We start from the raw sequence: 57671 nt of genomic DNA, 5'->3' as shown, positions 1-57671 counted from the left end.
AATAATATACTGCCCACTTTGCGGAAATTTCATTCCTGTCCATTCTTGCCATTTATCGAGCGTGGCATTTATATACATTGAGTGCATAGCCGGTCGAATAATCTTTGCTCCCAGGCGCCAGTGTGTCCGAATCCAAGGATCAAAAGGTTCATTGTTGTCATTCTTCCATCCACAGTATTGTACAAAATCCTGCAATGGGTAATTTTGTTTCAACGTCGGCCTGACAGGAACAACTAGCCCTTCCAGCCCCGCATCAATAGCCGCCAGCTTTAAGCTACCAATAAGTAATGCCGGTAAATTCTTGCCGCGAAATTCAGGAGATATCGTTACCGACAGTGCTGACAACATTTTTGTTACTGCTTTTCCTCGAGCAATCATACCCCTGCGAAAAACTTCATCCCAACCATTATCTGGCAGTTGTTCTAATGAATCGGCTTCCCAAGGGAAAGGCACTGAATTAGCAACACCAATTAATCGCTGCTTTTCCCCTTGTTGCAAAATAGCAAATTGCTGAAAACGGCTGAAATCTGGCTCAAATAATTCATCCCATTGCTCCTCTATTGAAGAATGCTGCATGAATAAAGGCCAGTTTTTATGGAAAATTTCATCAGAAGCACTCTTTAAATCAGGTCGTTGTTTTGCAGATTGAATAATAATGTCTGTTTTCAAAATAGAATTTCCTATAAAAGTAATTTGTAGGGTTGATAAATAATTTGTTAATTAATAATCTAGTTATATAGAACAACAATAAAACTTATTATTATAAATAGATAAATAATAATGACTAATAACCAACTAAATAAAATTTATATTTATGTTCAACTAGTTAGGTTTCTATTTGTCATGATGTGTTTGATTTGTGTATCAAGAATATAGAGATTATAAAAATCTATCTTATACCGATAGAACAACAATGAAAATACAATAAGGTCGATTCATTGTTTATCCCAATATACCCGTTATCTTTCAAGTTGCCTCTTTGTTGGCTGCACTCGCTCACCCCGGTCACATAGTTTGCTATGCTCCCGGGGATTCACTCCCTTGCCGTCGCGATGCATCTTGAAATCCATTGGGTATAGAGCTATTTTATTTGCCGTTGTTGATCATAAAAGTGTGTTTGGGCAGTAATCAGATAAAAATGTTACTTTTGAACGCATTTCGTATTTAAATACGGCCGGCCGGAAAAGTGCTAATACTTTCATCGATTAAATAACTTCTTATAATTATTGGGACGCTTTACTTTTTCATTCATTTTGGCTCTCATCATGAGGTAAATTTTATGAATTAATCAATTTTTTCCATGAATTTTCATATATCTTGATAATAATGGTTATGTGTCACTATTTCACACAGGGATTGTTATTGCTCTATGACCGATAAATTGGAGATCAATCACGTTGGTATCACATAATTGATACAGGTTAACTTTTATTGAACCCGATTAATGTTAAAGTATAAGTGTTTCTTATATATGTAAATTCGGCAATCATTGCTGCAAGTTTTCATTCCTAAGCGATTTATCTGTTTCTTTTCCAATTTTGATATGACTATGGCTGATATTTAGGCCGGTAAGAGGAGAGCCTGATGGCGGGTTTACTACCGATTACTGTAATTGGTGCGGCGGCGGGAGATATTATTCTTAGTTTACCGAGGCTTCCCCGTAGTGGAGCAGATCAGGAAGCTAAAGAAATTGATCGGCAGATTGGTGGTTCTGGTTTTAATGTTGCTCGGGCTTTGGTTCGCCTACAAATCCCTGTGATTAATGGTATACCGGTTGGTAACGGATGCTGGGGGGAGCAGATCACCAAAGAGATGCAAGACCTTGGGCTTGAGGTCACATTGACCCATTCATCTCTTGATAATGGTTGGTGTTTGGCAATGGTTGAACCGGACGGTGAAAGAAGTTTTGTCTCCGTGAGTGGTTGTGAAGTGGACTGGAGTACGGCAATGCTCTCTTCTATTGTTTTGCCGGAAAGGGGATATATCTACTCTAGTGGTTATGTTATGGCGAGTAAATCGACGGCGATTTTGTGTAATTGGTTACTGGCGTCACCATCCGGGCAAACGTTATTACTGGATTTTGGCCCACGTTTACCAGAAATAGATTCCGCTTTTCTTAATGCATTACCTGCTGACCGGACCATTCTGACACTTAATCGTGATGAAGTTGCTATATTGTGCGGAGAAGGTGATCCTGTCGCCCAAGTTAGCCGTTATTCCAGCGAAAGAAAAATCACTATTATCTGCCGGTTAGGTTCGCAGGGCACATGGATATGTCTGCCTGATAGTGACCCAGAATATGTTGCTGCTTATAAAGTGAAAGTGGTAGATACCATTGGCGCTGGTGATGCCCATAGTAGTGGTATGCTTGCGGGATTATCTCAGGGAATGTCGCTGAGAGATGCTGTTGAACTTGGCAATCGTGTTGCTGCTATTGTCGTCAACCGTTCTGGTGCTGCTGGTGCACCAACAATAAAAGAACTAGAGGAGTTTGTGTTTGAATAATTATTTTCAGACTCTGCGCCTCTTAGGTTTTAAGGGGCGTAGTTAAAATGAGTGCATTACTTCCAGGTTGGAAACGCAAAACGGCTTTATTTTTATCAGCTCAAACAATTTCTTTGCTAGGTTCTTCCATTGTCCAGTTCTCTATCGTTTGGTATATCACCCTGAGTACTTCATCGGGAGAAATGCTGGCTATTTCGGTACTCTGTGCATTTCTTCCTCAGGTGTTGATCTCTTTATTTGCCGGTGTTTGGGCGGATACTTATAGCCGTAAGCTGCTCAGTATTGCCTCTGATGCGTTAATTGCATTAGTAACGCTTGGTTTGGCAATCTCTTTTATGTTCGGATTTAAGAGCATTGAGTTGTTATTTGTCGCACTGATTGTCCGCTCGTTCGGGACGGGCATCCAGATGCCGGCTGTTAATGCTATTATTCCGCAACTTGTGCCGAAAGAGAAATTGCTGCGGGTCAATGGTATTCATACTTCTTTGACTTCACTGATGATGTTGGCATCTCCTGCTATCAGTGGCTTTTTATATTCTCAAACTTCAATGGAAAATATTTTTTTAGTAGACGTAACGACTGCTATTATCGGCATCAGCATTGTTGCGTTTATTCCTATTCCTAAAATTGCTTCTGATTCCATACCGGATAATAAATTTCAGGCAATCTTAGCGGGTTTCCGTTATCTGCAAGAGAATAAATTAATCAGAAATCTTTTGATTTTTTTGATTTGTGTCTGCTTTTTGATTAGTCCGGCTGCATTTTTGACACCTTTATTAGTTAATAGGACATTTGGGGAAGAGCCGTGGCGTTTAGCCATTAATGAAATGACATTTAGTGCTGGCGCGGTTTTAGGTGGATTACTGATTTCTTTCTGGAGTGAATATAAAAATAAAATGCGTATAACGGCGATAGCTTGCGCGTTTTTTGGCATATTTATGATCGCTCTTGGTAATGCCTATTGGTTCCCACTTTATTTAGTACTGAATGTCTTTTTAGGTGTGGTAACACCTTGTTTTAACGCACCGATAACAGCGGTTTTTCAGGAAAGAGTCGAACCTGAGATGATGGGCAGGGTATTTAGTTTAGTTCAGATCGCTTTGTCTTGCTCTCTGCCATTAGGTATGGTGCTGTTTGGCCCAATTGCTGACTATATTAGTATTCAATCTCTTTTAATGATATCTGGTGGATTGATATTACTGACGGGTGCGCTGTTTTTTATGTTTAACGGAGAAGGCAGCCGAGAAAGTAGCAGCGTAGTTTAATCAGGCTTAAGCAACCAGTCGTTCGACTCGTTCTTGTAGACTGGTTGCTCCATTCATGCTGTGTTATTCGCTATGATTTCCGTATGTCGATTCTATCGACATGAAGCCTTTACATGTCGAAATTTTTCGATTTTATCAACATGAATCCTTTACGTGTCGATGTCGTCAACATATACTCGCAACGTGTCGAAAAAAATAGGAAATATAAACATGACATGGCAGCCCGATGCGCCTTTTAATGCTATTCCCTTATTGCCACCAACCATAAAGGTGATGGAGTCCATTGCAGTATTAAAAGCCTGTATACCTGCCAGAGCTGCACTGGCAGAGCTTAAGCAAGCTGGTGAATTGTTGCCTAATCAGGGCTTACTCATTAACTTGTTGCCACTGCTGGAAGCAAAAGACAGCTCAGAAATCGAAAATATTGTGACTACTTCAGACAAACTGTTCCAATATGCACAAGAAGACAGTCTGGCTGATCCTGCAACGAAAGAAGCACTACGCTACCGTACTGCACTTTATGAAGGGTTCATACAATTAACTCGGCGGCCACTATGCACGAATACAGTTATTGAAGTTTGTAGTCGACTAAAAGCTGTTGATATGAATATTCGCAAAGTTTCTGGTACAACGCTGAGTAATCAGGCAACGGGTGAGATTATTTATACGCCGCCAGAAGGAGAATCTCAGATACGTGATTTACTCAGCAATTGGGAGCAATTTCTTCATGCAGAAGATGGAATCGACCCATTAATCAAGATGGCTATTGCTCACTACCAGTTTGAGGCTATTCATCCATTTACTGATGGCAATGGACGTACCGGCCGTATCATTAATATTCTTTATCTTATTGAACAGCAGCTTTTGACATTGCCAATTCTTTATTTAAGTCGCTACATTGTACAACATAAGAGTGATTATTATCGGCTACTTTCCCAAGTTACCGCTGTTGGCAAATGGGAAGAGTGGATTATCTATATGTTAACCGCAGTAGAGCAAACGGCTAAATGGACTACGGATAAAATTGTAGCGGTAAGAGAACTAATTGAACATACCAGTGAGTATATAAAGCAAAGTCTGCCTAAAATTTACAGTCATGAGCTGGTACAGGTGATATTTGAACAACCTTACTGCCGTATTAGTAATTTGGTTGAGTGTGATATTGCGAAACGTCAAACTGCTTCGGTCTATTTAAAACAGTTGGTCGACATTGGGGTATTACAAGAGAAAGTTGTTGGTAAAGAGAAATTATTTATCCATCCAAAGTTGATACGTTTGATGACACAAGACAACAATGGTTTTACGCATTATGTAAGTGGCTGATAGAGGAGGGTTTGTCAGCGGTCTGAAGCCATTATTTACAATGGCTTTATCTGGGTGAGACGATCAGAGATCGCCTGATGAATCTGAATGTTGAATATGATGTTTATATACCCGTTATCTTTCAAGTTGCCTCTTTAGTTGGCTGCATGCGCTCACCCCGGTCACATCGTTAGCTATGCTCCCGGGGATTCACTCCCTTGCCGTCGCGATGCATCTTGAAATCCATAGGGTATATATTGATTTTATTGTTTTTTGTATTCTGTTATGTACGCGTATAAGTACACGGCAAAGTAAGGTAGAGCCTTTTCTAAGTGTTTACATTCACGAGCTTAAGAGAGACCCTGTAGCGTTCTTTTGACCCTAAGCGTGATTTTCACTAAATAAACCTGTCGTTCTAGAATCCAATGGTTTAGGATAAAGCTATACATTGTCAAGGTTAAATTTGAATCGGAGCGTCAGACATTTATGGGAGCATCAATCACTGCAATAAATGTTGCTGCTGCCTTGAGTGTACCTGAGGATAAGGTATTAGAGCTTAGACCAACTTTATTATCTCCAGAGCATTTGGATTTTATTGGCTTAGTGCGCGCTGGTGAGCAACATAAATTTGTGCCTAACGCAGTCGTTTTGCACGATGAGCAGCCATTCATTTATATCATTGATGATCAAAAGACGAGCAGCGTGTCTGAAAGAGAATTGCAAGATTCTATACGTTTTCTGGGCCTTCGGGCTGACGCTCCTTATGCAGCTGTTGTTAGACCCGGTATTGTTCAAGTCTATGCTTTGTCTAACATACGCAATGATCAGCCGCCGTTATTTGAGGTTAACCAGCTAGAACCTGGTATCCTTGCTCGATTGATGACAGGTGATGTTCTAGTTAACTCTAAAAGTGGAGTTAACTTCGGCGCACATGAACTCATGCTCGAATTGCTCAACTCAGTTACAGACCATCTTGTTCACGCCAAAGGCATAGACCCAAGCGAGGTTTTGGCTCTTGTTGGTCGGGCGCTATTTATGCGGTTCCTAGGGGATCGAGGAATTATTCCTGAAGTTAGTCCATTACCAGATGTAGATAAGATTCAGGACTGTTTCAGTACAGCAAAATCTGCATTTGCGGCTTGTCGTTGGTTAGACAAAACTTTCAATGGTGATCTTTTAGAACTCCCAGATAAAGGCTCTATCGAGTATTTCCAGTGTTTAGACTCTCGTACTGCGGTTCTTAATGATCTGACCGCCATTATGCATGGGGATCGGCCACTTGGTAAGGGAGTTTATCAAACTCAGTTTTCTTGGGGGGACTTACATTTTTCTTATTTGCCCGTGGGGTTATTAAGTCAAGTATATGAGGTATTTTCTCACCGTTTCGATAAACGTGCCGCAAAGAGAGATAGTGTCTATTATACACCACACTACATTGCTGAAAACTTAATAAATCATGCTTTTAAGTCGCTTGGAACTGATGCGTATAAGTCGCGCGTTCTTGATCCAGCTTCCGGGGGGGGAGTTTTCCTTTTATCAGCGTTTAGACGCTTAGTTAAGGAGAATTGGCAAGCTACGGGGGTACAACCTAATACGCGTGTTATTCGCAATATTCTCAATAATCAATTAGTTGGTTTTGATATTAACCCTGCTGCAAGACAACTAACAGCATTAGCGATATATTTAACTGCATTAGAACTTGATCCTGAAGCCGAAAAATTAAAAGATTTAGTTTTTACTCCTTTACAGGATGCGGTTCTTATAGCCGCCGAAAAATGGGACAAATATCATCCTGAATTAAATCTTGGTAGCCTTTCACCAGAATCACTTGAATCTTATGAGGGAAAATTTGATTTAGTTATAGGAAATCCACCTTGGACTGCAACTAAAAATTCAATACGTCGTGATGTTCTTAATTCGATAGTTGCTACGCATATGACTGAACGTGGACTGGAAGCGGTGCCCAACCCTGATGGTGTACCTGATCTTCCATTTGTTTGGGCATCTACTCGGTTAGCAAAACCTAATGGAATTCTTGCATTCGCACTTCATGGCCGTCTCCTTACGAAAATTTCTTCAATTGGTCATGCGGCTCGTGTTAGCCTTTTTCAAGGGATAGAAGTGAACTATATCCTGAATGGAATGGAACTGCGTAATACTTTTGTATGGCCGAATATGTCGGCACATTTCTGTTTGCTGGTTGCTCGTAATAAACGCGCACATAAAGGGAGCCAATTTCATGCTGTCACACCTGTTGAAGATCCTGCACTGAATCGAGTTGGCCGTATTCGTGTTGACAGCAAAGATGCATGGACATCAGATGTGGCGATGATTGAGAAGACTAGTCATTTATTTAAGACCTTGGCTAAGGGAAATGCTTTAGATATTGAGTTAATAGAACGAATTGAAAATCTATATCCAAAAAGTATTGCAGATTATCTAAAAGATCTAAATATACCTGCTACTCATGGTTATCAAACCAAACAAGTTGACGTCCCCGGAGTTGATTCTGCTTTTCTTTATGGTATGAAAAATATGCCGAAGCCGCAGGATGCCAATTGGTATATCGCCCCAGTTGATACTTTTTCAGATTTTCAATTTCAACGTGTTCATAGATTGCGCGAGCAAGAAAACTATGATGCTCCTTTAGTATTATTGAGAGAGTCGCCTAGTTCTAAAGATAATTGCCCAATGGCAATCCTTACATTTCAAAATGTAGCTTATAATCGTTCTTATATCGGATATAGTTGTAAGAAATCACCTGAGCCAGAATTACTAGCAGTATATTTATCTACTTTGTTTAATAGTCGATTGTTTTTGTATTTCACATTAATGACGAGTAGTAAAATGGGTTGTGAGAGAAGCACTCTACAGAAGGTTGAGGCAGAAATGTTTCCATTTTGCCCGTTGAATGAATTGAGTGAAGAACTTAAAAATCAATTAGTTTTAATTAAGGAAGCGTTCCTTACAAGCAGTGATGATGTTGAGAATTTAGTAGAAACTTTTATTCGAAAACTATATCACCTAAGAGTTGGAGATGTTAACCTTATTAACGATAGGCTTTCTTTAGGCCTGCCATATAAAGCTATTCGCACTAATGCCGTAAAAGCTGTGGATAAAAAGATTATTGAGCGATTCAAGCAGATTTTACAAACGACACTGCTGCCATTTGATATGAGCGATACACCATTATGTATTGAAATATTGGACGTTGGTGTTTTTTCTCCATGGGTTTTTATACGACTTGGCGAACAAGAAAAGAGTGAAATCCCAAGTTCTGAACACCTAATGACTACAATAGGAATGGGAGATTTCTTGGATGCTTCATTAGTTGAAATTCCGTTTAAAGACTCGTTATATTTAGGAATTCTCAATCAACGGCGATATTGGTCAAGTACATCAGCAAGAACATTAGCTCTTGATTTGATTAAACGTGGTCATCCAGTGTTGAATAGGGGATACAAATGACAGGGCTCGTCGGAAATCCTTTACCATACGTGACTACACAAAATGGTTTTCCCGTGCAAGTCCCACCGAATATTATTCGTGTAGTTGCACAAGCTATAAAGTATGTTTGGGCGGAAATTAATGCAAACCCTGCAAAGCATCTTGTCAGTATAAGTCCGGGAGCTCCTGAAGAGGATGTTTATACTGATGCCATTTGTAATCTGCTATTGCAGATGTTAGAAATGGAAATACCGATAGTTCCTGGTTTCTCTGGTGATACTTTCGAAACCGTTTGTCGGGGAGAAAATGTTCCTAATTACAATGGAAAGCTTCTTAATAAGCAGCCAGATCTCATTATACGTCTTTCCAATAATCCTCTTTCGATAACCCGTAGGCTCGTTGGAATTTATATCGAGAGTAAGGTTGTATGTATGGCAAAACCAATGTATCTGTATACAACTGAGGGGATGTCGCGTTTTGTTGGTGGTGACTACGGATGGACTATGCAGGCCGGAATTATGTTGGCTTACCAAAAGCCGAAGTTTCGCGAAATATCATCACTTGAAACACAATTAGCTAAAGAAAAAGAACTTCAAAGTAATGAGTCTAATGGAAAGTATTTAAAGACGTCTAATATATTTACGCCAATAACAGCTGTGAGCACACATAAACGGCAATGGAAATATTTAAATGGCGGTGATCCCGGTGAAATCAGTATTTGGCATATGTGGGACTTAATCGTACCAAAAATGCCATAAGTATTTTGCTGAATTTAAAAAGCATTCAAGCCATTATTGCGGTTATTTATCCATAGTTTCGTTAAAGAGTCCTTTATATTATTCCAGTATTAACTCGTCGGTTAATATGTAAAAATTGCAGTGATTACTTTTTAGGAGTCACTGCAATTTTTATTATTACGGAGTTGGTAGAAGAAGTGTTTTTACAAACTGCAATGCTTGTTGAGCTCGTTGCTCAAAGTATCGTGCTGCATGAGAAGATAGCCATACCTCGTTAAAGTATTGGATATGGTTTTGCTTGAACTACACGCCCATCAGGGTAGACATGTTCCTATGTTAGAAAACATGCGCTTTAGTGATACGTGATGAGACATTATGATAAAAGAACAGCCCGATTTTACGGGCTGTTTGAGAGGGTTCTACTAATGGTGAGACAATGTAAGATCGTCTGAAATATCACTCAATATTCTGAATCTGCTCCCTCATCTGCTCGATTAGCACCTTCAATTCAATGGCGGAGTTAGTGATATCGGTGTTGATAGATTTGGAGGCAAGTGTATTAGATTCGCGGTTGAATTCCTGCATCATAAAATCCAGGCGGCGGCCGACCGCTTCTTTTTTCTTTAGAATATTACGGGTTTCTTTGACGTGGGCATCGAGGCGATCCAACTCTTCTGCCACATCAAGACGTTGGGCCAGTAAAACTAACTCTTGCTCAAGACGGTTATTTTCGAGCTGTACTTGTGCTTCTTCTAATTTGGTTTGCAGGCGTTCCCGCTGCCATTGCATGATTTCAGGCATTTGTTGGCGAACTTTACTGACTTCTTCGGTCACCACGTCCAAACGTTGTTCAATCATAATTTTGAGTGCATTGCCTTCGGCTTCACGGCTTTGAATAAAGGCATCCAGTGCTGTATCCAGTTCTTGCAACAATTGAGTGCTGATAGCATCTAAGTCTTGCTCTTCTGCTGCCATAACGCCAGGCCAACGCAGAATATCAACAGGATCGATTTCACCTTCGTTGCTCTGTTGTTTGACCCAGTTCGCCGCATTGACTAGCTGTTTTGCTAAGGTTTCATTCAGGATAAGTTCGCCTTGAGAGCGTGAGTCCAGTTCAAAACGTAAGTTACACTCAACTTTTCCGCGAGTCAGACGGGAACGAATTCGTTCACGGATCACCGGTTCCAAGCTTCTGAATTGTTCTGGTAGGCGGATATAAGTTTCTAAATAACGCTGATTAACGGAGCGCAGTTCCCAAGCCGCATTTCCCCATTCACTTTTGATATCTCGCCGTGCAAAAGCAGTCATACTACGGATCATGATTCGTTCCCAATTTAAACAAAAGATTAAGAGATTATAACGCTCGTTGTAGATGCAGGATAGGAATTAGCCCTGTTAGGCCGTATAATGCGCCCCCAATAATGATTTAACAACGGAGATAACACTATGCGCCCAACAGGAAGAGCGGCAGAACAAGTGCGTCCTATCACTATAACCCGTCATTATACTAAGCACGCGGAAGGTTCGGTTCTAGTAGAGTTTGGGGATACTAAAGTGTTATGTAATGCCTCCGTTGAAGAAGGAGTTCCTCGTTTCTTGAAAGGTCAGGGGCAGGGCTGGGTGACGGCTGAATATGGCATGTTACCGCGTTCTACTCATACCCGAAATGCCCGTGAAGCAGCTAAAGGCAAACAGGGCGGCCGTACGATGGAAATCCAGCGTTTAATTGCCCGTTCGCTACGCGCCGCTGTTGATCTGAAAAAACTGGGTGAATACACCATTACACTGGATTGTGATGTTATTCAGGCTGATGGCGGTACCCGTACAGCTTCTATTACTGGTGCTTGTGTCGCGCTAGCTGATGCGTTGAATAAAATGGTTGAAGCAGGCAAGCTGAAAGAGAGTCCTCTGAAATCAATGGTTGCCGCGGTCTCTGTTGGCATTGTGGATGGTGAAGGTCGTTGTGATCTGGAATATGTGGAAGATTCCGCCGCTGAAACTGATATGAACGTCGTGATGATGGAAGATGGCCGGATGATTGAAGTGCAAGGCACTGCGGAAGGCGAACCATTTAGTCATGATGAGTTGTTATCCTTATTGGCCCTTGCCAAGGGAGGATTAGAGGATATTTTTGACGCGCAGAGAAATGCATTAAAATAATAAATTGATAAGGCGACGTGATAGTCGCCTTTTTTATGCCTGTTGTATGGCGATAACTATGACTCAAAAAGAGGAGAGACACCAATGAAAGCCTATCAGCGCGAATTTATCGAGCTTGCGCTAAAAAAACAGGTACTGAAATTTGGGGAATTTACCCTGAAATCAGGACGTAAAAGCCCGTATTTTTTTAATGCCGGGCTGTTTAATACTGGGCGTGATTTGGCGTTAATCGGGCGTTTTTATGCAGCAGCATTGTTGGATAGCGGTATTCAGTGCGATTTGTTATTCGGACCTGCTTACAAGGGTATTCCAATTGCAACGACAACGGCGGTGGCACTGGCAGATCATCATAATATTGATATGCCATATTGTTTTAACCGTAAGGAAGCTAAAGATCATGGCGAAGGCGGTACTTTGGTTGGTAGCCCACTTAAAGGCAATGTTGTTCTGGTTGATGATGTTATTACCGCAGGTACAGCTATCCGTGAATCGATGGAGATTATCAAGCAACATAGTGCGACGCTTGCCGGAGTGATGATTTGTCTTGATCGTCAGGAACGTGGGAACGGTGAAATCTCGGCAATTCAGGAAGTTGAAAGGGATTATGGTTGCAAAGTGTCTTCTATTATTACCTTGAATGATTTGATTAATTATTTGAGTGGTCAGCCAGAGATGAAAGCTCATCTGGATGCAGTAAAAGCCTATCGTGTGCAGTACGGTATCTGATAGATAAGCTTCAAAAAAAGCCCTCGCCCAATAACGGGCGGGGTGAGTAGTAGAATAACTTATTGTAGCTGAGCCAGTAATAATGGCCAGCGTGCTTCAAATTCCTGGGTTGGACGATAGTGGAACTCAGAGCGTACAAAACGTGAAAGCATCCCTTCACAAAATGCGAGTAACTGAGAAGCTAATAACGACTCATCATAACTGAAACCTTGTCCATCACGTAATTTTTTCTCTTTTAAAACTTGACGGATCTGTACTTCAATTCGTTCAAATAATTGATTTATGCGCCCTTGCAGCCGGTTTTGTTCAAACATCAGGGCATGACCTGTCATGATGCGGGTCAGACCTGGGTTTTTTTCTGAAAAACCCAAAATCAGGATCAATATCAGGCGAATACGAGTTATGGTATCTTTTTCATCTTGCAGAATCAGGTTAATCCGTGAAATTAATGAATCTTCAATGAACTCTATCAGGCTGTCAAACATCCGGGTTTTACTAGGAAAATGCCGGTATAGGGCAGCTTCGGAAACGCCTACGTTGGCGGCCAGTTTAGCAGTAGTGATGCGATGGCTACCATCACTGGATTGCAACATATGCGCCAGCGCCTGCAAGATCTCCTCGCGTCTGTTTCTTTTCTTTGTATTTTCGTTTTCTGCCATGTCAGACAAGACCTTTGTTAAGAACAGCAAAACAAATAAATCAGTAATTCTTTGCTCAATGGCATTTTGAGCAAAGAATATGATAATGGGTTAAATGGTATTAGGTTTTACAGAGATTTATTGGCGACCGGAATGACCAAAACCACCGCCGCCTCTTTCGCTGGCTTCAAAATCTTCTACCAGATTAAATTGAGCCTGAACGACGGGTACAAAAACCATCTGAGCGATACGTTCGCCTGGTTGGATAGTGAAAGCTTTATCACCACGATTCCAGACGGAAACCATTAGCTGACCTTGGTAATCAGAATCGATCAAACCCACCAGATTACCCAGAACGACACCATGTTTATGTCCAAGGCCTGAACGGGGCAGAATAACGGCTGCCAGTTGTTCATCACCAATATGAATAGCAAGCCCGGTTGGAAGCAGTTCTGTTTGGCCTGGAGCTAGTTCTATCGCGTTGTCAAGGCAAGCGCGTAAATCTAAACCTGCGGAGCCTGGCGTGGCGTAAGTTGGCAAAGGAAATTCCTTCCCGATACGTGGGTCAAGAATTTTAACGTCGATTTTTTTCATCATAGCGTCTGACTATCTCGTCTAATAAATGGTGGCTAAGTAATAACTTATTACTATGAGGTAAGCGGATTTCTCCCTCATGCCAGAATAAATGTAATGCATTAGTATCACTGTTAAAGCCGTGGCCAGTTAGGGATACATCATTTGCACAAATCAGATCCAAATGTTTTTGGTTCAGTTTTTTTCGTGCGTATTCTTCCACATTCTGGGTTTCAGCCGCAAATCCAACCACAAAAGGGCGGTTTTCTTGTATTGCTGCTACATTGGCAACAATATCCGGGTTTTTGATCAGGGTAAAAGTGATCTCATCACCCTGTTTTTTAATTTTTTCTGAGGCAATCTGTTTAGCGCGATAGTCTGCAACCGCAGCACAACCAATGAAGATATTCTGTGAACCCGCTATTGCCTGTACTTGTTCGTTCATTTCCAGAGCGCTGGTGACGTCGATTCGTTTGACTCCCGGGGGTGTCGGTAAATTAACGGGGCCAGTGATCAGGGTGACTTCTGCACCACGTGTTGCCGCAGCTTGGGCGATAGCAAACCCCATTTTGCCGGAGCTGTGATTACTGATAAAGCGGACGGGATCCAGCGCTTCACGGGTTGGTCCGGCGGTAATAGCAAGTTTTAGGTGAGCTAAATCTTGGCTTGCTTGAAAATGTTGTTCAGCGAGTTCGACAATCTCCGTAGGATTTAGCATCCTGCCGGGACCAACGTCACCACAAGCTTGGCTGCCGTTATCCGGTCCCCACAGGAGAACGCCCCGTTCTTCAAGGCGCTTGAGATTATGTTGTGTTACCTGAGCTAGAAACATTTGTTGATTCATTGCGGGTACGGCGGCAATTGGGGCTGGGGAGGCCAAACAGACCGTTGTTACGAGATCATTTGCCATACCGACTACCAGGCGCGCCAGTAAATCAGCGGTAGCAGGGGCGAGAATAATCAGATCAGCCCATTTACCAAGTTCAATATGCCCCATAGCAGCTTCTGCTGCCGGATCTAACAAGTCATCGGAAACGGGATAACCAGAAACCGCCTGCAACGTCATTGGTGTAATAAACGCTTCTGCTGCTGGTGTCATCACTACACGTACTTGAGCGCCGCGATCACGCAGGCGGCGTACTAGCTCGGGCGTTTTGTAAGCGGCTATTCCTCCGCTGATACCGAGCACAATCTGTTTGCCGGAAAGTCCTGCCATCATGATTGTCCGAATATTAAGTTGCAAGGGTCAAGATTTTATCACAAGAGATTACAGAGTTGAGCAGAGTCTGAACTTTGATTGTAAAAAAGGATAAATTTGCGAGCGGCTACGCAGCTCCTGAATATGATATTCGCCCTGATGTTTAAGGCATGGAATACTGTTTGTATCAGGTGAAATAGGGCAGGGAGATGAATATATGGAAGTTGATATCGCTGAAAATACAGGAGAAATATATTCAAATTTAGCTCCCAGAGAAAAATTGTTGGCTTATGGCTCGGTTTCTCTGACAGATGCTGAGTTACTGGCTATTTTTTTACGTACCGGAACCAGAGGATTGCCTGTTTTACGAATGGCTGAATTTCTACTAAAAGAATTTGGGTCTCTGTACCATTTACTCTCTGCTGACTATGACACTTTTTGTGCTCATAAAGGGATGGGATTAGCCAAATATGCACAATTACAGGCTATTGCAGAATTGGCAAAGCGTTTTTTTTCCAGCCAGTTCGTACATGAAGATATTATGAGTAGTCCAAGTGTGACTCAAGAGTATTTGCAAAACCTATTATCAGGGCGTGATAGGGAAATATTTGTTGTGTTGTTTCTCAATAATCAAAATAGAGTCATCTGTCATGAGGAAATGTTTAAAGGCACAATCAATAAAGTTGAAGTTCATCCTCGTGAAATTGTCCGATCGGCGATAAAGGTGAATGCTTCATCCATTATTTTGGCCCATAATCATCCATCAGGTCATGCGGAGCCAAGTTTGGCAGATAAGATTGTTACAGATAAAGTGATTGATGCCTGTAATTTGGTTGGTGTAAAAGTGCTGGATCATCTGGTTATTGGCCGGCAATGTTGTGTTTCATTTGCTGAGCGAGGATGGATTTAGCTAACTTTTTCAAGATCCTTATGGATCTTTGGTTGTGCGGGACTTGAGCGTCAGCGATTGAGGGCGTATACTACGCCACCTTTGAGGATCTTTGGTTTGGCGAGAAGAGCCTATCTCAGCACATTTTCTGAGTAAATGTGAGTCTTTTCAGTGGAATTTGCTGAGATGGGCTCCTAAGCCTGACGAGGCGGCCATACCCAATACAAAGCTCGAGCTGATTTGATTTTTGGAGAATAGACATGTCCCGAGTCTGCCAAGTTACTGGCAAACGCCCGATGAGTGGTAACAACCGCTCTCATGCATTGAATGCGACTAAGCGTCGTTTTCTGCCTAACCTGCATTCCCACCGTTTCTGGGTTGAGTCCGAGAAGCGTTTTGTGACTCTGCGTGTATCTGTTAAAGGTATGCGTGTGATTGATAAGAAGGGTATCGATGCAGTTTTGGCTGAGCTTCGTACCCGCGGTGAGAAGTACTAAGGAGCTGAAAAATGGCTAAAGGTATTCGCGATAAAATTAAGCTAGTTTCTTCGGCTGGTACTGGTCACTTCTATACCACTACGAAGAACAAGCGTACTATGCCTGAGAAACTGGAAATGAAAAAATTTGATCCAGTTGTTCGTCAGCATGTTATGTATAAAGAAGCCAAGATTAAATAATTTTGGTTGATTTGATAAAAACCCGGCCTAGGCTGGGTTTTTTGTTGTCTGAAGAGTTTTAACAGATATTCACTGATTCTTCTCTACATTTCATATATACCCTATTGATTTCAAGATGCATCGCGACGGCAAGGGAGTGAATCCCCGGGAGCATAGCAAACTATGTGACCGGGGTGAGCGAGTGCAGCCAACAAAGAGGCAACTTGAAAGATGACGGGTATATATCCTGTTATTCGTAGACGTAAGATACTGTTTCGCTATACTAACGCCTTCCGGTAGGCTGGATATGAAACCGAAATGACTAAAGAAAAATTAAATATTTTACATACAGAATCATCTTGTGGTTGGGGTGGTCAGGAGATCCGAATCCTGACGGAATCCCAAGGAATGATAAAACGTGGACACAAGGTGGTTATTGTCTGTTGTCCTAGTTCTAATATCTACCGTGAAGCAAAATCTTATGGTGTGCCGGCCGTAGCCCTGCCGATTGAAAAAAAGCGGCTGTCCTGCTTTCTTGCTATGCGTCGTTGGTTGAAAAAAGAAGGCCGTCAATTTGACGTTATTAATACACATAGCTCGACGGATGCATGGTTGGTTGCTGTGGCTTGTGCAACGTTAAGGCATATGCCGCCAATGGTTAGAACCAGGCATGTTTCTACTCATGTTTCTAATTCAATATCAACTCGTTGGTTGTATCTGAAAGCGTGCCGGCATATTGCGACTACAGGTGAGAAACTACGCCAACATCTGCATGCCAATAATCGTTATCCATTACAGCATATGACATCAGTGCCTACCGGCATCGATTTAGATCGTTTCCGACCGGAAGATAAGAAAGTTTGCCGTCAACGGATTGGGATTCAAGATAGACCGACATTAGGTGTTGTTGCGACCATGAGAACCTGGAAAGGGCATCGCTATCTGTTGGAAAGCTGGAAAGTTCTGCACCAGAAATATCCTGATTGGCAACTGTTGTTTGTTGGTGATGGTCCACAACGTAAATCATTGGAACCTTTAGTAAAGCGAGAAGGTTTGTCAAACAGTGTCATTTTTTTAGGTAACCGTCAGGATGTTCCTGATTGTTTGAATGCGATGGATTTATTTGCATTACCTTCTTTTGGTAATGAAGGCGTGCCACAAGGCATTATGCAAGCAATGGCGTGTGGGATACCTGTTGTATCAACCTCCGTTGGTGCAATTACCGAAGCGGTAGTTGATGGTGAAACGGGTTATATCGTGGAACCCAGAAATACAGAGTTATTGACGAAAAGTTTAGAGTTGTTGATTCATAATAATGAATTGCGTTTGCAATTCAGTCATTCTTCATTAGAGCGTGCAATGGCTTTATTTGGCATGGATAATATGTTGGATAAAATGGAAAATATCTTTTTTCACAGCATTAAAGGTAAAAAACGTTAACATTATTTAGGATTTATTCTGGTCCTTATTCTTTGGCTTATGGTTTTAGGTAATGTTCAACTTATTGATATTAAATTACTTTAAAGTTGATTATTAGTTAAATCACCTTGTTGTGGTCAATCGTATACAAAATGGTTTTTTTGTATATTTTGTTGAATCTTATGGCAGATTAATTAGATAATTGTCTTATGCAGACCAAGAATATTCTGGTCATTGTTATAGCACGTTTCGGTGATACCTTACTGGTAACGCCGGTGATCCGTGCTTTAAAGCAGAAATGGCCTAATGCGAATATTGATGTTATGGCTCATAAAAGGACTAAACAGATCCTTGAAAATACAAGTGATATCAATAAATTGACTGCTTTTTCGAAAGGTAAGGCAAAATGGTGTGGTTGGTTTACCCGTAAACATTATGATCTGGCTTTAGTATATAGTGACGATAAACCTTTATTGCAGTATGCGAAACGTAAATCACGCTTAACGGTTTCATTTTCAGATAAGTCCGCGTTGCGATCTGATTGGCTGGCTGTGGAAAAGCCAAAGGTGTTGATGCCAGCTCAACAGGAACGGGCCATGCTTGCTAGCGCGGTAGATGTTGAGGTCAATGACTGGCGGTTGAATTATTGTGTGAGTGAAAAGGAGTTACACTTTGCTGGTGGTTTTATACGGCAATATCATTTAGAGAACAAGCTCCTGATTGGTTTTCAGTTACAAAGTTTCCCGGCAAAAGCTTATCGTGATTGGCCGATTGAACATTTTTACCAATTAGCGCAACACATTTGTAGCCGTTATCCCCAGTCACATATTATGTTATTAGGCAGTGTTGACGGTAAAATTGCTGCACAGTCACTGGCAAAAAGGTTAGGGGCTGAAAAGTGTACTTCATTGGTTGGTAGACTGACAATGCGACAGAATGCAGCAATAATGAGTCAACTTGATTTGTACATTGGTGTTGATACAGGGCCGACACACTTAGCCGGCGCATTAGGTATCCCGATGGTTGCTATGTATCATAGTTTCCACCCAGGCCGCTTTTTGGCACCTCAACAGCATTCGCATTTGGTGGTTATTGAACATCCGGTTCACTATATGCAAGCCACACGCAAAGACTCGATGTCTGCAATATCTGTTGAACAAGTCTGGCAGGCAACGCAAAAGTTACTAGAAACTAAGTTGTCAGGAAGAAAAGATGAAAATAGGTTTGGTTGATGTCACGGTAACTATGTCTTACGGTGGTATTCAGACGGCAGTCTGGGAACTTGCGAAAGCGTTGGCTGATGCCGGTCATGAGATCCATATTTTTGGTGGAAAGGGTGATGTTCAACCAGAACTCAATGGGAGAGCAATCCAGGTTCACACTTTTCCATTTATTCCCAGGGAGAAAGTCATTAACATTGGTCGACGTTTTCAACGTATTATTGAACGTTACTCATTTGCTCGCCATGCTCGCGATACAGTTGTTACTGAGGATTTTGACTGGGTTATTCTGACTAAGCCATTTGATTTTTTCTGGCCTCGAATGATGCCAAAAGAGAGCCGTACTAAATTTTGCTATATGAGCGGCGGCACCAGTTTTTTCAAGGGTGACAGAAAGCTGAGTAAGCGAATTTCAGCTTGGGTGGCATGCAGCCATTTTAATGCCTGGCAGATTCAGCACCATTTTAAACAATTCCCGAAGGTGGTTTACAATGGTGTTGATATTAATAAATTCAGGCCGATAGACTCTTCTGTCAGAACTCGTCTTGGGATCAGTGATAAAACATTTTTGCTGACCTTTGCCGGCAGGTTGGTTGGCTGGAAAGGCATGCATGTTGCTATTGATGCAATGGCTCAGCTACAGGATAAAGATGTTAAATTGCTGATCATCGGGTCAGGTGAAGATCTGAAACGCTTAGAAAAGCGGGTTGCGCTATTACGGCTGGAAAAACAGATAATTTTCCATCCACCGGTAGGACATGATCAGTTGCCTGAATATTATGCTGCTGGTGATGCCGGGATTTTCCCCAGTATTGGTGATGAAGCGTTTGGTATCACAATTGCGGAAGCGATGGCGTGTGGCAGACCGGTGATTGCTAGTTATATTGGAGGCATACCTGAAGTTGTCGGTAACGAAAATAATTCGGGTATTTTAGTCACGCCAGGCGATGCTTCAGCAATTGCCGATGCGGTTAATTTTTTATTGTCTCAACCAGACAGGGGGCAAAAAATGGGAAAAGCAGCTCGTCAACGGATTGAAACAATGTATACCTGGGAGCATTCGGCAAATCGTTTACTGAAAGCGATAAATAATGAAGATTGCTTATATTGATCCCTACCCGGTTCCTGATTATCGGGTAGCATCATTGCAAATTTTGCAGAATGTTGATGCGTTTGCTCGCCAAGGAGCCTGCGTATATCTGGTTACGCCTGAAGGTAAAAATACCGCAGAAGAGATCTTGGGGCGCCCATTATCACCATCAGTTAGACTGATATCTTTACGCAATATCCGGCGTAAATGGTATTTTCCATTCAATACCCAAAAAATGTTCTATTTCCAGGTTTCCCATTGGTTGAAGAGAAATGGGGTAGATGCCGTTTTTACCCGTAATCTGAAAATGGCAAAGTATTTATTGTGTGAACATCCAGAAATTCCGCTATTTTTTGAAAGTCATGAGATTTTTGCCCAATCATTTAAAGAATCGCATGATTTAAGTGAAAATAAAAATCAGCGTAAATATCAGAAGCTGAGAGAAATTGAACACTTTGTTTATCGTCAGTCCAGGATTATTTTCGTTCTGACGTCGTTACTCAGTGATGATATTATTAGTGAATATAATGTCAGCACGCTAATAGTTATTGCGCCAGATGGTGTGGACATGTTGGCAGTCGAGTCGATGTCATTAGATAAACGTGTATCAGGCGACGGTGAATTACCAACTCAGATCCTTTATTTGGGCAGCTTGCATCGTTGGAAAGGTGTTCCAACGGCGATCAAAGCGATGGCTTATCTTGAGAATGCAGTATTGAATATTGCTGGTGGTGAACCAGGGCAAATTCAGCAATTGCGGCAGATTGCTCAGCAAATGGGGGTTGGCGATAAAATCAATTTTCTTGGGTTTATTCAACCTAAATTACGTTTTCAGATAATTGCAGATAATGATATTTGTCTGTTGCCATTAACTAAAACCAGCATTGGCAGTCGCTATACTTCGCCACTAAAATTATTTGAATATATGGCGATGGATAAGCCTGTGGTTATCTCTGATTTTCTTTCTATTCGTGATGTGGCTGATGAAAATGCGGTCAGTTTTGCTGACAGTGAGAATGCAGAAAGTTTTGCTCAACAGATTCAGTTACTGAGGGATAATCCAGAAAAAGTTAAGTCACAAGTTAGTTATGCAAAAATGTTGGTGATAGAGCGTTTTAATTGGGAGCAGAGAGCAAAGCTTATTATGCAGACAATATCAAAGGATATTTCTGCATAATAATCGGTTTGATAATATAGCTGAGATATCTGGTTAATCGTTTTTCTGCTGATATAGAGCAATCATCAGGCCGAATAGAATACCTATTTCATTGATATAGGTATTTTCAAAGGCTCCTCGGACAATAAACAATCCGATAAATCCCGTCAGTAGAATAATACTGGCCTGCTTTATTACACCATTGTTACGGCTAATAATATGGCTACTTGTGTACAGCGCTGAGAAGGTCATCAGTAAAGTGGTAATCAAACCAATGATTCCACCGGCAAACCAGAGTGCCAGAAAGATATTGTGGGGGCCGATGGATGTGCGATATATCCAGTCTGGATAGTCAGCAACTCGTTCATTGTAGACCTTATGATAGACTTTATTGCCATAACCGTAGCCTTTAATCGGGTTCTCTAGAATCAACTCAAAAGCAGTCCCTTGTGTGCCATTTTTATAACGATGGCTGCTATCAGTTTGAGTAAGTTTCCAAAATAATAATTGAGTATTTTCATTAGTTATTATCGTAGTGTGAGAAAGCACAACTGAAAAACTAAGGATTAAACTCGCTATTATGGTCAGCTTCCATTCCCGATTAATGATGATGATAAAAGCAGTGATGACGGCAATGGCGACCCAAGCGCCACGAGCTAAGGTACCTAATAACAAAAACAGACTGATAGCGGAAGCAACAGCCAGTATCAGCCAACTCACTAAGGTATGTTTCTTCCACAATGCCCAAGTACAAAGTAAGACCGGAAAATAGAAAATAAAACCGTAAGAAAATTCTCGGTGGTTGAAGTTAGTAAAAGGCATTTCACCTTTATTGTAGTTAATAATGTATTTGCCAATATCAGTTAGGCATATTGCTAGCATACCAATGGCAAATGAGTACAGAATCATCTTGGCAATACTTTCTTTATTTTCTTTGTACAGTACCACAGGAAAAGTAAAACTGAACAATAATAGCCCATTTAAGATAGGTTTATTCATCTCTTGAAAACTCAATGCAGGATTGACGGAAATTGCTACTGAATAGAACATTGCTACGATGAATAATAGAATGGATAGAAACAGTGAATTACGCATGGAGCGCATCACTTGACGAAAATCTGTCACTAGGTAGGTTAGTGCTGTAATGCCAATAAGCACGATAACCAGATTTTTATATCTCGTTATATCAGGTAGATAAACAAGGGCTATATAAATCCCAATGATGGATAAATTCCATAATGACCTTTTATCATGACTTTTAATATTAAACATATTCATCAATCTGCTTTCATTTCTGTTGAGTTTAGTTGGAAATAATACATGAAAAGATTATCTTAATCTGCTCAGATGCAATAGAGTTTAAGCAATATACATAGTTAGGAGTTATCACCATGCCAGAACTACCAGAAGTAGAAACCAGCCGGAGGGGAATAGAGCCACATCTGGTAGGGAATGTGATCCAGTATGCGGTAGTCAGGAATGGTCGGTTACGTTGGCCGGTGGCGGAAGAAATTATGAAGTTGAGTGACCAGCTTGTGCTTAGCATTCAACGCCGGGCCAAATATTTGCTGATTGAACTGGCAAGTGGTTGGATTATTGTCCATTTGGGGATGTCGGGCAGCTTGCGTATCTTGCCAGAGGAACGCCCTGCGGAGAAACACGATCATGTGGATTTAGTGATGGCAGATGGTAAGGTTTTGCGTTATACCGATCCCAGACGATTTGGTGCGTGGTTATGGAGTGATGATCTTGAGCGGTGCTCGGTATTGGCTCATTTAGGGCCTGAGCCACTTTCTGATGATTTTAATGGTTCTTATCTCTACACCCGATCAAGTAATAAAAAAACCTTGATTAAACCTTGGCTAATGGATAACAAACTGGTTGTTGGCGTTGGTAATATCTATGCAAATGAAGCGTTGTTTACTGCCCATATTCAGCCAGATCGTCCCGCGCATACTTTAACTGAGCGTGAAGCTAATTTACTGGCGGAAACGATTAAGACGGTTCTACAACGCTCTATTGAGCGGGGTGGTACGACACTCAGAGATTTCCTGCAATCTGATGGTAAACCGGGCTATTTTGCTCAGGAATTGTTTGTTTATGGCAGAGCAGGAGAACCATGCCGAATTTGTGGTGAAAAAATAGAGAGTATTAAGCTTGGGCAGCGCGGTACTTTCTTTTGCCGTCACTGTCAGTATTAGTTGATATCGGATAGTTAGGAGGCGTTGCATAGGGAATATTCTACTTTGTGCCGCCTCCAGTGAACGGAGTAAATTACTTGCCCAGTTTTTTTAGCATGGCTTGGGCGACAGGTTCTGGCAGGAATGATGAGATATCGCCATCGTGGAGAGCGACATCTTTAATCAAGGATGAAGAGATAAACGAGAGATTTTGTGATGGCAGCAGAAAAACGCTCTCTAATTCTGGCATAAAGTGGCGGTTCATATTGGCAAGCTGCCATTCATACTCAAAATCAGATACTGAACGAAGGCCACGGATAAGGATATTGGCTTGCTGTTTTTTGGCGAAATTAGCCATCAATTCACAAAAACCTACCACCTCTACATTATCCAAATGTGAGGTCACCTCTTTTGCCAGGGTAATGCGCTCATCCAGAGTAAACATAGGATTCTTTCTGGCACTGTTGGCAATAGCAAATAGAACATGGTCAAACATATCTGCGGCGCGGGTGACGATATCGATATGACCGTAGGTAACAGGATCAAATGTTCCGGGATAAATGGCTTTGGTTTTCATCAATTTTTACCCTTTTGTTGTCTCTTTTCCCACAATGCGACGTACTTATTAAACGTATATTGAGCATTGACAATAGCCAATACTAACCCTTGTTTACCATCAAGAAAGCCAGCTCGCAACAGCCAGGTTTTAAAAAAAGCCCCAAAAGTGTGACTGAAAATTGAGAAATAACCGCACTGTTTACCTTGTTCATAGCGCTGTTCTGCCCAGGCTTTAGCATAATTTAGCTGTTTTCTCTGAAATTCCATCAAATCACGGCAAGTAAGATGAAGTAAATCCCCTTGCAAAATAACGACTGGAGCGCCATGAGTTTCAAGGGATTCATGAACTTGATTATCATTGTATTGATAACGATCACGGGCGTAGAGACGAATGACCCTATCTGGGTACCAGCCGCTGTGTTTCATAAAGCGGTCAAGGAACAAGTTACGGCGGGCACAACTGTAGACTTTATTGTTATCAATATGTGCCAGAGTCTGTTCTATGGATGCTCTGAGTTCTGATGTTACGCGTTCATCAGTATCGATCATAAAAATATAATCGCCAGAAGCGTATTGCTGAGCTAGCTGACGCTGACGACCAAATCCCGGCCAGTGAGTATTGGAGAATACTTTTGCACCCATTGCCTGTGCTATTTGGCAGGTATCGTCTGAACTACCAGAATCGAGTACGATGATTTCATCAGCCCAACGGACTGAGGTCAGACAATCTGCTATCAGATCCGCTGAATTCTTAGCGATCATGACAACGGAAAGACGTTTTTTGTCACTCATTCAGTGGCTCCGAGGTGGGAGATAGGGTTCCAGCAGTTTAAGTAGACGTTGAAGAGCCCCCTGATTTTCATGCAGTACTTCTGCTGCGTGGCGACCATAATACAGACGATAATCTTCGTCAGTCAGTAAACTATTGATCTCGGTGAATAAAGAGTGGCTGTCCGTAACGGTAATCAGACCATTAGCCTGATTCAGCTTGGTGCAGATATCCTTAAAGTTAAAGGTATGAGGACCCATCAGCACCGGAATAGCATGGGCTGCCGCTTCTAGCGGGTTGTGGCCGCCACGCTCAACCAGGCTGCCACCAACAAAAGCCAGATCGGCAATACCATAGAGCAGCATCAGTTCTCCCATCGTATTGCCGATAACTACCTGAATATTGGCGTCAGGGATTTTATCAGAACTGCGAAGAATATAGCTGAGTCCGGCTTTCTTTGTTAATTCTTCAGCTTTAATAAAACGTTCAGGGTGGCGTGGTACTAGGATCAGCAGCAGGCTTGGACATTGTTTCAGTAACTTGCAATGAGCATCTAGCATAATACTCTCTTCTCCATCATGGGTGCTGGTGGCTATCCAGACAGGACGGCGAGCAGCCCATTGGCGCCGTAATGTCACTGCTTTGGCTGCCAATTCAGGTGTTACTGAGATATCGAATTTCAAACTGCCAGTGATAGTCAGTTGAGAGCGTTTTAGACCCAGCTCAACAAAACGTTCACCATCTTCCGGATTCTGAGCGGCAATTAAGGTAATGCTGCGCAAAATTGTTTTTATGAAATTCCCTACTTTTTGATATCCCTCAGCGGAACGTGCAGACAAACGGGCATTAGCAATGACCAGAGGAATGTTACGTTGGTGAAGTTGGAAAATCAGATTAGGCCAAAGTTCTGTTTCCATAATAATGACTAACTTTGGATTAACTTGATTGAGAAAGCGCTCCATAGAACCGGGGAGATCGTATGGCAAATAGACGTGATGAACATCATTTCCCAGAGCAGAAAGCACTCTTTCTGAACCCGTTGGCGTCATCGTTGTCACGGTAATCGGTAAAAAAGGATAGTGATGGCGCAAGGCTCTGACTAAAGGGATGGCGGCCAACGTTTCACCAACGGAAACAGAATGGAGCAGGATGCCTCCAGCGGCAACTTTACCGGCACAGAAACCGTAGCGTTCACCCCAGCGCTGACGGTAAGCAGGGGCTTGGCGGCTGCGGAGCAATAAACGCAACCAAATCAGAGGTTGGATAAGGTAGAGAAGTACCTGATATAAACGCAGTAACATTCTATCAAATTCACTTATATAAATTAGTGTCAATAGTATCACATTGCTTCAAAGAAAGTATGAAAATGCGTATGGCTTCTAGGATCTGAACAGAATTGGAGAGGTAAATTAGGGTTTTTGCGTAAGATCGTGCTTCTATTATATGTGAAGGTAGAGTGGATTTTTTGCAGCTTCTGCACATGGTTGCGGCAGTTTTCTCTTTTATCTGTATCTTTATACTGGGAATGCAATGAGTAAATTACACACTCAATTTGACCGTATTCTAATAATAAAGTTACGACATCATGGTGATGTATTATTAATTACACCAGTTATTAATACCCTTAAGGATAATTATCCAGCGGTGGAAATTGATGTTTTACTCTACAAAGAAACCGAACCAATATTGGCTGATTTTTCTGCTGTGGCTAATCTATTTTCTATAGATAGACAATGGAAGAAACAGGGAATTAAAACACATTTGGGTCATGAATGGAGATTGCTTAAACGATTAAGGCATCGTCAATACGACCTAGTTATTAATCTTACTGATCAATGGTATAGTGCATTTTTGACCCGATTTACTGGCGCAAAAGTGCGTATTGGGTTTGATTTAGCAAAACGACGCAGCCTATTTTGGAAAAAATGTTTCACAAATCTTGTGCTGACAGAGCATAGTCAGTTTTTGCATATTGTTGAGCAAAATTTGTCAGCTCTTTCGCTGTTAAATCTTCCGTTAATCAACACTACAGTGACGATGAGTTACCGCCAGCAGGATAAAGAGGCTGTTTTGATGCTTCTTGATAAGCATGGTGTAGATCAAAAATATATTGTTGTGCAGCCAACATCCCGCTGGTTTTTTAAATGTTGGGATGAAAAAAAGATGAGCGAAACGATTAATGCATTGCAGTCTGATGGTTGGGCAATCGTTGTTACCTCCGGGCCAGATCGTAAGGAGGAAGAGATGGTAGAGAAGATTTTATCAAATTGCCCAAAAGAGAGAGTGATTTCTTTTGCCGGCCAATTAACTTTGCCTCAACTTGCAGCGCTGATTGATGGGGCCAATTTATTCATCGGGATGGATTCTGTTGCTATGCATATGGCAGCTGCGTTAAAAACACCGGGTATCGCTTTATTTGGGCCATCAAAGTTAGTATTCTGGCGTCCGTGGGAAGCGAAAGGTGAAGTTATTTGGGCTGGTGATTATGGTGATTTACCTGATCCTGATGATGTTGATACTAAAACGGATATACGTTATCTGAATGTCATTCCCAGTGAGATGGTTATTGCTGCCGCCCGGAGAAATTTATTATGAAATTAGTACGTCTTGCGATTGTTCGGCAGAAATATCGTCCGGATGGTGGTGCAGAACGTTTTGTCTCCCGTGCCTTAGAGGCTTTAGGGAATGAAAATTTGGAGCTTAACGTTATTACGCGTTCCTGGCAGGGAGACGTTAATCCTGATTGGCATGTTCATTTAGCAAATCCTCATAAATGGGGGCGCATCAGCCGTGAGAGAGGATTTGCCAAAGCTGCCAAAACAATATGGGAACAAGAGCAATTTGATCTTGTTCAAAGTCATGAACGCATTGCCGGTTGTGATATTTATCGTGCGGGTGACGGTGTTCATCAGCGCTGGCTACAGCAGCGTGCGCGTGTTTTATCTCCTTGGCGGAGCAAATTACTTTTTACGAGTCGTTACCATCGTTATGTGATGGATGCTGAGCAAAAGATGTATTCTGCACCGGAATTAAAAATGGTTATTTGTAACTCGGAAATGGTAAAAAGGGAGGTCATGACGGATTTTGGGCTTTCTGAGGAAAAAATATCGGTTATTTATAATTCGATAGACAATAAACAATTTTTCCCGGCAACGGAATCTCAGAGAACACAATTAAGGAAAGAGCATAACCTTCCCTTGCAGGCTAAATGTTTAATTTATGTTGGTTCGGGGTTTGAGCGAAAGGGATTAAAAGCCGCGATTCAGGCAGTGAGTGCAACTGATGCTTATTTAATAGTTGTGGGGCAGGATAAAGAAGAGAAGAAATATAAGCAGTTAGCTAATTCACTGGGATGTAATGAGCGCATTAGGTTTATGGGAGTCCAGAAAAGGACATTGCCTTTTTATCAGCTTGCAGATGGTTTGTTGCTACCGACCTTATATGATCCGTTTCCAAATGTGATACTGGAGGCAATGGCTTGCGGGCTTCCGGTAATAACCAGTACGACATGTGGTGGTGCTGAATTTATTACCTCTGGGAATAACGGGTTTGTATGTGATGCTTTGGCTGTTTCAGATATTACGGAAGCTATTCAGAATACGCCTTCGGATCATTTGAATAATAAAATGTCAGAATTAGCGAGAACAGGAATACTCTGTTATACACCGGAACATTTATCACAACAGCTCATTGGATTATACGAAAAGGTGCTCTCATCATCATGAAAGGACATATATTATTTATCATTGATGGATTACCTGGCGGCGGTGCGGAAAATGTCACTATCCGGCTTTGTGATGGCCTGCAACAGAGAGGATATGATGTTACGCTGCTCTCTTTGGCAGAGAAATGTGAATATTCAGTACCGAGTGGTATTGAACTGATCATTGATGTTGATGGATACAGAGGGCCTTTTAGAAGACAGACTGAGATTTGCCGTAGGGCTAAATCTATGGATAAGGTTTTAGAAAAAGTTTTTCTTCGCAAGGGAATCCCTACGCTGATTGTCTCAAACTTGCATAAAACTGATCGTATTGTCGTGCAATCAAAAGTGTTAGCGGGGTTAAATGTATGGTTTTGTATTCATGGCGTATTTTCAAACTCATATCTTGGTAATAAGACGGGATTATCTCGCTGGATCAAGAAACAAAAAATCAAGTGGACATATAATAACCGGAATTTAATTTGTGTATCTGATGCTGTAGGGAAAGATTTAAAGAATAATTTGTTACTTACGCCTAATGAAATAGTGACGATTTATAACCCTTTCAACATCCCAGATATTAAAGAAAAATCTCTGCAAAATAACCTATATTCGGATGAAACCTATTTATTACATGTTGGTAGATTTCACCGGGTTAAGCGGCATGATCGTTTATTAGAAGCGTTTGCAAAAGCAGATATTCCATGTAAATTATTGATTGTTGGCCACGGAGATGAGGCTATTACTCAACAGATAAAGCAGAAGATTGTGGATTTAAACTTACAGTCTAAAGTTATTTTAACGGGATTCCTTGAAAATCCATTACCTGTTATCCGTGGAGCTAAAGCGGTTGTTTTGAGTTCTGACAGTGAAGGATTAGGGAATGTGTTAATTGAATCGTTGATTTGTGATACCCCCATTGTCAGCACGATGTGCCCAGGTGGCGTTAATGAAATTATGGTTGGTGAGTTGGAAAAATATAAATCAGAACTGACAGTTGATTCGTTTGCAGAAAAAATGAAGTTTGTCTATTATGAACCGCCTGTAATTACCAAGGATATGTATAAGAAGTTTGATTTAGATATTATTTTGGCAAAATATTTATCCTTAATGAAGAAGTAAGAATGGTTATATGTACTTTTCAAGTTTGGTTATTAGGATAAGTTAATGGATAAAAAAAGTTCCAGAAATTAAGAGAACTTAATAGAAGAAAAAACAATTTCCCGAAAGTTCTAACATTTCATAGCGTTTTTTTATTGATAAGATTAGATACGAAATATAGGATTTAATGAGATATAGAACTGCTATATATATGATAAGATAATTGCACTATTTCATAGATCTGCGTACTATAAAACCATCATTTTATTCTATTGTGGGCATATTCTGATGACTCGACCTGCATTTATTATCACTATTGATACTGAGGGTGATGACCTGTGGCAAAATCACGGTCAGATCTCGACAAAAAATACTCATTATTTACCAAGATTTCAGCGCTTATGTGAACGTTTTGGTTTTAAGCCAGTTTGGTTGACGAACTATGAAATGGCAATGGATGATTTATATATTGAATTTGCTAAAGATGTTATTGCCAGAGGACAGGGGGAAATTGGTATGCATTTACATGCCTGGAATAATCCACCACTTGTTCCTCTTACCGACGATGACATGCATTATAAACCTTATCTGATTGAATTTCCAAAAGAACAAGTTAGAGCCAAAATTGATCTGATGACTAAGTTATTGGAAGACAAACTACAGATTAAAATGTTAAGCCATCGGGCAGGTCGTTGGGCATTTAATGAATATTATGCTGAATTGCTGGTGGAATATGGTTATCAAGTCGATTGTTCAGTAACACCACGGGTTAATTGGCGTTTCACCAAAGGCGATCCTAATGGCAACGGTGGAACTGATTATCGTCACTTTCCATCTTATGCCTATTTTGTGGATTTGCAGAATATTGCTAAAGAAGGTGACTCTTCTTTGCTGGAAGTTCCTATGAGTATTCAATATAAGCACTCTGCGCTGATGAATTTCCTTAAACAGAAATATGATAGCTTACGAGGGAAACAGCGTTCTCCATCTGTTAACTGGTTAAGACCAAAAGGGGGCAATTTGGAACAAATGAAAAAAGTTGTCCAACAGACATTAGCAGAAGGCAGTGATTATATTGAATTTATGTTGCATTCATCTGAATTTATGCCTGGTGGTAGCCCGACATTTAAAAATGAAGAACAGATTGAATTACTTTATCAGGATCTGGAGGCACTCTTTAACTACTTACAGCCACAGGTTCGAGGAATGACATTGGCTGAATATTATCAATTTAAGAAGTCATCACGATTAATAAAATAGAGATTCACTTATACCCTATGGATTTCAAGATGCATCGCGACGGCAAGGGAACGAATCCCCGGGAGCATAGATAACGATGTGACCGGGGTGAGTGCAGCCAACAAAGAGGCAACTTGAAAGATGACGGGTATAATTTTGGGCAGATAATACTGCCCAAATTGGGTGAAATAGGCGTCTGCCAGAAACGCCTCAGATTTAATAATTAATCAGCTATATTTTTTTGAAGATGAGCTAATACTTTCGATGGTGTAATACTTTTGATATTCCCATCTTCCGCTTTTAAAGATATTTGTTCCTTGCCATAACCACCAATGAGTCCTGGATCTGTCGGACCAAACAACGTGATATTAGGGCGATCCAATGCGGCAGTGAGATGGCTCAGGCCAGTATCAACGGAAACAACCGCTTTTGCACCGGCCAACTCTTGGGCGACTTGTGCCAAAGTCAGCTTTGGTAATACTTCCACATGAGAGAAGTTTTCCGCCAGTCTCAGCGCACGTTGGTATTCATGTTCTGCGCCCCAAGGGAGCTTAATTTTCATACCCGTTGGCTGAATTTCAGCAATAAGCTGTCTCCAATGGCTTTCCGGCCAATGTTTTTCATCGCGAGTGGTGGCATGGAGAAAAACCAGATAATCGCCCTGATTTTCTAATTTCTGCTTTAAAAAGTGACTGGCAATCCCATAATCGCCCTGTGCCGCCGGTTTGGTATAACCCAGGCTGACAGCAAACAGTTTTCGAATGCGCTCTACGGCGTGCTGTTGCTTGCTGACCGCATGACAGCAATCATAAAAAAAACTCGCTAATGGCTCACGGATACTTTTGCGGTTGTAACCATGTTTAGGACCATAAGCGAGTCGGGTTACCAGAAATGCACTTTTTAATAACCCTTGAGCATCGATGATGGCATCATATTGATGTAATTTTAATTTTTCTTTGAATAAACGACGTTCTGCACGAATTTCTGGGCTAAACCAGTTTTTACGCCAGCGGCGAATAGCAACAGGAATAATTTGATCAACCGCACTATGCCAGCCGGGGATTTGAGCAAAACCTTCCTCTACTACCCAATCAAAACGGACGTCAGGTAAGTTTCTTTCTGCATCAGTCAGTGCAGGGAGCGAGTGGAGGACATCGCCCATAGAAGAAGTTTTGACCAATAAAACCCGCATTAACTCTGGTTCTCCGCTTGTAATAATTTTTCTAGAGAAGTGATAACTTGCTCTGGCTGAATATCAATCAGACTCTGGTGATAGCCATGTGCACTGTCACCTTTTCTGACTTTATGATAGCCAGTAATAAGACGGATAACTTCCGCTTTATCGGATAATGGTGGAGTAAAATCTGGGCTACTTGGGCCGTAAAGCGCAACCAGAGGGCGATTAAGTGCTGCGGCAACATGCATCAAGCCAGAATCGTTGGTCACAATGGCATCACAGGCCGCGATAATATTGACTGCCTGTTCAAGAGAGGTTTGTCCGGCAAGATTGATACAGTGTTCACAGGCTTCTTTAGTCAGTGAGTTGCGGATATCCTCTCCACCTTCGTGATCTTTGACAGAGCCAAAGAGCAGAATTTGATACCCCTTTTTAGTAATAAGCTGTTGAGCTAACGCGGCATAGTGATAATGCGGCCAGCGTTTCGCCGGGCCAAATTCTGCGCCGGGGCAAAAACCGATGATAGGCCGATGATCAGAAATATTGAATGCCGCGGTGGATTCAGCAATATCTTCGTCACTGACATCCAGTTGAGGCCAAAGTAATGGTTGAGGCAGCTCTGCCGCACTACTGGGTTTTGCATCGTAAGCCAATGCGGCATAGCGTTGAACCATTAATGGGAAGGCTTCTTTATTCAATGTACGAATATCATTGAGCAATCCATATCTCATTTCACCACGCCAGCCAGCACGCAGAGGAATATTGGCGAAGAAAGGCACCAAGGCAGATTTGAAAGAATTGGGTAGCACATAAGCGCGATGATATTTACGTTCACGCAGGGCGATCCCCAAACGGCGGCGTTCACCCAATGCCAGTGCGCCATGTCCTAATGGCATAGCTAATGCTTGATTGACCTCCGGCATTTTGCCCAGCAGTGGGCGGCACCAGGCTGGAGCCATCACATCAATTTCTGCATTAGGATGCAAAGCCTTTAACGTCCGGTAAAGGCTTTGCGACATCATCATGTCACCCACCCACGAGGGGCCGATTACCAATATTTTCATAGTGAGTAGATTACTTATCCTGATTGAGCCAATGCATATATTCCGTTACCCCTTCGGCAACGGTTTTGAATGGCTTATCATAACCCGCCGCGCGAAGTTTGGTCAGATCTGCTTGCGTGAAACGCTGATAACGACCTTTCAGATGTTCAGGGAAATCAATATGCTCAACAGTGAGAGATTTATCTTTATGGCATTCAACAACCGCATCTGCAACCGCCTGGAAAGATTCAGCACGACCCGTTCCACAGTTATAAATACCGGAAACGCCGTTTTTCCAGAACCAAAGATTAACCGCAGCGGCATCACCAACATAAATAAAATCACGTTGAAAGCCTTCACTGCCGGCGAATAGTTTTGGGTTTTGTCCCTGATTGATTTGATTATTCAAATGAAAGGCAACGCTAGCCATACTGCCTTTATGCCCTTCACGTGGTCCATACACATTGAAATAACGGAAACCACAAATTTGTGAATCAGCTTGAGGCAGGATCTCCCGGACATATTGGTCGAATAGAAATTTAGAGTAACCATAAATATTGAGCGGTTTCTCATATTGACGCTCTTCGATAAAATTATCAGTACGGCCGCCATAGGTTGCTGCTGAGGAGGCATACAGGAAAGGAGTGCCGCGTTCAAGGCAATAGTGCAGCAATTCTTTTGAATATTGATAGTTATTATCCATCATATATTTGCCATCCCACTCGGTTGTGGATGAGCAAGCGCCTTCATGGAAAATAGCGTCAATATCACCGAAATCATCACCGGCCAGAATACTGGCAATAAACTCTTCCTTGTCCATGTAATCAGCAATATCCAAGTCAGCCAGATTGATGAACTTAGTACCATCTTTCAGATTATCTACGACCAGAATATCTTTATATCCTTCGTCATTTAGTGCTTTGACAATATTGCTACCAATAAATCCAGCACCGCCAGTGACAATAATCATCCGACTTACCTCTACAATCGGGTTAATGAAGCAAATTGCTTCTATAATAACATCTAACATCCATGACGACAGTAGCTTAAGCAGGGGAATATACTGAAATATTATGGTCATTCAGGTTGCATGGCGTGACGGGTACAGCAAAGTTAATATTATCTGCCTGATAGAGTCGTCAGTTGCCTGATCAATGAGTAAAATGTGTAATGACCCTTCATTTATAAATCAGGAGAAAATAAATGTCAGCATCATTTTATCAGCAAATTAATGAACAATTAGAACAAGCCCATTCCGAAGGGTTATTCAAAAATGAACGTATCATCACTTCTGCACAAAATGCTGACATTGCTGTAGCCGATGGCAGTCATGTTATTAACTTCTGCGCAAATAACTACTTAGGTTTGGCTAATCACCCTGAGCTTATTGCGGCTGCTAAAGCGGGAATGGATAGCCACGGTTTTGGTATGGCGTCTGTTCGCTTTATTTGCGGGACTCAGGATACTCATAAAGAGCTGGAGAGAAAACTGGCGGAATTTTTGGGCATGGAAGATGCCATTCTTTATTCTTCTTGTTTTGATGCTAATGGCGGTCTATTTGAAACGCTGTTTGGGCCGGAAGATGCCATTATCTCTGATGCGCTGAACCACGCTTCTATTATTGATGGCGTCCGTTTATGCAAGGCGAAGCGTTATCGTTATGCTAATAATGATATGCAAGAACTGAGAGCGCAATTGGAGAAAGCCAAAGCAGATAATGCACGCCATATTGTGATTGCAACCGATGGTGTGTTCTCAATGGATGGCGTTATTGCTGATTTGAAATCTATCTGTGACCTGGCTGATGAATTTGATGCGATGGTCATGGTGGATGACTCCCATGCTGTTGGTTTTGTTGGCGCTCATGGTCGTGGTACGCATGAATATTGTGACGTAATGGATCGTATTGACATCATTACCGGCACATTAGGTAAAGCGTTGGGGGGAGCTTCTGGCGGCTATACTGCGGCGCGTAAAGAAGTTGTTGAGTGGTTGCGTCAGCGTTCACGTCCATATCTGTTCTCTAACTCACTGGCGCCGGCGATTGTTGCGGCATCCATCAAGGTGCTGGACATGTTGAAAGAGGGAGATGCATTGCGTGATCGTCTGTGGAAGAACGCTAACCTGTTCCGTGAAAAAATGACAGCAGCAGGTTTCACTTTAGCAGGGGCTGACCATGCAATCATTCCTGTCATGTTAGGTGATGCAAAATTGGCACAGGAATTTGCCGCAGAATTACTGAAAGAAGGCATTTATGTTACCGGTTTCTTCTATCCGGTAGTCCCTAAAAATCAGGCCCGTATCCGCACGCAAATGTCAGCAGCGCATACGGAAGAGCAAATTGAACGCGCAGTTGCGGCGTTCACGCGAATTGGTAAGCAATTGAACGTAATTGCATAAGGCATCTCTATGAAAGCATTGTCAAAGTTAAAAGCAGAAGAAGGCATCTGGATGACTGATGTGCCTGAGCCAGAGTTGGGGCACAATGATGTGATGATCAAAATCCGTAAAACGGCGATTTGTGGTACGGATGTACACATCTATAACTGGGATGACTGGTCGCAAAAAACCATTCCTGTACCGATGGTTGTCGGTCATGAGTATGTTGGTGAAGTCGTTGCTATTGGTCAGGAAGTAAAGGGTTTTAAAATTGGTGACCGAGTGTCTGGCGAAGGGCATATTACTTGTGGTTACTGCCGTAACTGTCGTGGCGGCCGCACTCACTTATGCCGTAATACCATTGGCGTAGGGGTAAACCGCCCCGGTTGTTTTGCTCAATATCTGGTTATTCCTGCATTTAATGCATTCAAAATCCCAGATAACATCTCTGATGAACTGGCTTCTATTTTTGACCCATTTGGCAATGCTGTTCACACCGCGCTTTCATTTGATCTGGTTGGTGAGGATGTGCTGGTTTCTGGTGCAGGCCCCATTGGTATTATGGCTGCGGCAGTCTGTAAACATGTTGGTGCGCGTCATGTTGTTATCACAGATGTTAACGAATATCGCCTTGAGCTGGCACGTAAAATGGGAGTCACCCGTGCGGTGAACGTCAGCAAGGAAAGTCTGACCGATGTCATGGCAGAATTGGGCATGACGGAAGGCTTTGATGTTGGCTTGGAAATGTCCGGCGCTCCGGCGGCGTTTCGTACTTTATTAAATACCATGAATCACGGCGGCCGTGTGGCGTTGTTGGGCATTCCTCCATCAGATATGGCAATTGATTGGAATCAGGTGATTTTCAAAGGCTTGTTTATCAAAGGTATTTATGGCCGTGAAATGTTTGAAACCTGGTACAAAATGGCGACATTGATTCAGTCTGGTTTGGATTTGACTCCCATTATCACTCACCGGTTCTCTATTGATGATTTCCAGAAAGGCTTTGACATCATGCGTTCAGGGCAGTCTGGTAAAGTTATTCTGAACTGGGATTAATCAGTAAAGTTACTACTAAGATTGACAGGCGCTTTTAGTTTTTGAGCGCCTGTTTAAGGCATTAGCAATATTGCAAGCTATTATCGAATAAATAGAAATAACAAGATAATTGGCTATTTCTTAAAATGAGCTTCTATTCTGTTTTATCCTGAGACTTATCTCCAGTTAGTTTCTGGATATATCGGCTCACCGTGTTCACAATAGGATTATCAATCAGAGTGTCGCCAATAACCGCCAGATAATCTTGGCTGGTAACTGTAATGGGGGCCTCTTTTATTTCACACAGCTTGCCCCATTTATGGTGATTACCCCCAACAGGTTTGCCGCTTAACAACCTACTTGGGCTGACTAACTCAATATCCGCAGGAAGCGTTGGCAGCATCTGTTGTAATGCGCGAATGGTTGTTGAATGAGGATGGCCGATAGCAATAGCGGAACCATTTTTACGAGCAATGGAAATCGCGCGATTTAACTGATGGCGGGTTTCTGCTTCTGATTGCACATCATCCAGAAAAATATCACGGCGGATAACGCGAACAGGTGTGCCTTGCGCGGCCTTTGTTGCCTGAGTATTGCCAATCGTCACGCTGTCGAGAAAATAGAAGTTATAACGAGACAGTGATCGCATCACTTTCTGCATTCCCGGCAAGCTTGAAGTCATCGCGCTGCCCATATGGTTATTGATTCCTACAGCATAAGGGACTTTTTGTATTGCACGTTGGATGATATGGTCAATTTCTTCACTGCTCATGGTTGGCTGGAGAGTATCCGGTTCTAGCAGTTGCTTACTTAAAGGTGCCATTGGCAGGTGGATTAAGATTTCCCGTCCTTGTTTATATGCTTTTTCAGCCATTGCCCTGCCATGTGGTGAATCCGGCAAAATGGCGATAGAGATTGCAACAGGCATCTGCAATATTTTGTTTTCATTATGAGGACGGTAGCCAAAATCATCGATAACAATAGCCAGACGGGCAGCACTGGCTTGTAGGCTCAAAAGTAACAGGGCGGTAGTACCAATGAGTTTTGCGAACTTGCGTTGTCTCACCTGATTATCTCCCAAGCCACGGTTGTGGGTTTACCGCTCTTCCCTGACGGCGAATTTCAAAATAGAGTGCCGGTTGCTGCTGACCGCCACTGTTACCGACTAACGTAATAGGTTGTCCGGCACGAACTTGCTGACCGACACTGACCAGGGCACTCTGATTATAGCCATAGAGACTCATATCACCTTTACCGTGCTCTATAACGACAACCAGCCCATAGCCTTGCAACCAGTCAGCCAGCAGCACCCGGCCATCGGATATCGCTTTGACTTCAGTACTTTCTGTGGCCGAAATTACCATGCCTTTCCAGCGTAATTCGCCTTGCAGCGCTTCACCAAACTCATGTATCACCTTACCGTGGACAGGCCAGATTGCCTGACCGGCCGGACGGCCAAGGCCACCGGTACGCGCCATTAGTGCGCGCTCATCTTCAGTTGGCTTGTAGCTGGAACCTTTTTTCTGTGCTTGCTTCTGTTTCGCTGCAATCTGAGCACGGACCCGGGCAGCTTCTTTGGCTTCTCGTTCAGCACGTGCTTTCGCTTCCCGTTCTGCCTTAGCGATTTTATCTCGCAGACGGGTTTCATTTTGTTTTAGTTCAGCGAGATTTTTTTGGTCTTTCTTTAAGGAAGACTCCAGCTCAGTCAGGGTTTTCTGCCTGGCGTTGCGGGCTACTTCCATTTGTTGTTTCTGTTGTTGTTGCTCAGTCAGAACTTGCTTTTGCTCTTCCTGTTTCTGTTGCTCCAGTTTTTTTTGTTCAGTTAAATCAACGGCGGTTTGTTCAAGTTGCACAATGGTGTCCTGACGGGCTTGATTAAGGTAGCTATAATAAGCGAGTATACGCTCTCCTCTCTTACCCTCCTCTCCTCTGAACATGAGTTCAAGCCCTTGATGTTGCCCTTGACGAAATGCGGCATCCAGTTGGCGTGCCAGCATATCTCGTTGCGCTTTTTGTTGTTTTTCCAGTTTTTTGATATTGGAGACTAGAGCGGTAATCTCTTTATTCAGCTTACTGAGTTGAGTTTGAGTGTTGTGTAGGGATTGACCAATTTTGGAAATGGTATTTTCCTGATCTTTTAGCTGATTTAGCAAAGAACTCCGTTTTTGCTGCTGTTGTTGCACACTTTTCTCTTTCTCCGCGATGTCTTGTTGGAGATCTTTCAGTTGATTTTTATTGGCGATAATTTGATTTGCAAAGGTATTAAAGCTGAAAATAACAAATAGGAAAGCATAGAACAATGAGGCACAGATATTATTTCGCCATGAGTTCTGATTGCGCCGATAATTACGGCTATGTATTTCCTTGTTGTCAGCCATTTCTGTAAATATACCTTGCTACTGTATGCACTAGATTATTTCATGATGAACAAAGAGTTACCAGATGCTACGCTGATTTTTTACACTTTCAGATAATGCTGTCTTAACATCGAAATTGAATAATAATATACCCAATGGATTTCAAGATGCATCGCGACGGCAAGGGAGTGAATCCTCGGGAGCATAGCAAACTATGTGACCGGGGTGAGCGAGTGCAGCCAACAAAGAGGCAACTTGAAAGATAACGGGTATAAACATATTAGCCTACTTATCGTTGAAATGCCTGCATACATTTAGTGTGACAGGGCAGATGCTGGTCATGTACTTAATATGCTTCATTTTCAGGATATTTTTATTTTTTCTCGAAACTCTCCGCAAAATTTGCATTGAGCTTGTGCTATTTGGCTGTAATTGACGCAACACAAAGGTATACTCTGGAGCCTTAGATATTTGTTATTAACCAACGGGAGTTGTTGCCCCCATGCTGCAAGAAATCATGCAATTTATTAACCAGCATATGACCTTAAGCCTCATCTGGATTGCACTGCTGGTTGCCGTTATTGTGACTACAACGAGAGGTTTCTTCTCTAAAACCAAAGAGATAACTCGTGCTCAAGCTATTAATCTGATCAATAAAGAAGAAGCCATCGTCGTGGATTTACGTTCCCGTGAAGATTTCCGCAAAGGGCATATTATTGGTTCATTAAACCTGACTCCTTCTGAAATTAAAGACAACAATTTTGCTGAGTTGGAAAAACATAAAAAACAGCCTGTCATTGTTGTTTCTGCGAATGGCACTGAATCTCGTACTCCGGCAGAAAATCTTATCCATGCTGGTTTTGAACGCGTATGTTCCTTGAAAGAGGGCTTGGTTGGTTGGACAGGTGAAAACTTGCCGTTGGCGCGTGGTAAAAAGTAATCATTTTGGGCGTGAATGGCGACATTCACATAAAAAATCTAATAAGGACATCTAAAGGTAACAATTATTATGTCAGAACAAAGCAATACAGAAATGGCTTTCCAGATCCAACGTATCTACACCAAAGATATCTCTTTTGAAGCACCAAACGCACCGCAAGTGTTTCAGCAGGAATGGCAGCCGGAAGTAAAACTGGATCTGGATACCGCTTCCAGTGAGTTAGCTCAAGGGGTTTATGAAGTTGTTCTGCGTGTGACTGTAACGGCGACTTTGGGAGAAGAGGCGGCATTCCTGTGTGAAGTACAGCAAGGGGGTATTTTCTCTATTGACGGTATCGAAGGAACTCAGTTGGCTCACTGCTTGGGGGCATACTGTCCGAATATCCTGTTCCCATATGCTCGTGAATGCATCACTAGCTTAGTTAGCCGTGGTACCTTCCCACAACTGAATCTGGCTCCAGTAAACTTTGATGCCCTGTTCATGAACTACTTGCAACAGCAGGCAGAACAGTCTCCGGGTGGTGAACAAACTGAACAGGAAGCTTAATGAATAGTACTGTTTCTATGACAGTGATCGGTGCCGGCTCATACGGCACCTCATTAGCCATTACGCTGGCTCGTAATGGTCATAATGTTGTACTTTGGGGGCATAATCCAGAGCATATTGGGGCATTGCAACAGGCGCGTTGTAATCAGGAATTTCTGCCGGATGTTTCCTTTCCTGATAATTTATTGCTTGAAACAGACCTCATAAAAGCACTAACAGCGAGCCGCGATATTCTTGTTGTAGTACCTAGCCATGTGTTTGGTGAAGTGCTAAAGCAGGTAAAACTACATCTACGGCCTGATTCACGCATCGTCTGGGCAACTAAAGGCTTGGAAGCGGATACTGGTCGGTTATTACAGGATGTGGCCCGTGAGATATTAGGCAATGAAATACCGCTAGCGGTGCTCTCTGGGCCAACATTTGCTAAAGAGCTAGCGGCTGGTTTGCCCACTGCGATTGCTATTTCCGCGACGGAATCTGCTTTTGGCGATGAACTTCAGCAATTATTCCACTGTGGCAAAAGCTTCCGGGTTTATAAAAATCCTGATTTTATTGGAGTTCAACTCGGTGGTGCCGTAAAAAACGTAATTGCCATTGGTGCGGGAATATCTGATGGTATGGGTTTTGGTGCTAATGCTCGTACTGCCTTGATTACTCGTGGATTGGCGGAAATGAGTCGCCTTGGTACAGCGCTTGGGGCTGATCCTTCAACCTTTATGGGCATGGCGGGATTGGGCGATTTGGTCTTAACTTGTACTGATAACCAATCACGTAACCGTCGTTTTGGCATGATGTTGGGGCAGGGAATTAGTGTCGAAGAAGCCCAATATCAGATTGGACAGGTTGTTGAAGGTTACCGCAATACCAAAGAAGTACGTGCGTTGGCTAATCGTGCCAATGTAGAAATGCCGATTGCAGAACAAATCTATCAGATACTCTATTGCAATAAAAATGTGAAAGAAGCTGCTCAGGCATTATTAGGAAGAGCCAGAAAGGATGAGAGCGATGATGTGCGCTCTTGAATAAAAATCTAATGAGATAGGTTCTAAATGTGAGAGTAAAAAATATGTCGCTAGAGGAATTGGACGAAGTTTGGAAGAACATAAAAACAGAAGCGAGAGCGCTGGCTGAATGTGAACCGATGTTAGCCAGTTTTTTTCATGCAACGTTACTCAAACATGAAAATCTTGGTAGTGCCTTGAGTTATATGCTGGCTAATAAGCTGGCTACGCCAATTATGCCGGCTATTGCTGTTAGAGAGATCGTAGAAGAGGCTTATAGCTCAGATCAAAAGATGATTGTTTCTGCTGCTCGCGACATCATAGCAGTACGTTTACGTGATCCCGCTGTGGACAAATATTCAACTCCTCTGCTTTACCTCAAAGGGTTTCATGCTTTGCAGGCCTATCGTATTGCCCATTGGATATGGGGAGAAGGACGTAAAGCACTGGCTATTTATCTGCAAAACCAAATCTCGATGTCTTTTGGCGTTGATATTCATCCGGCAGCAAAGATTGGCTGTGGCATTATGCTTGACCATGCTACAGGCATTGTGATTGGTGAAACGGCGGTAGTGGAAAATGACGTATCTATCCTACAATCTGTCACCCTTGGTGGTACTGGTAAAACAGGGGGTGATCGTCATCCAAAAGTCAGGGAAGGGGTGATGATTGGAGCAGGTTCGAAAATACTGGGTAATATCGAAATTGGTCGTGGTGCCAAAATTGGCGCAGGTTCAGTTGTACTTCGCTCTGTCCCACCACATACAACAGCCGCTGGAGTGCCAGCCCGTATTGTCGGTAAACCTGAAAGCGAAAAGCCATCATTGGATATGAACCAACATTTTAATGGTATCAACCACGGTTTCGAATATGGTGATGGTATTTAATTTTTCCAAATATGGGTATGAATGATATTCATCATATTTTCACATATTAAATGTGAAAATATGATCTAGAATACTTAACTTATTAAATCTTCTATAAACTATTTTTTTGCTACACCTATTATAATATAGTGCCAATGTTTAGGAACTATTTTATTTAGAACTTTATTATCTAACACCCCTAAAAATCTTCTTTGAGATTCACTCCTGCCAAATGTAGCAAGGAAGCCTAATGTTGTATAATTAACATTTGAAAATGCTGACAGATAATCTGTCATTTCATTGACGGTGACATAACCCCAGGCATTTCCCCACTTAATATAATTTCTTCTAAAAAATTTATGCAATGGCGATGCAACCAAATTTTCTGCAAACCAAAACTCACCACCCTCTTTTAATGAGTGAAAGATTTGATTAATAGCTTCTTTTTGTGCTGTTTTATTTGAATTATAGCCGATACTGCCTAATACTGATTTAAACATAACGATATCAAAATGGTTCTTATATTTAATATCCAATGCACTCAATTTTTTATATTGAATGTTATCTTCTATATTATAACGTTTATGTTTCTCCAGTGTCTTTGGTGTAGGGCCATTTAGATCGGTACATAGGACATTTGCACCATTTAATGCAGCCCACAACGATAACCCACCATTTTCACTGCCTATTTCTAGAGTATTAGCTGATTTTAATTCTAAGCTAGAATTATCTTGCCAATATTTTAAGGCATGGCTCCAATTGTATATGTCCCATTCTATGACATCTTGGAGAAATTCTTTTGAATTTTTTGCTTTCATAGAGTAACCAATATATATCAATGAAAATGAGTTGTCTTAATACTAACTTTATTGAATTATTATGATCTAAATAGTTTTAAAAAAACAGTAGATCATTTGAAGAAATTAGCCCGATTTGAGTTATATGAGTCAATTTTTAAAGAGATAAAATCACTCAATCGGGTTATTCTATACTAATCATAGCACCTACGTCCCGTAATAAACGATGATTTAGCGCAAAAACTTGTTCAGAAAAACCCAGGATAAAAGCTACGTCTAATGTCTTCCTATTTTCCTCTACCCATGCTTTTGGCGGATATGGTATTGGCTGGCTGGAAAGCTTACCTGCTGGGTTTAAGTAGCGCTTATTCATCTCATTTAATATGTTCCTGTGATTACAGATTGCTACATTCCTGAGCTGATAACCATCGTAGTTAATTATTTTACGTACCACACTTCATCCGAGAACATGACAAAAATGGGTGCTTGGCTCATCGTGAATCTGGTGTAGAGTAGAAAACTATTCTTCACCAGACCCACATAAAGAAGAAAAAATTGCCGCGATACGATAAATAAATAACACGTTGGGCTATTGTAAGAAAGTGTAGCGATATTAGTCACGCTTATTTAATGACACACTAATTTTTTATGATAGCGCCTTGATAATCTAATTGTCGCCAGGCTTCGAAAACGACAACAGCGACTGAATTGGAAAGATTCATACTGCGGCTGTTTGCCAGCATTGGGATACGGATTTTTTGTTGTGGTGGCATATTATCCAGTACGTAAGGCGGTAGCCCTCTGGTTTCCGGCCCGAACATTAAATAATCCCTGGCTTGATAACTTACCGCACTATGTGCCGGAGTTCCTTTCGTTGTGAGAGCAAACAAACGAGCAGAAGATTCTTCTATTAACTTTTCATTCTCTAAAAAAGCAAAATAATCATGATGTTGTTTAACATTGGCAAACTCATGATAATCCAGCCCGGCTCGACGTAGCCTTTTATCATCCCAGGTAAAGCCCAGAGGCTGAATCAGATGCAATTGGAAGCCAGTATTGGCACAAAGGCGAATAATATTACCGGTATTAGGCGGGATTTCAGGTTCAAATAATACGATGTTTAGCATATGCCCCCCAGAAACAAGGGGCACAGATTAGCAGAAATCAGGAGGGGATGCAGGGGGATTTCATCGATATTCTTATTTATTTGTTAGAAGATCTTTCCCTGTTGAGGTACTCGATTGTATTGTCAGTAAACTTAAAAGTGAAAAAACATCACTGGATATAATCCTAACAGACTAAATTTTTCAGAAACTTTCTGGATTACTTTTTTGCCACACCGATGATAATATAGTGCCAATGTTTAGGAACGACTTTATTTAGAACTTTATTGTCTAAACTCCCTAAAAATTTTCTTTGAGATTCATTCCTGCCAAACGTAGCGAGGAAGCTTAATGTTGTATAATTAACATTTGAAAATGCTGACAGATACTCGGTCATTTCGTTGACAGTAACATAGCCCCAAGCATTTCCCCAAGTAACATAATTTTTTCTGAGAAATTTATGCAATGGCGATGCAACCAAATTTTCTGCAAACCAAAATTCACCATCCTCTTTTAATGAATGAAAAATCTGATTAATCGCCTTTTTTTGTGCTGATTTATTTGAATTATAACCAATACCACCTAATACTGATTTAAGCATAACAATATCAAAATGGTTTCTATATTTAATATCTAATGCACTTAATTTACCATATCGAATTCTGTTTTCTATATTATAACGCTTATGTTTCTCCTGTGCCTTTGGAGTAGGGCCATTTAGATCCGTACATAAAACATTACCTCCATTTAATGCTGCCCACAGTGATAATCCACCATTTCGGCTTCCTAAATAAATATATGGACACCTACTTGAATCGAGTCGGTGTCCATATATTTATTTAAAACGTAGGCAGAAATCTGTTTATTGGTACCATTTTGATAATTTATCTTTAGAAGAGGGTGAAATACTTTATTTATTGAAGTCTACGAATCTACTTATGATTTTAACTATCAAGTGGTCATCCAATTGGATTACTGCGTGTACACTTAAAAATTTAGTAGTCAAGGGAATAAGTGGAATTATACTAAACTGCATTCCAAAAGATCTTGGGAAATATGTATGCTATACTCAAATTTTTAATCTAAATATTGGTTTTATTCAGCAATGGGCTAAAGAAGGTTAAAGATTGATGGGGCTGGTGCTAACGAAATAAAAGCGTATATATGGGGTTATAATTACTATGGTTCATAAGGTAAATACATGGTTGATATAAGAGGGGCTGATGGTAGAGACAACAGAATTATGTCTAATTTACCCTCAAAATTAGTAAATTTAAATCTTCTATCTAATATGTACATTCTTCATATGACTTCTGAGGGAAACAATGCTTATCGGTTTACGCAGAGTAGGTAACATATGTAAATTTAATGGTAATTTTGTTATTCCAACAGACTATTATAAGTTAAGGGGTATTCATAAAATATACGTTGACTTTATTGATGACCACTGTCTTATTATTGAGTACACTCCTAGATTTGATAACTGTTGGTCATTTATACAGACACAGTCTTTAAATGCTGTTAGTGGCTATAAGTGGACATTAATTTTGGTATATAATCAAAGAGGAGCTTTTTCTGGTAAAGAATATTTCCATATAGTAAATAATGCAACTTAATCTGTAGTGAAAATTACAGAGTTGCCGGATGAATTAGAATTTAATATTGAAATTACATACACTCAATGGCTTAATTGAAAAATTTAGTAAGCCGGTAATAAAAATTACCGGTAGTATGATTTTTATTGGCACTGAATGTTATTTAAATAAAAATAATTTTCGTTTTTATATTTTACAACAGTGTATATTCCATTATATTTTTTTAAAACGTCATTACAACTTATATCACTTTGATAAGTAGTATTGCTACCTTCAAATTCAAATAGAGGGAAATCTGATTTCTTCAAATACGAAGTTAACCCACCAATACGACTACCAATAATATTCCTAAGAAATGGTATTTTTTGCAAAACTTGATCGGTTATATATGGTGGATATAGGTAACCATTTATGTATGCTTTACCATCAAGATTTAAACTATTATAATCATTATACATAGATCTGATTACTTCTTTCTCATAACTAATATACGCTTTACTTGCATTTATGTAATTTGTCGCTATTGAAAAGAAGAATAATGTTGGCAATAATAATGCAGATATTACAAATGAATTTATATAAATGTTTTTATAATTTTTAAGCGTTATATTTACACCAAAAATCATTATTAATGAATTTATGCCAATCATTATTCGTGGCTCATAAACAGGTTTCTTTAAAAAAAAGAAAATTAAGAATGATGTAAAAAAAGAAAGTATAAAAAATAAAAATAACAGGAGTTGATTTTTTTTGTTTTCTTTTGATTTTGCCCATTGAAAAATAAGAATGATATTTAGAGATATTACTAATGAGAAAATAATAAAAAATTTTTGATTTATTAATGCTGACAAATAATTGCATAAAGAGATTAAGTTGGATAATATTGTTTCAATAAATTCTCCAGAAGATAGAACAACAGGTTCAGCTCTATATTTTGCATAACCACCACCAACAAATAGAGGAGAGATTATAAAATAATATACTGACAATGAAATTCCACCGCATACTACTCTTGTTATATTTACAATAATATTTCTTCTGTTTGAGTGACAAATGTATGAGAGAAAAATAGAGGCGTAAAAAACTGGAATGGCAGCCTGATATGTCATAAGTAGGCATAAGATAGATATTAAAGATACAATGCAGTGTATATATATTTTTGAGTTATCTTTTAAAATAAAAGGGGCTACAGCAAAAAAGATAGATAATCCCATTGTGACAACATCAAATCTATACAGCATGTTTTGAATGTAAAATGGGCTTAGAAATAATAATGAAACTGAAATAATTGTTGATAGCTTTTCTTTTTTTACTATATAAGTACAAATTATTCCGCAAGATATGGCAGAAATTATAATTGATAAAATTTGTGATAATGGAGCTATATCTGTCAATCTATCACCAAAATTTAAGGCTTTTATAACAATATTTGTTAATGGCCTTCCATCCAAGTCCCAGTCAAAATATTGTGATATAACTCTACCATGATCATCTCGATAGTATGTTCCATATAAAAAAATAGGTATCATGTATAGACACAGAATTATGGATGAATTTTTGCAATTCTTAACAAAAGAATTCATTTTATTTCCTTTTTAATAAATATTTTGGTCTTTTTTTACTTTCAGTGTAAATACGTCCGATATATTCGCCTAGGACACCGATACCAATTAATTGTATACCACCTAAAAATAAGATAGATACTAATAGAGATGGATACCCTGGTACTGGATTTCCCCAAATCAATTTATCAAGGATCATCCAAGCGGCATAAATGAGTGCAAAAAAAGCTACGCCAATGCCTATGTAAGTCCATACTCTCAGTGGGAAAGTGGAGAAGCTGGTTATACCTTCTAGGGCGAGGTTCCATAGCTTCCAGCCATTGAATTTAGACTCGCCAGCAGAGCGTTCTGCACGCGTGTACTCTACAATTTTGATATTACCACCAACCCAAGAAAGAATGCCTTTCATGAACAAATTACGCTCCGGTAATTCTTTTATGTTCTCAACTGTGTCGCGAGACATCAGGCGAAAGTCACCAACATTCTCTTCTATTTTTGGGGTGCTGATTTTGTTGTGTAGTTTGTAAAACCACTCTGCTGTTTTGCGTTTTATCCACCCATCTGTAGAGCGGTCAGTTCGTTTGGCGAGAACTACGTCAGCACCTTGCTGCCATTTTTCTATTAGTTGAGGGATAACCTCTATTGGGTCTTGTAGGTCAACGTCAATCGGAATCACTGCGTCACCAGTAGCATGATCTAAACCTGCAAATAATGCCGGTTCTTTACCGAAATTTCTTGTGAAGCTTAAAGGAATAACGAGTTTATCAGAAACAGCTAGAGCATTAATGATGTTCTCTGTTGAGTCTTTACTACCATCATTGATAAATAAAATTTCTATATTATATTTTTTCAGCTCTTCATTTTCCCTGACGGTCTTATAAAAAATTGGTATTGCTTCTTCTTCATTGAAGACAGGCACAATCAATGAAATTTTCATTATTCTTTACCTTTGAATACAAAATATTTTGAGTAAATGAACCCTAAAACTAGGCTAATTGCTGAGAATATTATTAGCGTAGCTATTATAGGTAAATCCATCTTGTCAGATAGGTATCCAGTTAAGAAACTAAGTAACCCCATAAATGAGATGAATGCCATATATCTCTCGCCTGTAGCTCTTACTTTAAATGTAATCCTTGCATTAGTGAAAAAAGAGAATGTTACAGCGATACTAAATCCCGCTAAATTGCTGATAGCTTGGGTTGCATCAAGCAAATGATGTACAACACCAAAAACAGTCCAGTGAATGAGTGTATTAATAGCACCAATAGAAACGTATTTTGTGAACAATTTTATCATGTGTATAAAGTAAAAATTAAACTTTTGTGAGTTTGTTCATTTTTAGAATGGAAGAAGATATCTACTTATACACCTCTTGAGGAATAAGTATATTCGAGAGCTGTTTCCCCTTTATCTTTCTTAAAATTTTTGCGTTTCTCAAAACCTTTGGAGATTAATGATCTTTAAATTTTATAAGAAAAATTAGATGGATACATGCCAAAATCCAGATCATTATTATGTACAATAAAGTCTTTTTCTCTTATTACACCAAGCAAAGTTCCCCAATCCGTCCAGCCAAGAATGTTTTGTTAATACTTTCCACCGCTTCCTGGAATGCATACAAAGCATGCCAGATTGTATTTGTGATATCTCTTATTTTTCTTAATCCCCTCTTTTGAAGAAAAAATTGAAGGAAGTAGGATAAATATGACATATCTGATGAGAGGGTTCTTATCTATATTTACCTTTAGTTTTTTAGATATCATCATTATTAATTTCCATATCCATAGGGATTATTTTTTTGCCAATTCCAACTATCACGCATCATATCGTCTATATTGTGCGTCCCTTGCCAACCAAGGATATCGTGGGCTCTGGATGGATCAGACCAACACTCAGCAATATCCCCGGGACGTCTATCTGTAATTTTATATGGAATATCTTTACCTGATGCTTTTTCAAAAGTATGAAGTAGTTCAAGTACAGAGTAACCAGCACCTGTTCCTAAATTGAAAACTTCATAGGATTGCTGTTTATCCAGATAGTCAATGGCGGCAATATGGCCTTCAGCCAAATCCATCACATGAATATAATCACGAACACCGGTACCGTCTTTGGTTGGATAATCGTTGCCGTAGACTGATAAACATTCCAGACGGCCAATAGCAACCTGAGTGATATAAGGCAATAGGTTATTGGGAATACCGTTAGGATCTTCGCCAATCATACCTGATGGATGAGCACCGACGGGGTTGAAATATCTTAGACTGGTAATTTTGAAACTTGGTTCGGCAGCGGCAAAATCTTTTAGAATTTGCTCAACCATCAGTTTAGAAGTGCCATAAGGGTTAGTTGTACCACCAACTTTAGCATTTTCCGTGAGTGGTACAAATTCAGGATCACCATAAACTGTTGCAGATGAACTGAAAATCAGTTGATGTACACCATTGGCACGCATGGCCTGCAACAGAACTAGGGTACCAGTGACATTGTTTTGATAATATTCAAGAGGCTTTCTGGTGGATTCACCAACGGCTTTTAAACCTGCGAAATGAATCACAGATTCAATGTTATTTTCCTGGAAGATTTTGTTTAGTAAATTTAAGTCAAGTACATCACCTTGATAGAACTTTATTGATTTGCCAGTAAGTTTTTCAACTCTACGAAGAGATTCTGGTGATGAATTGCAAAGATTATCGATAACAACAACATCAGCCCCTCTTTCCAGAAGTGCTAATACTGTATGTGAGCCGATGTAGCCGGCTCCGCCGGTGATTAAGGTTGGCATCTATTATCCTACATGATAAATTTATAGATGTTTAAACTCAGACTGAACAGTGTTAGTAATACCTTGTTCTAAAGAAACAGGGGCTTTGAAGCCAGTTCCTTCAATGCAGTTTGATTTGAATTGTGTGCGAGCACAGAATTTTTTAACACGAATGCTGCTAATAGGAAATTCTTTACCTGTGATTTTAGATAATATATCGAAACAATAACCACTTAAAACACCAATAGTATAAGGTATCTTAATATTAGGTTTTCTTTTATCTAGAGCGTTACATATAATGTTTGTTAGCTCATTCATTGTGAAGTCCGGTTTATCTATATAGTTAAATACATGGCGACCTGAAGAGAATGAGGTAGCGTATTGTAGAAATGCAGCAACATTGTCTACATATGCCATAGATTTTTTATTATTTCCTGTACCGATCATGAGGAAACGACCGGATGCTATTTGTCGGAATAAATTATAAACATTACCTCTATTTTTTTCTCCAAAAACAACAGTTGGGCGAATTGTAACTAAAGTTCTGTCTTTTCCTTTTATCTGCCATGCGTTATATATATATTCGGCTTCGAGTTTTGATTTACCATAATCATTAAATGGATGGAATTCTCCGTCTTCAGCTGTTTCTTTTTCTACAAAACCATATACTGCGACAGATGATGTGAAGATGATGTGTTTAATATTTAATTGTTCTGCGACTGAACAAACGTTTTTAGCCCCGTCAACATTGACGTCATAATAAAGACTAATCGGATGAACATTGTCTTTGTGCTCTGCTGCTAAGTTTATGATTATAGAGGTATCTTTAAGAGATTCTAATAAGGATTCTGGTTTTGTAACATCACCATATTCCCAGTTATCAGGGAAAGCTTCACTCCTTCTTTTATCAATAATTTTGAATTTGATATTTTCTTTTTTTAATTGAGCTGAGAGACGGGTGCCGATAAAACCGGAGCCTCCAATTATTTTGATCATTTTCCATCCTTTTTATTTTCTGACAATTCTATAGAGCTACAATAATAACGTTAAGTATAGTGGCATATTGAGTTTGACCACTTAATAAAAGACGGAACTCTATTGCCCCTAATATTAAAATGATTGAAATAAACGAAAATAATATAAACGTTATATCCCGGAATTACTTTTTCTCATTTGGATATCTTGGATCAAATTACTTATCTAGGACAGGCCCAAATTAATTTCGTCTAAATATTTTTTTTATTAAACCTTGTGACACTTGTTCTTTAGTTAATAATAGAATAAAAGTATAGCTTACAAAAGCATAGATTATACTTATTGCAGTAAATATATATATGTTTACAAAGTATTCCCGTAAGAAATAAATACCAGACATGGGCAAGGAAGCAATAATGTAAATACAAAAGCTTTTATTTAAAAAATTAATTTTAATCCCTTCTATGTAATATATGTAAGCATAAAGAAATAAACACAAAATAGATAATAGTGATATTGTAATTAGTATACTGCTTTGAGCAGTCTGGTGATCTTTTATACACAATTTTATGAGGATATTTATCAAACTGAATGCGATCAATAATCTTATAAAAAATTTTTCTTTATTCAAAGAAAATAAAATTTGGCTACCCAACACTTTCAATAAAGCGAATATCATGATATAGAAAATGAAAGCTTTCATTACAGGGGCGGCACTAGTATATTCAGTTGCACCAAATATATAGAGAACCTCTTTAGATAAAATGAAAACACCGAATAATGATGGTATTATTATCATCATTAATGCGGTAAAAATTCGTTGTATTAACAGAATAAATTCTTCTCGATTAGAATTTGCAAGTATAGATAATCGAGGTAAAGTTACCTGGGTCAAAGTTGAAGAGAAAACAACAATAATTAATATTATTTTTTCAACAAGAGTATAAAATGCAACTTCTTCAATCGATGAATATGCACCTAACATCACCTTATCAAAACTAAAAAAGAAGAATCCAATATCAATGATGAATAATGTTGATAATACTTTTTTGAAGTGTTTCTTTATCAAGTCAAACTTAATGAGTTTTACTGAAAAATAAACGTTTCTCTTATAGAAAATAATATAGTAGAACGAAATAAGCGCATTACTTGCATCGAAGAGTACATTTAGCCAGACATAGATTATATAGTCTTCTTTAGCGTTCACTAATAAATACATCAAAATTAAAGAAAAAGCTCTGCAACACATTGTTTTTAATGATATAAACTTATATTCTTCATAGGCTTCATTGACCCATTCAATATCAAAGGCTAGAAGTAACAATTTAGCGATAAGTATAAGAGAAATTATGTAAGTCTTTTGGTCTGTTATAAAGTAGAAAATAATAAAGCAGTATATGATCAAAGAGAATAAAATGGTAAATATATTTATCAAATATATATTTGAGAATAACTCCGATGCTTTGTTTTTTTCGGCTCTTACTTTCCCAAGTTCTCTTATAGCATAATAATAGATGCCTAATACTGCTATTGAATTTATGTATGCATAAATACTTTCAGCATAATTAACAGAACCAATATTATCGGGAGATAATGTACGATATACATAAGGTATAATTAACGCAGGCAGAGTAAATCTGAATAGATTTAAAGTCAGTTTATATATACTATTAACAGTGATTGATTTTGGCATTTTTAATTATAATTCATTAATTTTATAATTATTTTTTTGAAAATACGAATGGCATTTCTTACTAATGAAACAATATCTTTATTAATGATTTTTAAATCAGTAATCTCTATTTCATTGGCAAAGTTGTATGTATGCATTGCAATTGTATTTTTAGGTAAATCAAATTTAGATATAAGTTCTTCACGATATTCATTTTCAGATAATTGATTAATCTTCATCACGTTAACTTTATAACCATATCGACGGGAACAGTCTTGTGATACTCGGTATAAGTTGCCTGTTTTATTCATATAAATGGAACCTGCATTACGCGCTAAAGCAACGTCATGAACAGCAGGAATATTAGAAAGGCGCTGAAATGATTTTGTTAATGGATCTTCACTTGTAAATATGGTCAATTCATCTCCATAAGAAGCACCGCAAACTTTCTCACTAGTAAGTAAGTACCACATCTTTCCATTTTTGATCAAAACTGTATCAACAGCTTTTATATTATTAATAAGTGTTTTTACTTTATCCCACTTATATGGAAATTTAGTACATTTATAAAGATCTATTGTATGATTTTCTGATGATTCAGGAATCATGTATAATTCGAAGTTAATCTTAAATATATAGGGAAAAGAAAGATGATAATCTTCATCAATAGCTTTCTTAATATTTATGATTTTATTTTTTTCTGTATTTAACTCACCAACAGCAATATATCCTTGGTCGATATCGTAATTTAAGCTCTCATAAAACACATAGTACTTATTATCATGATAATAAATAAAAGGATCTGCCATTAATTCATTTCTTTTAAACTCAATGAATTTCCAGTCTTTATCACCAATTTTACGATATGCTATAATCCATTGGTTTGGCATAAGAAACTTAACAAAGATATTTTTTACGACTAAGCAAAAATAGTATAGGAAATACTCTATAAATATTATGCGCTTAGGGTTGACAATCTTGGCTTTTTGATTAAATCTCTTTTCAAATAAAGCAATTTTTTCGTTGATAAGCTTTTTATTTTTTGCAAATGAAATTCTATTTGGCAATAAAGATGATTTTATAATACGTCCGTCGGAAAATGAAAATTCCAACGTTAATTTATTGTAAAACAAACATGAGTTTACTACTTCATAATCAATGGATTTACCACTACCAATTTTTACAGAAATCAAAGTCTACTCCAAATTTGTATTACATTAAAAAATTTTCTTTTTGGCTTAATATAAATATTGTGTTTAAGAAAGTTAATATTATTCTAATAGAATCTGAATATAAACGAAAACATTTAGTAATAAATATTTTCTTAACTGAAGGATTTTTTATTATACTGGGATTAACTATTTTATCTTATTTTTAATTTTATATAAGAACATTGATAATTTACCCTTCAAACTTAAAGGTGAATTTCCTTCATACTCTGTTACTAGAACACCGCCAAATTTAGATTTGAATGAATCGATATTTTTCTTATTGTTATCTTTTTCGGATAAAGAAATACCACCTAAATCAAATAGTTTATAGCCGTTTTCTTTAAAATGTGATATGGCTTTAAAACACAAAGCTCTATTTGTTCTTCCTATAAGGTTTCTCTCTTGATTATCATCGCCTCGGATTGAGATTGAACATTTTAATCTTGCACGGATATTATCACAGTAATAGATGTTGAAAACTAGAATATTACCATCTTTTATACCTTGAAAAAATGTAAGATTATTTATATTTCGGATAAGGCTATCTTCAAGTTCTGATATATTAGTATTAAGATTTTTCATACGATCAAAATCTCTAAACATAGTAATGAATAATTCAATATCTTCGTTGGAAACTTTATTCTTGATAACGTATTCTATATCATCATTTTTTATGTTTCTATTTATTTCATTACGAGTGTTTTTAGCAAAATCTGAGTAGATTTCATCAATATTTTTTTCTAAGTCTATTTGTAAGGTATGAAATTCTTGTAAGTTTGGTAATTTTTCATTAACTTGGTAACATTTTAGAATGTCATATTTTTTATTTTTATTATCATTATAAATTTTTTGTATATCTGAAGCATAATGAATTTCTAGAATCTTCAGACTATTTCGAGTATAACTGCAACTGAACATGATTTAGCCTATTTGATATGATTTTGTTAACAATAAATAGGGTTGTGAAAAAAAATATAAGCTCTAAAATAAATATATTGTGAGTTTCCTACCATATTTGCATTTTTCGTTGATTGGGGAAGCTGCATATAGCTAGTCTTCCAGATGTTCATTTTGCCAGAAGACTCTTCACGCAATGTATTGAGCGATATAATTTTGATTAACAAATCCATCTTAAACTGCTAGCAATAAAAGCTATTTTCTTCACTTACCCTATAAAGATCCATGAAAAGGTCATTGCGTCTTATATTAGGAGAATATGTTTTTACCAAATTGGGAGTCATAATTTCCTATTCAACATCGTTTTTTAGTAGTTTAAGACAGATATCATCTACTCCTTAGTAAGGAATATATCTTACAAAGTAAGGATGATGGTATCAATCGTATACATGCTCTAAGCGAAAAGTATGTGATTGTGCTAAATTTGTTACCAATATTCAAACTCAATAACTTTTGCAGCATGTTCATTTCTGACTTGAAATATACGATCCCCCTTCTCCTTTTGAGCATATTGTTACCTGTACGGGCCAATACAAGAACTTTATCTAAATTTTCTAATTTGAAACCTCTTGCATATAGCCTTACCCAGAGGTAGTAATCTTCCATATAGGTCAAGTGCTGGTATCCGCCAACGTCAAGAATATGCTCTCTCCGGAAGCAACTCGTCATATGGTTGATGGGGTTACGCCTATTTATAATTGAATCTATTTTATTCCCAATTGGTACTCGTCTATATACTTTGATATTTACAGGATTTTTATCAAACTCAGCAATATGACATCCACAAACTGTTACATTTGGATTATCTTGCATATAAGTGTATTGAACTGCAAACCTATCAGGCTTATTGATATCGTCCGTATCGACCCGCATGACCAAGCCATTAGAGCATGCATGTAGTCCTTTGTTTAGTGCGATACCTAACCCTTGGTTTTGCTCAAGAACAACATCTTTTATCGGTAGCTTACTACGCCACTTTTCAATAATTTCGTATAATTCTTTAGTCAGTTTGCCATCTTGAACAATGACAATCTCATTTGATTGATAAGTTTGTTCATAAACACTATGAAGAGCTTGATCAAAAAAAGATGGCTGTTCTTGATGATAAACAGACATTAGTACTGAAAAATTATACATTCATAATACCTTTTTTCGTGATAAATAATTGCGGGCTAAACGATAAAGCATATAGTAAATAATTAAGATTGCTAAAGTTCCGGTATAATCTATTTTTATAATAGCCTCGGAACTGCTTGTAAATCCTGAGTAGCCAATAAAGAATACAACAAGCAATACATATGCAATAAATAATGCATTTCTATATTTACTTAAAGATGTTGAGTTCTTAATTAAGTTAGCACTGACTCGAAGTATTGAATCAAATGAATTGATAACAAAAAGTAAACCAACAATAGACATTAAAACTAAATACATTTCTGGGATAACAAAATTATTTAAAGTAAAAATATATAAAACGGTAAACCATATAGCCAGTAGAATTGTTGGAACAATAATCATGATCAAAAATAGCTTTAGTGGTTTCATTCCTTTAGGTACAAAGGTGGCAACAAATTTACCAATCATTAAACTCCATGAGAACCACCAAAACATATAAAACTGATGGTAATCGTTGATAGGAATAACAAATCGAGGAATATTTTTAATATAACCAGTTATTCCATTACCCAATGTAGTCAAAAAGAAAAATAATGAGTGTTGCTCTACGTTAAGATCAAGTCCCCAAAAAATGAGCGCACCGAAAAGCAGTATCGATAGATAACTTAATATTTTGATAAATTTGATTTTAAGGGCTGATAGTGCTGACAATGATAAAATACCAACAGTGAAAATAACAATGTTCTCGTGTGTGAAAATACTATCATATTTATTAACAACGAAGGCTGGTAAGTAATGTTTGAAAAATACTACAAACAGGTTGGCAGTAAAAGCACAAGTTAATAACATCAACAATGCAAGGATAAATTTGATTACATTATTTTCAAATATTTTAACCTTAGGTTCTAAATAGGCGAAATAGAAAGTTGTAATGAAATAGAAAATCCAAACAGCTCCGCCCCAAAAACCTATTTCAAGAGAAAGAGGATTAATTCCTAAATATTTTGGCTCTGTATAATTCTTATATTCCATTAATGGAAACATGATAAGACCAATATCTAGGCCTGATGTAAAAAGAATACAAAGAAATACTATTTGTGAAACTGGCATTGCCGATGATATTTCTTTTTCGTTGTATATGACACTTCTATATTTTATTAGTATTAATATTGCTAATAATAATACCAATATACACGCTACATTCAAATTTGTAGCTAATAATGATTCTATCACTTATAGTCTAATCCCGATAGGAGTTTATTCCAGATAATTAATTCACACGCTTAGATGCTAGATTATAGACGGATACTGATGGCGCCTGAGAGAGTTATGAATGTAGGAAGCAGATGTTCCATTTTTGCCCAAAATTCTCCGGGAATTAACTATTGATTATAAGGTATCTTTTTCATAATTAAATAAAGTTATGACTAAGAATATATTTATAGACAGTTCCTATTGAGATAGGTTTTAGAGCTCTTTCAATTTTTTTTTAAAATAATCAAATTTATTTATATAATTTGAGAGAATATTTTTATCATATTTGTCAGGATGTTTATGGTACCAATTTATCCAAACTTGGCATTGAAACATTACAAGAAGGCTTATAAATTTAAGATCGAATTCATTATGATTTAAATCAGAAAAATCAATAACTTCATTGACAATACATGAGGCTATATCCATTTCAAAAGGTGCTAAGTCAGCATATTCCCAATCGATGAATTTGATACCATTTTCTGTTTTAATTATATTTTCTCGCACGAGATCATTATGCGACCAGCACCATGCTCTTCCTGCTTTGAAAATAGATTCATAAAAGTTGAACTCTTTTAAAAAGGTGTCGTTTTTTTTGTCAAGATATTTCATTAAAGTAGGGAAGGGCTCTGTTATTTCTTTTTTTATTTTTGGTGCTGTTAAGAAATTCTTATTCGATTTTCTTTTTTCTTGGAAATATTCAATAAGTTCTTTGCTTGTCACATGACCAACTATTCCTTCAATGTACTTATAAAGAGCAAAGGTTCCACCTAGAATGATACAATCAT

Annotated in this window: 56 protein-coding genes (2 of these 56 cut by a window edge); 26 read left to right on the top strand and 30 right to left on the bottom strand. The window is 39.2% G+C overall.

The genetic code is table 11. The features are described 5' to 3' along the window. On the bottom strand, nt 1–669 hold the 5' portion of the coding sequence (locus tag LG003_RS05160; protein WP_112877841.1) for a transferase. The gene continues 96 nt to the left of window position 1, outside the view; 669 of the gene's 765 nt are visible here — the first part of the coding sequence; its start codon is at nt 667–669; its stop codon lies off the left edge, out of view. A 915-nt stretch (nt 670–1584) separates the two neighbouring features. Here LG003_RS05160 and LG003_RS05155 point away from each other — a divergent pair. The 5 genes from LG003_RS05155 to LG003_RS05135 all read left to right on the top strand — a co-directional run bounded on the left by LG003_RS05155 (nt 1585) and on the right by LG003_RS05135 (nt 9277). Next, nucleotides 1585–2505 (top strand): carbohydrate kinase family protein, encoded by a 921-nt coding sequence (locus LG003_RS05155; protein ID WP_262980317.1) that lies wholly within the window; start codon nt 1585–1587, stop codon nt 2503–2505. Nucleotides 2506–2552: 47 nt separating this feature from the next. Next, complete coding sequence (locus LG003_RS05150) at nt 2553–3770, top strand: MFS transporter (protein WP_262980316.1); 1218 nt, start codon at nt 2553–2555, stop codon at nt 3768–3770. 210 nt (nt 3771–3980) lie between these two features. Next, nucleotides 3981–5093 carry a protein adenylyltransferase Fic gene (fic, locus tag LG003_RS05145; RefSeq protein WP_112877838.1) on the top strand — a complete coding sequence of 371 codons (1113 nt, stop codon included), beginning with the start codon at nt 3981–3983 and terminating at the stop codon, nt 5091–5093. 465 nt (nt 5094–5558) lie between these two features. Next, complete coding sequence (locus LG003_RS05140; RefSeq protein ID WP_112877837.1) at nt 5559–8540, top strand: N-6 DNA methylase; 2982 nt, start codon at nt 5559–5561, stop codon at nt 8538–8540. Further along, on the top strand, nt 8537–9277 hold the full coding sequence (locus LG003_RS05135) for a hypothetical protein (RefSeq protein ID WP_112877836.1): 741 nt from the start codon (nt 8537–8539) through the stop codon (nt 9275–9277). Before LG003_RS05140 ends, LG003_RS05135 begins: the two co-directional genes overlap by 4 nt. A 435-nt stretch (nt 9278–9712) precedes the next feature. Here LG003_RS05135 and LG003_RS05130 read toward each other — a convergent pair whose 3' ends face one another. Next, nucleotides 9713–10576 carry a YicC/YloC family endoribonuclease gene (locus LG003_RS05130; protein WP_112877835.1) on the bottom strand — a complete coding sequence of 288 codons (864 nt, stop codon included), beginning with the start codon at nt 10574–10576 and terminating at the stop codon, nt 9713–9715. Between the two features lie 126 nt (nt 10577–10702). Between LG003_RS05130 and rph the strand changes: the two genes are divergently transcribed. Continuing rightward, nucleotides 10703–11416, top strand: a complete 714-nt coding sequence (gene rph / locus LG003_RS05125; RefSeq protein WP_112877834.1) for a ribonuclease PH — start codon at nt 10703–10705, stop codon at nt 11414–11416. An 84-nt stretch (nt 11417–11500) separates the two neighbouring features. Then, nucleotides 11501–12142 (top strand): orotate phosphoribosyltransferase, encoded by a 642-nt coding sequence (pyrE, locus tag LG003_RS05120; protein WP_112877833.1) that lies wholly within the window; start codon nt 11501–11503, stop codon nt 12140–12142. Between the two features lie 59 nt (nt 12143–12201). On the opposite strand, the gene slmA is transcribed toward pyrE, so the two are convergent. From slmA to coaBC, 3 genes are all read right to left on the bottom strand, one after another. Beyond that, complete coding sequence (gene slmA / locus LG003_RS05115; protein ID WP_112877832.1) at nt 12202–12801, bottom strand: nucleoid occlusion factor SlmA; 600 nt, start codon at nt 12799–12801, stop codon at nt 12202–12204. Between the two features lie 117 nt (nt 12802–12918). Then, nucleotides 12919–13377, bottom strand: a complete 459-nt coding sequence (gene dut, locus LG003_RS05110; RefSeq protein WP_112877831.1) for a dUTP diphosphatase — start codon at nt 13375–13377, stop codon at nt 12919–12921. After that, nucleotides 13355–14572: a bifunctional phosphopantothenoylcysteine decarboxylase/phosphopantothenate--cysteine ligase CoaBC gene (gene coaBC / locus LG003_RS05105; protein WP_112877830.1), complete on the bottom strand. Its 1218-nt coding sequence runs from the start codon at nt 14570–14572 to the stop codon at nt 13355–13357. Before coaBC ends, dut begins: the two co-directional genes overlap by 23 nt. 196 nt (nt 14573–14768) lie before the next feature. On the opposite strand from coaBC, the gene radC reads away from it, so the two are divergent. The 7 genes from radC to LG003_RS05070 all read left to right on the top strand — a co-directional run bounded on the left by radC (nt 14769) and on the right by LG003_RS05070 (nt 21001). Then, nucleotides 14769–15461 (top strand): RadC family protein, encoded by a 693-nt coding sequence (radC, locus tag LG003_RS05100; protein WP_112877829.1) that lies wholly within the window; start codon nt 14769–14771, stop codon nt 15459–15461. Nucleotides 15462–15700: 239 nt separating this feature from the next. Continuing rightward, on the top strand, nt 15701–15937 hold the full coding sequence (gene rpmB / locus LG003_RS05095) for a 50S ribosomal protein L28 (protein ID WP_011148921.1): 237 nt from the start codon (nt 15701–15703) through the stop codon (nt 15935–15937). Between the two features lie 11 nt (nt 15938–15948). Further along, nucleotides 15949–16116: a 50S ribosomal protein L33 gene (rpmG, locus tag LG003_RS05090; protein ID WP_010847629.1), complete on the top strand. Its 168-nt coding sequence runs from the start codon at nt 15949–15951 to the stop codon at nt 16114–16116. Nucleotides 16117–16413: 297 nt separating this feature from the next. Further along, nucleotides 16414–17535, top strand: a complete 1122-nt coding sequence (locus LG003_RS05085; protein WP_112877828.1) for a glycosyltransferase family 4 protein — start codon at nt 16414–16416, stop codon at nt 17533–17535. A 188-nt stretch (nt 17536–17723) separates the two neighbouring features. Next, nucleotides 17724–18746 (top strand): glycosyltransferase family 9 protein, encoded by a 1023-nt coding sequence (locus LG003_RS05080; protein ID WP_262980315.1) that lies wholly within the window; start codon nt 17724–17726, stop codon nt 18744–18746. Beyond that, on the top strand, nt 18727–19845 hold the full coding sequence (locus LG003_RS05075) for a glycosyltransferase family 4 protein (RefSeq protein ID WP_112877826.1): 1119 nt from the start codon (nt 18727–18729) through the stop codon (nt 19843–19845). The genes LG003_RS05080 and LG003_RS05075 overlap by 20 nt, the downstream gene beginning before the upstream one ends. Next, nucleotides 19826–21001 carry a glycosyltransferase family 4 protein gene (locus LG003_RS05070; protein WP_112877825.1) on the top strand — a complete coding sequence of 392 codons (1176 nt, stop codon included), beginning with the start codon at nt 19826–19828 and terminating at the stop codon, nt 20999–21001. Before LG003_RS05075 ends, LG003_RS05070 begins: the two co-directional genes overlap by 20 nt. A gap of 33 nt (nt 21002–21034) precedes the next feature. Here LG003_RS05070 and rfaL read toward each other — a convergent pair whose 3' ends face one another. Next, nucleotides 21035–22252: an O-antigen ligase RfaL gene (gene rfaL, locus LG003_RS05065; RefSeq protein WP_240000782.1), complete on the bottom strand. Its 1218-nt coding sequence runs from the start codon at nt 22250–22252 to the stop codon at nt 21035–21037. A gap of 119 nt (nt 22253–22371) precedes the next feature. Here rfaL and mutM point away from each other — a divergent pair, with 119 nt between their 5' ends. After that, nucleotides 22372–23181 carry a bifunctional DNA-formamidopyrimidine glycosylase/DNA-(apurinic or apyrimidinic site) lyase gene (gene mutM, locus LG003_RS05060; RefSeq protein ID WP_112877823.1) on the top strand — a complete coding sequence of 270 codons (810 nt, stop codon included), beginning with the start codon at nt 22372–22374 and terminating at the stop codon, nt 23179–23181. 73 nt (nt 23182–23254) lie between these two features. Here the strand turns inward: mutM and coaD are convergent, their stop codons facing one another. From coaD to waaA, 3 genes are read right to left on the bottom strand one after another with little or no spacing between them, the layout of a single operon-like run. Continuing rightward, entirely contained in the window at nt 23255–23737 is a 483-nt protein-coding gene (coaD, locus tag LG003_RS05055; RefSeq protein ID WP_112877822.1) for a pantetheine-phosphate adenylyltransferase, read from the bottom strand. Further along, entirely contained in the window at nt 23737–24510 is a 774-nt protein-coding gene (locus LG003_RS05050; protein ID WP_112877821.1) for a glycosyltransferase family 2 protein, read from the bottom strand. Before LG003_RS05050 ends, coaD begins: the two co-directional genes overlap by 1 nt. Continuing rightward, a complete protein-coding gene (gene waaA, locus LG003_RS05045) occupies nt 24511–25788 on the bottom strand; it encodes a lipid IV(A) 3-deoxy-D-manno-octulosonic acid transferase (protein WP_112877820.1) in 1278 nt (425 codons plus the stop codon). A 229-nt stretch (nt 25789–26017) separates the two neighbouring features. Here waaA and rfaQ point away from each other — a divergent pair, with 229 nt between their 5' ends. The 4 genes from rfaQ to LG003_RS05025 all read left to right on the top strand — a co-directional run bounded on the left by rfaQ (nt 26018) and on the right by LG003_RS05025 (nt 30551). After that, complete coding sequence (gene rfaQ / locus LG003_RS05040) at nt 26018–27082, top strand: putative lipopolysaccharide heptosyltransferase III (protein ID WP_112877819.1); 1065 nt, start codon at nt 26018–26020, stop codon at nt 27080–27082. Next, nucleotides 27079–28212 (top strand): glycosyltransferase family 4 protein, encoded by a 1134-nt coding sequence (locus LG003_RS05035; RefSeq protein ID WP_112877818.1) that lies wholly within the window; start codon nt 27079–27081, stop codon nt 28210–28212. The genes rfaQ and LG003_RS05035 overlap by 4 nt, the downstream gene beginning before the upstream one ends. Next, on the top strand, nt 28209–29312 hold the full coding sequence (locus tag LG003_RS05030) for a glycosyltransferase (RefSeq protein WP_112877817.1): 1104 nt from the start codon (nt 28209–28211) through the stop codon (nt 29310–29312). Before LG003_RS05035 ends, LG003_RS05030 begins: the two co-directional genes overlap by 4 nt. A gap of 267 nt (nt 29313–29579) precedes the next feature. Then, on the top strand, nt 29580–30551 hold the full coding sequence (locus tag LG003_RS05025; RefSeq protein ID WP_262980314.1) for a polysaccharide deacetylase family protein: 972 nt from the start codon (nt 29580–29582) through the stop codon (nt 30549–30551). 202 nt (nt 30552–30753) lie between these two features. Here LG003_RS05025 and rfaC read toward each other — a convergent pair whose 3' ends face one another. Genes rfaC through rfaD form a run of 3 tightly spaced genes read right to left on the bottom strand, consistent with a single transcriptional unit; the run spans nt 30754 to nt 33720 of the window. Beyond that, nucleotides 30754–31722, bottom strand: a complete 969-nt coding sequence (rfaC, locus tag LG003_RS05020; protein WP_112877815.1) for a lipopolysaccharide heptosyltransferase RfaC — start codon at nt 31720–31722, stop codon at nt 30754–30756. Beyond that, the gene (rfaF, locus tag LG003_RS05015) at nt 31722–32771 is read right to left on the bottom strand and encodes an ADP-heptose--LPS heptosyltransferase RfaF (RefSeq protein ID WP_262980313.1); all 1050 of its coding nucleotides are present in this window, start codon (nt 32769–32771) and stop codon (nt 31722–31724) included. Before rfaF ends, rfaC begins: the two co-directional genes overlap by 1 nt. Nucleotides 32772–32781: 10 nt before the next feature. Further along, the gene (gene rfaD, locus LG003_RS05010) at nt 32782–33720 is read right to left on the bottom strand and encodes an ADP-glyceromanno-heptose 6-epimerase (RefSeq protein WP_112877813.1); all 939 of its coding nucleotides are present in this window, start codon (nt 33718–33720) and stop codon (nt 32782–32784) included. Between the two features lie 233 nt (nt 33721–33953). Between rfaD and kbl the strand changes: the two genes are divergently transcribed. Both kbl and tdh read left to right on the top strand, forming a co-directional pair. Then, entirely contained in the window at nt 33954–35150 is a 1197-nt protein-coding gene (kbl, locus tag LG003_RS05005) for a glycine C-acetyltransferase (RefSeq protein WP_262980312.1), read from the top strand. A gap of 9 nt (nt 35151–35159) precedes the next feature. Beyond that, a complete protein-coding gene (gene tdh / locus LG003_RS05000) occupies nt 35160–36185 on the top strand; it encodes an L-threonine 3-dehydrogenase (protein WP_262980311.1) in 1026 nt (341 codons plus the stop codon). Between the two features lie 133 nt (nt 36186–36318). On the opposite strand, the gene LG003_RS04995 is transcribed toward tdh, so the two are convergent. Both LG003_RS04995 and envC read right to left on the bottom strand, forming a co-directional pair. Next, complete coding sequence (locus LG003_RS04995; RefSeq protein WP_240000781.1) at nt 36319–37230, bottom strand: divergent polysaccharide deacetylase family protein; 912 nt, start codon at nt 37228–37230, stop codon at nt 36319–36321. Nucleotides 37231–37234: 4 nt separating this feature from the next. Continuing rightward, complete coding sequence (envC, locus tag LG003_RS04990) at nt 37235–38542, bottom strand: murein hydrolase activator EnvC (protein WP_262980310.1); 1308 nt, start codon at nt 38540–38542, stop codon at nt 37235–37237. A gap of 481 nt (nt 38543–39023) precedes the next feature. Between envC and LG003_RS04985 the strand changes: the two genes are divergently transcribed. From LG003_RS04985 to cysE, 4 genes are all read left to right on the top strand, one after another. After that, nucleotides 39024–39461, top strand: coding sequence for a rhodanese-like domain-containing protein (locus LG003_RS04985; protein WP_112877808.1), 438 nt, complete (start codon nt 39024–39026; stop codon nt 39459–39461). Between the two features lie 69 nt (nt 39462–39530). Next, on the top strand, nt 39531–40007 hold the full coding sequence (secB, locus tag LG003_RS04980; RefSeq protein WP_262980309.1) for a protein-export chaperone SecB: 477 nt from the start codon (nt 39531–39533) through the stop codon (nt 40005–40007). Beyond that, nucleotides 40007–41029, top strand: a complete 1023-nt coding sequence (gene gpsA / locus LG003_RS04975; protein ID WP_262980308.1) for an NAD(P)H-dependent glycerol-3-phosphate dehydrogenase — start codon at nt 40007–40009, stop codon at nt 41027–41029. The genes secB and gpsA overlap by 1 nt, the downstream gene beginning before the upstream one ends. 44 nt (nt 41030–41073) lie before the next feature. Further along, complete coding sequence (gene cysE / locus LG003_RS04970; RefSeq protein WP_112877805.1) at nt 41074–41895, top strand: serine O-acetyltransferase; 822 nt, start codon at nt 41074–41076, stop codon at nt 41893–41895. A 98-nt stretch (nt 41896–41993) separates the two neighbouring features. Here the strand turns inward: cysE and LG003_RS04965 are convergent, their stop codons facing one another. The 4 genes from LG003_RS04965 to LG003_RS04950 form a co-directional block, all read right to left on the bottom strand. Beyond that, nucleotides 41994–42692, bottom strand: a complete 699-nt coding sequence (locus tag LG003_RS04965; RefSeq protein WP_112877804.1) for a class I SAM-dependent methyltransferase — start codon at nt 42690–42692, stop codon at nt 41994–41996. Nucleotides 42693–42855: 163 nt separating this feature from the next. Continuing rightward, nucleotides 42856–43044 (bottom strand): hypothetical protein, encoded by a 189-nt coding sequence (locus LG003_RS04960; RefSeq protein ID WP_112877803.1) that lies wholly within the window; start codon nt 43042–43044, stop codon nt 42856–42858. 265 nt (nt 43045–43309) lie between these two features. Continuing rightward, entirely contained in the window at nt 43310–43798 is a 489-nt protein-coding gene (gene trmL / locus LG003_RS04955; protein ID WP_262980307.1) for a tRNA (uridine(34)/cytosine(34)/5-carboxymethylaminomethyluridine(34)-2'-O)-methyltransferase TrmL, read from the bottom strand. Between the two features lie 196 nt (nt 43799–43994). Continuing rightward, nucleotides 43995–44570, bottom strand: a complete 576-nt coding sequence (locus tag LG003_RS04950) for a methyltransferase domain-containing protein (RefSeq protein WP_262980327.1) — start codon at nt 44568–44570, stop codon at nt 43995–43997. A gap of 529 nt (nt 44571–45099) precedes the next feature. Here LG003_RS04950 and LG003_RS04945 point away from each other — a divergent pair. Continuing rightward, complete coding sequence (locus tag LG003_RS04945; RefSeq protein WP_262980306.1) at nt 45100–45390, top strand: hypothetical protein; 291 nt, start codon at nt 45100–45102, stop codon at nt 45388–45390. A 122-nt stretch (nt 45391–45512) separates the two neighbouring features. Here the strand turns inward: LG003_RS04945 and LG003_RS04940 are convergent, their stop codons facing one another. The 12 genes from LG003_RS04940 to LG003_RS04890 all read right to left on the bottom strand — a co-directional run. Next, nucleotides 45513–46952 (bottom strand): glucosyltransferase domain-containing protein, encoded by a 1440-nt coding sequence (locus LG003_RS04940; protein WP_262980305.1) that lies wholly within the window; start codon nt 46950–46952, stop codon nt 45513–45515. Nucleotide 46953: 1 nt separating this feature from the next. Then, the gene (locus LG003_RS04935; RefSeq protein ID WP_262980304.1) at nt 46954–47868 is read right to left on the bottom strand and encodes a glycosyltransferase family 2 protein; all 915 of its coding nucleotides are present in this window, start codon (nt 47866–47868) and stop codon (nt 46954–46956) included. Next, nucleotides 47868–48230, bottom strand: a complete 363-nt coding sequence (locus LG003_RS04930) for a GtrA family protein (protein ID WP_262980303.1) — start codon at nt 48228–48230, stop codon at nt 47868–47870. Before LG003_RS04930 ends, LG003_RS04935 begins: the two co-directional genes overlap by 1 nt. A 164-nt stretch (nt 48231–48394) precedes the next feature. Then, nucleotides 48395–48514 (bottom strand): hypothetical protein, encoded by a 120-nt coding sequence (locus tag LG003_RS23355; protein ID WP_390894100.1) that lies wholly within the window; start codon nt 48512–48514, stop codon nt 48395–48397. A gap of 188 nt (nt 48515–48702) precedes the next feature. Then, on the bottom strand, nt 48703–49719 hold the full coding sequence (gene galE / locus LG003_RS04925) for a UDP-glucose 4-epimerase GalE (RefSeq protein ID WP_262980302.1): 1017 nt from the start codon (nt 49717–49719) through the stop codon (nt 48703–48705). Nucleotides 49720–49740: 21 nt separating this feature from the next. Continuing rightward, a complete protein-coding gene (locus LG003_RS04920; protein WP_262980301.1) occupies nt 49741–50694 on the bottom strand; it encodes an NAD-dependent epimerase/dehydratase family protein in 954 nt (317 codons plus the stop codon). Between the two features lie 220 nt (nt 50695–50914). Then, nucleotides 50915–52366, bottom strand: coding sequence for an oligosaccharide flippase family protein (locus tag LG003_RS04915; RefSeq protein ID WP_262980300.1), 1452 nt, complete (start codon nt 52364–52366; stop codon nt 50915–50917). A gap of 2 nt (nt 52367–52368) precedes the next feature. After that, complete coding sequence (locus LG003_RS04910; RefSeq protein WP_262980299.1) at nt 52369–53538, bottom strand: glucosamine inositolphosphorylceramide transferase family protein; 1170 nt, start codon at nt 53536–53538, stop codon at nt 52369–52371. A 165-nt stretch (nt 53539–53703) separates the two neighbouring features. Beyond that, nucleotides 53704–54474, bottom strand: a complete 771-nt coding sequence (locus LG003_RS04905; protein ID WP_262980298.1) for a hypothetical protein — start codon at nt 54472–54474, stop codon at nt 53704–53706. A gap of 366 nt (nt 54475–54840) precedes the next feature. Beyond that, the gene (locus tag LG003_RS04900; RefSeq protein WP_262980297.1) at nt 54841–55650 is read right to left on the bottom strand and encodes a glycosyltransferase; all 810 of its coding nucleotides are present in this window, start codon (nt 55648–55650) and stop codon (nt 54841–54843) included. Further along, nucleotides 55651–56862, bottom strand: a complete 1212-nt coding sequence (locus LG003_RS04895; protein WP_262980296.1) for a BCCT family transporter — start codon at nt 56860–56862, stop codon at nt 55651–55653. A gap of 234 nt (nt 56863–57096) precedes the next feature. Then, on the bottom strand, nt 57097–57671 hold the 3' portion of the coding sequence (locus tag LG003_RS04890; protein WP_262980295.1) for an adenylyltransferase/cytidyltransferase family protein. 544 nt of this gene lie beyond the right edge of the window; the window shows 575 of its 1119 coding nt (coding positions 545–1119); its start codon lies off the right edge, out of view; it ends in the stop codon at nt 57097–57099.

Origin of the sequence: Photorhabdus kleinii, assembly GCF_025384885.1 — a bacterium.
GTDB classification, from domain to species: Bacteria; Pseudomonadota; Gammaproteobacteria; order Enterobacterales; family Enterobacteriaceae; genus Photorhabdus; species Photorhabdus kayaii.
This window is presented reverse-complemented; position numbering and strand designations above follow the sequence as displayed.

What these genes read in the sequence shown, in the direction of transcription:
- tdh (WP_262980311.1), top strand. Translation starts at nt 35,160, where the DNA reads ATGAAAGCATTGTCAAAGTTAAAAGCAGAAGAAGGCATCTGGATGACT.
- LG003_RS05030 (WP_112877817.1), top strand. Translation starts at nt 28,209, where the DNA reads ATGAAAGGACATATATTATTTATCATTGATGGATTACCTGGCGGCGGT.
- envC (WP_262980310.1), bottom strand. Translation starts at nt 38,542, where the DNA reads ATGGCTGACAACAAGGAAATACATAGCCGTAATTATCGGCGCAATCAG.
- secB (WP_262980309.1), top strand. Translation starts at nt 39,531, where the DNA reads ATGTCAGAACAAAGCAATACAGAAATGGCTTTCCAGATCCAACGTATC.
- LG003_RS05070 (WP_112877825.1), top strand. Translation starts at nt 19,826, where the DNA reads ATGAAGATTGCTTATATTGATCCCTACCCGGTTCCTGATTATCGGGTA.
- LG003_RS05135 (WP_112877836.1), top strand. Translation starts at nt 8,537, where the DNA reads ATGACAGGGCTCGTCGGAAATCCTTTACCATACGTGACTACACAAAAT.
- LG003_RS05035 (WP_112877818.1), top strand. Translation starts at nt 27,079, where the DNA reads ATGAAATTAGTACGTCTTGCGATTGTTCGGCAGAAATATCGTCCGGAT.
- rfaD (WP_112877813.1), bottom strand. Translation starts at nt 33,720, where the DNA reads ATGATTATTGTCACTGGCGGTGCTGGATTTATTGGTAGCAATATTGTC.
- slmA (WP_112877832.1), bottom strand. Translation starts at nt 12,801, where the DNA reads ATGGCAGAAAACGAAAATACAAAGAAAAGAAACAGACGCGAGGAGATC.
- LG003_RS04945 (WP_262980306.1), top strand. Translation starts at nt 45,100, where the DNA reads ATGCTTATCGGTTTACGCAGAGTAGGTAACATATGTAAATTTAATGGT.
- rfaF (WP_262980313.1), bottom strand. Translation starts at nt 32,771, where the DNA reads ATGAAAATATTGGTAATCGGCCCCTCGTGGGTGGGTGACATGATGATG.
- waaA (WP_112877820.1), bottom strand. Translation starts at nt 25,788, where the DNA reads ATGTTACTGCGTTTATATCAGGTACTTCTCTACCTTATCCAACCTCTG.
- LG003_RS05155 (WP_262980317.1), top strand. Translation starts at nt 1,585, where the DNA reads ATGGCGGGTTTACTACCGATTACTGTAATTGGTGCGGCGGCGGGAGAT.
- LG003_RS04960 (WP_112877803.1), bottom strand. Translation starts at nt 43,044, where the DNA reads ATGAATAAGCGCTACTTAAACCCAGCAGGTAAGCTTTCCAGCCAGCCA.
- LG003_RS05025 (WP_262980314.1), top strand. Translation starts at nt 29,580, where the DNA reads ATGACTCGACCTGCATTTATTATCACTATTGATACTGAGGGTGATGAC.
- LG003_RS05140 (WP_112877837.1), top strand. Translation starts at nt 5,559, where the DNA reads ATGGGAGCATCAATCACTGCAATAAATGTTGCTGCTGCCTTGAGTGTA.
- LG003_RS05130 (WP_112877835.1), bottom strand. Translation starts at nt 10,576, where the DNA reads ATGATCCGTAGTATGACTGCTTTTGCACGGCGAGATATCAAAAGTGAA.
- coaBC (WP_112877830.1), bottom strand. Translation starts at nt 14,572, where the DNA reads ATGATGGCAGGACTTTCCGGCAAACAGATTGTGCTCGGTATCAGCGGA.
- rfaQ (WP_112877819.1), top strand. Translation starts at nt 26,018, where the DNA reads ATGAGTAAATTACACACTCAATTTGACCGTATTCTAATAATAAAGTTA.
- trmL (WP_262980307.1), bottom strand. Translation starts at nt 43,798, where the DNA reads ATGCTAAACATCGTATTATTTGAACCTGAAATCCCGCCTAATACCGGT.
- LG003_RS04985 (WP_112877808.1), top strand. Translation starts at nt 39,024, where the DNA reads ATGCTGCAAGAAATCATGCAATTTATTAACCAGCATATGACCTTAAGC.
- LG003_RS04935 (WP_262980304.1), bottom strand. Translation starts at nt 47,868, where the DNA reads ATGAAAATTTCATTGATTGTGCCTGTCTTCAATGAAGAAGAAGCAATA.
- dut (WP_112877831.1), bottom strand. Translation starts at nt 13,377, where the DNA reads ATGATGAAAAAAATCGACGTTAAAATTCTTGACCCACGTATCGGGAAG.
- mutM (WP_112877823.1), top strand. Translation starts at nt 22,372, where the DNA reads ATGCCAGAACTACCAGAAGTAGAAACCAGCCGGAGGGGAATAGAGCCA.
- LG003_RS05085 (WP_112877828.1), top strand. Translation starts at nt 16,414, where the DNA reads ATGACTAAAGAAAAATTAAATATTTTACATACAGAATCATCTTGTGGT.
- rfaL (WP_240000782.1), bottom strand. Translation starts at nt 22,252, where the DNA reads ATGTTTAATATTAAAAGTCATGATAAAAGGTCATTATGGAATTTATCC.
- gpsA (WP_262980308.1), top strand. Translation starts at nt 40,007, where the DNA reads ATGAATAGTACTGTTTCTATGACAGTGATCGGTGCCGGCTCATACGGC.
- LG003_RS04940 (WP_262980305.1), bottom strand. Translation starts at nt 46,952, where the DNA reads ATGAATTCTTTTGTTAAGAATTGCAAAAATTCATCCATAATTCTGTGT.
- LG003_RS05050 (WP_112877821.1), bottom strand. Translation starts at nt 24,510, where the DNA reads ATGAGTGACAAAAAACGTCTTTCCGTTGTCATGATCGCTAAGAATTCA.
- rfaC (WP_112877815.1), bottom strand. Translation starts at nt 31,722, where the DNA reads ATGCGGGTTTTATTGGTCAAAACTTCTTCTATGGGCGATGTCCTCCAC.
- rpmG (WP_010847629.1), top strand. Translation starts at nt 15,949, where the DNA reads ATGGCTAAAGGTATTCGCGATAAAATTAAGCTAGTTTCTTCGGCTGGT.
- fic (WP_112877838.1), top strand. Translation starts at nt 3,981, where the DNA reads ATGACATGGCAGCCCGATGCGCCTTTTAATGCTATTCCCTTATTGCCA.
- rph (WP_112877834.1), top strand. Translation starts at nt 10,703, where the DNA reads ATGCGCCCAACAGGAAGAGCGGCAGAACAAGTGCGTCCTATCACTATA.
- pyrE (WP_112877833.1), top strand. Translation starts at nt 11,501, where the DNA reads ATGAAAGCCTATCAGCGCGAATTTATCGAGCTTGCGCTAAAAAAACAG.
- LG003_RS04905 (WP_262980298.1), bottom strand. Translation starts at nt 54,474, where the DNA reads ATGTTCAGTTGCAGTTATACTCGAAATAGTCTGAAGATTCTAGAAATT.
- LG003_RS05075 (WP_112877826.1), top strand. Translation starts at nt 18,727, where the DNA reads ATGAAAATAGGTTTGGTTGATGTCACGGTAACTATGTCTTACGGTGGT.
- cysE (WP_112877805.1), top strand. Translation starts at nt 41,074, where the DNA reads ATGTCGCTAGAGGAATTGGACGAAGTTTGGAAGAACATAAAAACAGAA.
- kbl (WP_262980312.1), top strand. Translation starts at nt 33,954, where the DNA reads ATGTCAGCATCATTTTATCAGCAAATTAATGAACAATTAGAACAAGCC.
- LG003_RS05080 (WP_262980315.1), top strand. Translation starts at nt 17,724, where the DNA reads ATGCAGACCAAGAATATTCTGGTCATTGTTATAGCACGTTTCGGTGAT.
- galE (WP_262980302.1), bottom strand. Translation starts at nt 49,719, where the DNA reads ATGCCAACCTTAATCACCGGCGGAGCCGGCTACATCGGCTCACATACA.
- radC (WP_112877829.1), top strand. Translation starts at nt 14,769, where the DNA reads ATGGAAGTTGATATCGCTGAAAATACAGGAGAAATATATTCAAATTTA.
- LG003_RS04965 (WP_112877804.1), bottom strand. Translation starts at nt 42,692, where the DNA reads ATGAAAGCAAAAAATTCAAAAGAATTTCTCCAAGATGTCATAGAATGG.
- coaD (WP_112877822.1), bottom strand. Translation starts at nt 23,737, where the DNA reads ATGAAAACCAAAGCCATTTATCCCGGAACATTTGATCCTGTTACCTAC.
- LG003_RS04915 (WP_262980300.1), bottom strand. Translation starts at nt 52,366, where the DNA reads ATGCCAAAATCAATCACTGTTAATAGTATATATAAACTGACTTTAAAT.
- LG003_RS05150 (WP_262980316.1), top strand. Translation starts at nt 2,553, where the DNA reads ATGAGTGCATTACTTCCAGGTTGGAAACGCAAAACGGCTTTATTTTTA.
- rpmB (WP_011148921.1), top strand. Translation starts at nt 15,701, where the DNA reads ATGTCCCGAGTCTGCCAAGTTACTGGCAAACGCCCGATGAGTGGTAAC.
- LG003_RS04930 (WP_262980303.1), bottom strand. Translation starts at nt 48,230, where the DNA reads ATGATAAAATTGTTCACAAAATACGTTTCTATTGGTGCTATTAATACA.
- LG003_RS04920 (WP_262980301.1), bottom strand. Translation starts at nt 50,694, where the DNA reads ATGATCAAAATAATTGGAGGCTCCGGTTTTATCGGCACCCGTCTCTCA.
- LG003_RS04900 (WP_262980297.1), bottom strand. Translation starts at nt 55,650, where the DNA reads ATGTATAATTTTTCAGTACTAATGTCTGTTTATCATCAAGAACAGCCA.